The sequence below is a fragment of the Geitlerinema calcuttense NRMC-F 0142 genome (assembly GCF_030285425.1).
Genome location: NZ_JASVEJ010000004.1, coordinates 1 through 57,142, shown reverse-complemented (window position 1 = coordinate 57,142; position 57,142 = coordinate 1). Strand labels below are relative to the sequence as shown.

Annotated in this window: 54 protein-coding genes and 4 pseudogenes (1 of these 58 cut by a window edge); 30 read left to right on the top strand and 28 right to left on the bottom strand. The window is 47.6% G+C overall.

The genetic code is table 11. The features are described from left to right. The 11 genes from QQ055_RS01420 to QQ055_RS01370 all read left to right on the top strand — a co-directional run. Positions 1-353, top strand: partial view of an HNH endonuclease gene (locus tag QQ055_RS01420; RefSeq protein ID WP_283360172.1) — the 3' portion only. It extends 145 nt beyond the left edge of the window; 353 of the gene's 498 nt are visible here — the last part of the coding sequence; the start codon falls outside the window, past its left edge; the stop codon is at positions 351-353. A 294-nt stretch (positions 354-647) separates the two neighbouring features. Continuing rightward, positions 648-1,886 (top strand): DHH family phosphoesterase, encoded by a 1,239-nt coding sequence (locus QQ055_RS01415; protein WP_071958167.1) that lies wholly within the window; start codon positions 648-650, stop codon positions 1,884-1,886. Positions 1,887-1,913: 27 nt separating this feature from the next. Continuing rightward, the gene (gene sixA, locus QQ055_RS01410) at positions 1,914-2,408 is read left to right on the top strand and encodes a phosphohistidine phosphatase SixA (protein ID WP_283360175.1); all 495 of its coding nucleotides are present in this window, start codon (positions 1,914-1,916) and stop codon (positions 2,406-2,408) included. Between the two features lie 133 nt (positions 2,409-2,541). Beyond that, a complete protein-coding gene (locus tag QQ055_RS01405; protein ID WP_283360176.1) occupies positions 2,542-3,681 on the top strand; it encodes a citrate synthase in 1,140 nt (379 codons plus the stop codon). A 250-nt stretch (positions 3,682-3,931) separates the two neighbouring features. Further along, entirely contained in the window at positions 3,932-5,050 is a 1,119-nt protein-coding gene (gene nuoH / locus QQ055_RS01400; protein WP_069967907.1) for an NADH-quinone oxidoreductase subunit NuoH, read from the top strand. Between the two features lie 42 nt (positions 5,051-5,092). Next, positions 5,093-5,683, top strand: a complete 591-nt coding sequence (gene ndhI / locus QQ055_RS01395) for an NAD(P)H-quinone oxidoreductase subunit I (protein ID WP_190567074.1) — start codon at positions 5,093-5,095, stop codon at positions 5,681-5,683. 55 nt (positions 5,684-5,738) lie between these two features. Continuing rightward, a complete protein-coding gene (locus QQ055_RS01390; RefSeq protein WP_284474564.1) occupies positions 5,739-6,356 on the top strand; it encodes an NADH-quinone oxidoreductase subunit J in 618 nt (205 codons plus the stop codon). A 116-nt stretch (positions 6,357-6,472) separates the two neighbouring features. Then, on the top strand, positions 6,473-6,784 hold the full coding sequence (gene nuoK / locus QQ055_RS01385) for an NADH-quinone oxidoreductase subunit NuoK (RefSeq protein WP_069967904.1): 312 nt from the start codon (positions 6,473-6,475) through the stop codon (positions 6,782-6,784). A gap of 137 nt (positions 6,785-6,921) precedes the next feature. Continuing rightward, a complete protein-coding gene (locus tag QQ055_RS01380) occupies positions 6,922-7,842 on the top strand; it encodes an NAD(+) kinase (protein ID WP_069967903.1) in 921 nt (306 codons plus the stop codon). Positions 7,843-7,972: 130 nt separating this feature from the next. Then, the gene (locus QQ055_RS01375) at positions 7,973-8,455 is read left to right on the top strand and encodes a DUF7980 family protein (RefSeq protein ID WP_284474563.1); all 483 of its coding nucleotides are present in this window, start codon (positions 7,973-7,975) and stop codon (positions 8,453-8,455) included. A gap of 44 nt (positions 8,456-8,499) precedes the next feature. After that, positions 8,500-9,297 carry a sulfite exporter TauE/SafE family protein gene (locus tag QQ055_RS01370; RefSeq protein WP_283360179.1) on the top strand — a complete coding sequence of 266 codons (798 nt, stop codon included), beginning with the start codon at positions 8,500-8,502 and terminating at the stop codon, positions 9,295-9,297. Between the two features lie 11 nt (positions 9,298-9,308). Here the strand turns inward: QQ055_RS01370 and QQ055_RS01365 are convergent, their stop codons facing one another. The 6 genes and pseudogenes from QQ055_RS01365 to QQ055_RS01340 all read right to left on the bottom strand — a co-directional run bounded on the left by QQ055_RS01365 (position 9,309) and on the right by QQ055_RS01340 (position 14,309). Further along, positions 9,309-9,788, bottom strand: a complete 480-nt coding sequence (locus tag QQ055_RS01365; protein WP_283360180.1) for a DUF1634 domain-containing protein — start codon at positions 9,786-9,788, stop codon at positions 9,309-9,311. Position 9,789: 1 nt separating this feature from the next. Then, the gene (locus QQ055_RS01360) at positions 9,790-10,623 is read right to left on the bottom strand and encodes a sulfite exporter TauE/SafE family protein (RefSeq protein WP_349775303.1); all 834 of its coding nucleotides are present in this window, start codon (positions 10,621-10,623) and stop codon (positions 9,790-9,792) included. A 109-nt stretch (positions 10,624-10,732) separates the two neighbouring features. Then, positions 10,733-11,350, bottom strand: a complete 618-nt coding sequence (locus QQ055_RS01355) for a hypothetical protein (RefSeq protein WP_284474562.1) — start codon at positions 11,348-11,350, stop codon at positions 10,733-10,735. Between the two features lie 25 nt (positions 11,351-11,375). Continuing rightward, the gene (locus QQ055_RS01350) at positions 11,376-12,041 is read right to left on the bottom strand and encodes a cadmium resistance transporter (protein WP_284474561.1); all 666 of its coding nucleotides are present in this window, start codon (positions 12,039-12,041) and stop codon (positions 11,376-11,378) included. A gap of 27 nt (positions 12,042-12,068) precedes the next feature. Further along, positions 12,069-12,796, bottom strand: a pseudogene (locus QQ055_RS01345) (cadmium resistance transporter). A gap of 10 nt (positions 12,797-12,806) precedes the next feature. Next, positions 12,807-14,309, bottom strand: a complete 1,503-nt coding sequence (locus QQ055_RS01340) for an APC family permease (protein ID WP_349775302.1) — start codon at positions 14,307-14,309, stop codon at positions 12,807-12,809. A gap of 329 nt (positions 14,310-14,638) precedes the next feature. On the opposite strand from QQ055_RS01340, the gene QQ055_RS01335 reads away from it, so the two are divergent. Continuing rightward, positions 14,639-14,812, top strand: a complete 174-nt coding sequence (locus QQ055_RS01335) for a hypothetical protein (RefSeq protein ID WP_286004109.1) — start codon at positions 14,639-14,641, stop codon at positions 14,810-14,812. Positions 14,813-14,861: 49 nt separating this feature from the next. Next, entirely contained in the window at positions 14,862-15,821 is a 960-nt protein-coding gene (locus QQ055_RS01330; RefSeq protein WP_284474559.1) for a LysR family transcriptional regulator, read from the top strand. Here the strand turns inward: QQ055_RS01330 and QQ055_RS01325 are convergent. Further along, positions 15,788-16,633 carry a prohibitin family protein gene (locus tag QQ055_RS01325; RefSeq protein ID WP_284474558.1) on the bottom strand — a complete coding sequence of 282 codons (846 nt, stop codon included), beginning with the start codon at positions 16,631-16,633 and terminating at the stop codon, positions 15,788-15,790. The genes QQ055_RS01330 and QQ055_RS01325 overlap by 34 nt on opposite strands. Positions 16,634-17,044: 411 nt before the next feature. Here QQ055_RS01325 and QQ055_RS01320 point away from each other — a divergent pair, with 411 nt between their 5' ends. Both QQ055_RS01320 and QQ055_RS01315 read left to right on the top strand, forming a co-directional pair. Further along, positions 17,045-18,379 (top strand): PhnD/SsuA/transferrin family substrate-binding protein, encoded by a 1,335-nt coding sequence (locus QQ055_RS01320; protein WP_286004108.1) that lies wholly within the window; start codon positions 17,045-17,047, stop codon positions 18,377-18,379. Further along, on the top strand, positions 18,367-19,194 hold the full coding sequence (locus QQ055_RS01315) for a sensor histidine kinase (protein ID WP_286004107.1): 828 nt from the start codon (positions 18,367-18,369) through the stop codon (positions 19,192-19,194). Before QQ055_RS01320 ends, QQ055_RS01315 begins: the two co-directional genes overlap by 13 nt. A 33-nt stretch (positions 19,195-19,227) precedes the next feature. On the opposite strand, the gene QQ055_RS01310 is transcribed toward QQ055_RS01315, so the two are convergent. Continuing rightward, positions 19,228-20,028, bottom strand: a complete 801-nt coding sequence (locus tag QQ055_RS01310) for a radical SAM protein (RefSeq protein ID WP_284474556.1) — start codon at positions 20,026-20,028, stop codon at positions 19,228-19,230. Positions 20,029-20,128: 100 nt separating this feature from the next. Continuing rightward, entirely contained in the window at positions 20,129-21,256 is a 1,128-nt protein-coding gene (locus QQ055_RS01305) for an AI-2E family transporter (protein WP_284474555.1), read from the bottom strand. Between the two features lie 239 nt (positions 21,257-21,495). On the opposite strand from QQ055_RS01305, the gene QQ055_RS01300 reads away from it, so the two are divergent. Further along, positions 21,496-22,245, top strand: a complete 750-nt coding sequence (locus tag QQ055_RS01300; RefSeq protein ID WP_284474554.1) for a cation diffusion facilitator family transporter — start codon at positions 21,496-21,498, stop codon at positions 22,243-22,245. Between the two features lie 13 nt (positions 22,246-22,258). On the opposite strand, the gene QQ055_RS01295 is transcribed toward QQ055_RS01300, so the two are convergent. The 4 genes from QQ055_RS01295 to QQ055_RS01280 form a co-directional block, all read right to left on the bottom strand. Then, positions 22,259-22,735 (bottom strand): DUF29 domain-containing protein, encoded by a 477-nt coding sequence (locus QQ055_RS01295; RefSeq protein ID WP_284474553.1) that lies wholly within the window; start codon positions 22,733-22,735, stop codon positions 22,259-22,261. A 31-nt stretch (positions 22,736-22,766) separates the two neighbouring features. Beyond that, positions 22,767-23,066: a DUF7734 family protein gene (locus QQ055_RS01290; protein WP_284474552.1), complete on the bottom strand. Its 300-nt coding sequence runs from the start codon at positions 23,064-23,066 to the stop codon at positions 22,767-22,769. Continuing rightward, positions 23,063-23,659, bottom strand: a complete 597-nt coding sequence (locus QQ055_RS01285; protein ID WP_284474551.1) for a DUF3177 family protein — start codon at positions 23,657-23,659, stop codon at positions 23,063-23,065. Before QQ055_RS01285 ends, QQ055_RS01290 begins: the two co-directional genes overlap by 4 nt. Before the next feature lie 115 nt (positions 23,660-23,774). Next, positions 23,775-23,999, bottom strand: a complete 225-nt coding sequence (locus tag QQ055_RS01280; protein WP_069967896.1) for a Calvin cycle protein CP12 — start codon at positions 23,997-23,999, stop codon at positions 23,775-23,777. A gap of 347 nt (positions 24,000-24,346) precedes the next feature. On the opposite strand from QQ055_RS01280, the gene QQ055_RS01275 reads away from it, so the two are divergent. Continuing rightward, a complete protein-coding gene (locus tag QQ055_RS01275) occupies positions 24,347-25,600 on the top strand; it encodes an FIST signal transduction protein (protein WP_283359518.1) in 1,254 nt (417 codons plus the stop codon). Here QQ055_RS01275 and QQ055_RS01270 read toward each other — a convergent pair. The 3 genes from QQ055_RS01270 to QQ055_RS01260 all read right to left on the bottom strand — a co-directional run bounded on the left by QQ055_RS01270 (position 25,597) and on the right by QQ055_RS01260 (position 32,715). Next, on the bottom strand, positions 25,597-27,435 hold the full coding sequence (locus QQ055_RS01270) for a GAF domain-containing sensor histidine kinase (RefSeq protein ID WP_286004106.1): 1,839 nt from the start codon (positions 27,433-27,435) through the stop codon (positions 25,597-25,599). The genes QQ055_RS01275 and QQ055_RS01270 overlap by 4 nt on opposite strands. Further along, complete coding sequence (locus QQ055_RS01265; RefSeq protein ID WP_286004105.1) at positions 27,432-31,430, bottom strand: ATP-binding protein; 3,999 nt, start codon at positions 31,428-31,430, stop codon at positions 27,432-27,434. Before QQ055_RS01265 ends, QQ055_RS01270 begins: the two co-directional genes overlap by 4 nt. Before the next feature lie 184 nt (positions 31,431-31,614). Beyond that, entirely contained in the window at positions 31,615-32,715 is a 1,101-nt protein-coding gene (locus QQ055_RS01260) for a metallophosphoesterase family protein (RefSeq protein WP_286004104.1), read from the bottom strand. Positions 32,716-32,770: 55 nt separating this feature from the next. Here QQ055_RS01260 and trmB point away from each other — a divergent pair, with 55 nt between their 5' ends. Further along, on the top strand, positions 32,771-33,472 hold the full coding sequence (trmB, locus tag QQ055_RS01255) for a tRNA (guanosine(46)-N7)-methyltransferase TrmB (protein ID WP_283359515.1): 702 nt from the start codon (positions 32,771-32,773) through the stop codon (positions 33,470-33,472). Here trmB and QQ055_RS01250 read toward each other — a convergent pair. Continuing rightward, positions 33,398-34,810: a dolichyl-phosphate-mannose--protein mannosyltransferase gene (locus tag QQ055_RS01250; RefSeq protein WP_286004103.1), complete on the bottom strand. Its 1,413-nt coding sequence runs from the start codon at positions 34,808-34,810 to the stop codon at positions 33,398-33,400. The two genes, trmB and QQ055_RS01250, sit on opposite strands and share 75 nt — an antisense overlap. Before the next feature lie 304 nt (positions 34,811-35,114). Here QQ055_RS01250 and QQ055_RS01245 point away from each other — a divergent pair, with 304 nt between their 5' ends. The 4 genes from QQ055_RS01245 (at position 35,115) to QQ055_RS01230 (ending at position 37,997) form a co-directional block, all read left to right on the top strand. Continuing rightward, a complete protein-coding gene (locus QQ055_RS01245; RefSeq protein ID WP_286004102.1) occupies positions 35,115-36,161 on the top strand; it encodes a sodium:calcium antiporter in 1,047 nt (348 codons plus the stop codon). 125 nt (positions 36,162-36,286) lie between these two features. After that, entirely contained in the window at positions 36,287-36,667 is a 381-nt protein-coding gene (locus QQ055_RS01240) for a hypothetical protein (RefSeq protein ID WP_283359512.1), read from the top strand. Positions 36,668-36,893: 226 nt separating this feature from the next. Next, a complete protein-coding gene (locus QQ055_RS01235; protein ID WP_283359511.1) occupies positions 36,894-37,667 on the top strand; it encodes an ion transporter in 774 nt (257 codons plus the stop codon). Positions 37,668-37,838: 171 nt separating this feature from the next. Next, positions 37,839-37,997, top strand: a complete 159-nt coding sequence (locus tag QQ055_RS01230; RefSeq protein WP_286004101.1) for a hypothetical protein — start codon at positions 37,839-37,841, stop codon at positions 37,995-37,997. 69 nt (positions 37,998-38,066) lie between these two features. On the opposite strand, the gene QQ055_RS01225 is transcribed toward QQ055_RS01230, so the two are convergent. Further along, complete coding sequence (locus QQ055_RS01225) at positions 38,067-38,528, bottom strand: hypothetical protein (protein ID WP_069968027.1); 462 nt, start codon at positions 38,526-38,528, stop codon at positions 38,067-38,069. Between the two features lie 174 nt (positions 38,529-38,702). On the opposite strand from QQ055_RS01225, the gene ffh reads away from it, so the two are divergent. The 7 genes from ffh (at position 38,703) to QQ055_RS01190 (ending at position 43,995) form a co-directional block, all read left to right on the top strand. Next, positions 38,703-40,145, top strand: a complete 1,443-nt coding sequence (gene ffh, locus QQ055_RS01220; protein ID WP_069967888.1) for a signal recognition particle protein — start codon at positions 38,703-38,705, stop codon at positions 40,143-40,145. A gap of 319 nt (positions 40,146-40,464) precedes the next feature. Beyond that, positions 40,465-40,725: a 30S ribosomal protein S16 gene (gene rpsP, locus QQ055_RS01215; protein ID WP_069967887.1), complete on the top strand. Its 261-nt coding sequence runs from the start codon at positions 40,465-40,467 to the stop codon at positions 40,723-40,725. Beyond that, positions 40,688-41,119, top strand: a complete 432-nt coding sequence (locus tag QQ055_RS01210) for a KH domain-containing protein (protein WP_069967886.1) — start codon at positions 40,688-40,690, stop codon at positions 41,117-41,119. Before rpsP ends, QQ055_RS01210 begins: the two co-directional genes overlap by 38 nt. A gap of 35 nt (positions 41,120-41,154) precedes the next feature. Further along, positions 41,155-42,114: a PhoH family protein gene (locus tag QQ055_RS01205; RefSeq protein ID WP_283359506.1), complete on the top strand. Its 960-nt coding sequence runs from the start codon at positions 41,155-41,157 to the stop codon at positions 42,112-42,114. 3 nt (positions 42,115-42,117) lie between these two features. After that, positions 42,118-42,513: a ChuX/HutX family heme-like substrate-binding protein gene (locus QQ055_RS01200; RefSeq protein WP_286004100.1), complete on the top strand. Its 396-nt coding sequence runs from the start codon at positions 42,118-42,120 to the stop codon at positions 42,511-42,513. Further along, positions 42,485-43,234: a DUF6816 family protein gene (locus QQ055_RS01195; protein WP_286004099.1), complete on the top strand. Its 750-nt coding sequence runs from the start codon at positions 42,485-42,487 to the stop codon at positions 43,232-43,234. Before QQ055_RS01200 ends, QQ055_RS01195 begins: the two co-directional genes overlap by 29 nt. A gap of 245 nt (positions 43,235-43,479) precedes the next feature. After that, a complete protein-coding gene (locus tag QQ055_RS01190; protein WP_286004098.1) occupies positions 43,480-43,995 on the top strand; it encodes a hypothetical protein in 516 nt (171 codons plus the stop codon). Between the two features lie 396 nt (positions 43,996-44,391). Here the strand turns inward: QQ055_RS01190 and QQ055_RS01185 are convergent. Both QQ055_RS01185 and QQ055_RS01180 read right to left on the bottom strand, forming a co-directional pair. After that, positions 44,392-44,922 (bottom strand): annotated as a pseudogene (locus QQ055_RS01185) (AAA family ATPase); the annotation flags it as partial. Positions 44,923-44,980: 58 nt separating this feature from the next. After that, complete coding sequence (locus QQ055_RS01180; RefSeq protein WP_286004096.1) at positions 44,981-45,565, bottom strand: Uma2 family endonuclease; 585 nt, start codon at positions 45,563-45,565, stop codon at positions 44,981-44,983. A gap of 245 nt (positions 45,566-45,810) precedes the next feature. On the opposite strand from QQ055_RS01180, the gene QQ055_RS01175 reads away from it, so the two are divergent. Next, a complete protein-coding gene (locus QQ055_RS01175) occupies positions 45,811-48,198 on the top strand; it encodes a glycoside hydrolase family 31 protein (protein WP_286004095.1) in 2,388 nt (795 codons plus the stop codon). 79 nt (positions 48,199-48,277) lie between these two features. Here the strand turns inward: QQ055_RS01175 and QQ055_RS10750 are convergent. From QQ055_RS10750 to QQ055_RS01140, 8 genes and pseudogenes are all read right to left on the bottom strand, one after another. Then, positions 48,278-48,619 (bottom strand): annotated as a pseudogene (locus QQ055_RS10750) (type II toxin-antitoxin system RelE/ParE family toxin). 11 nt (positions 48,620-48,630) lie between these two features. Then, positions 48,631-48,864 (bottom strand): hypothetical protein, encoded by a 234-nt coding sequence (locus QQ055_RS01170; protein ID WP_286004094.1) that lies wholly within the window; start codon positions 48,862-48,864, stop codon positions 48,631-48,633. Positions 48,865-48,891: 27 nt separating this feature from the next. After that, on the bottom strand, positions 48,892-49,149 hold the full coding sequence (locus QQ055_RS01165) for a ParE family toxin-like protein (RefSeq protein WP_069967873.1): 258 nt from the start codon (positions 49,147-49,149) through the stop codon (positions 48,892-48,894). Beyond that, positions 49,127-49,348 carry a hypothetical protein gene (locus QQ055_RS01160; RefSeq protein ID WP_283359498.1) on the bottom strand — a complete coding sequence of 74 codons (222 nt, stop codon included), beginning with the start codon at positions 49,346-49,348 and terminating at the stop codon, positions 49,127-49,129. The genes QQ055_RS01165 and QQ055_RS01160 overlap by 23 nt, the downstream gene beginning before the upstream one ends. Before the next feature lie 797 nt (positions 49,349-50,145). Further along, entirely contained in the window at positions 50,146-50,805 is a 660-nt protein-coding gene (gene msrA, locus QQ055_RS01155; protein ID WP_286004093.1) for a peptide-methionine (S)-S-oxide reductase MsrA, read from the bottom strand. A gap of 345 nt (positions 50,806-51,150) precedes the next feature. Next, positions 51,151-52,797, bottom strand: coding sequence for an SWIM zinc finger family protein (locus QQ055_RS01150; RefSeq protein ID WP_286004092.1), 1,647 nt, complete (start codon positions 52,795-52,797; stop codon positions 51,151-51,153). A gap of 14 nt (positions 52,798-52,811) precedes the next feature. After that, positions 52,812-55,958 (bottom strand): WGR domain-containing protein, encoded by a 3,147-nt coding sequence (locus tag QQ055_RS01145; protein ID WP_286004091.1) that lies wholly within the window; start codon positions 55,956-55,958, stop codon positions 52,812-52,814. Positions 55,959-56,037: 79 nt separating this feature from the next. Next, positions 56,038-57,013 (bottom strand): annotated as a pseudogene (locus QQ055_RS01140) (cysteine synthase A). Between the last annotated feature and the right edge of the window lie 129 nt (positions 57,014-57,142).

The window sequence follows — 57,142 nt, the reverse complement described above, 5'->3', positions numbered from 1 at the left end:
CTGTGATTCGGCTGAGGCAATATATCCGGGTTCCCTATAAGGACATTCCCTTAACCCGACGAAATATCCTCCACCGAGATGGGCACTCTTGTCAATACTGCGGCTATACCGGAGACGAGTTAACCCTCGATCACGTCATGCCGCGATCGCGTCGAGGCGGCGATAGCTGGGAAAATATCGTCACGGCTTGCGTGCGCTGCAATATCAAAAAGGGCAACCGAACGCCAGAGGAAGCCAATATGAGGTTGCGTCACGCCCCTCGCAAACCCTACAGCAGTCTTTACTTTGAAGTGACCCGACACTTAAAAAGTGGGACGCACCAAGAGTGGAAAAAGTACGTTATTGGGATTTAGCCCCCTGTCGTTGAGAGCGTCAGGGGGTTTTTACATAGGTTTAGGCGATCTCCTCACCGGGTTTACTGGGTTAAGGGCTTGTGCAGTCAAGGTTACAGGCCATCAATGGGGCGATCGCTACCTCACTTGCCGATCGGAATCAACCCGAAGACGGTGCAACTTTGCCTTTTTTTTGTCAAGATCGATAAAGAAGGGTAAAGACTAACACCGCCTTTGTGCTGAGGTCAGCAACCTGCCACCTTTGGACGGTGCCAAGTTTTTGAACTGCAATTTCTTCACCAAACGCCCAATCCAATGCAATCTCGACCGAGTTATGAATCCCCTGATGGTGCGAACGAGAGGACAAAGCCAACCTCAGTTATCGAGCATCCCGCGAAACCGTCGCTAGTGGGACATACCACAAACTTTATTCACCGATCGGTTACGCAAAAAGTGGAAAGCCTGCGGCAAACCTTAGAGCGTCATCGGGGAAATCGCCATTTGGCGATTATTCAAGACTGTCCCGACCCCGATGCTTTATCCTCAGCTTGGGCTTATAAACTGATTGCCCAAGAGTATGATATTCAGTGCGATATCGTCTATGCCGGAACCCTCAGCCACCAAGAAAATATTGCCTTGGTGAAGTTGACAAGCTTGCCCGTACAGCGTTGGACGCCTCAAGTCGCAAAAACAAAGGACTTATCCGTCTATCAGGGCTGTGTTTTTCTCGATAACCAAGGGACAACCAGCCAACTGACCGAACTGGTGCAAAAAATGGGCTTGCCCGTCGTTGTGGTGATTGACCATCACTCGCCGCAAACCGACTTAAAGCCAGAGTTTAGCGATATTCGTCCGGATATTCGGGCAACAGCGACCATTTTAACCCAATACTTGCAAGCCGGGTTGCTGGCACTCGATAGTGCCAATAGCCAGCATGTTAAATGCGCCACCGCCCTGATACATGGGATTCGTTCCGATACCAATAGTTTGCGCCAAGCCCTAGAAGAAGACTTCCTCGCCGCCGCCTTTTTATCGCGATTTTACGACCCGCAGATGTTAGAGACGGTGCTGCAAGCCTCGCGTTCCAAGCGCGTCATGGAAGTGATCGAGCGATCGCTCAGAAACCGCCTCGTCCAGAATAACTTCTCCATCGCTGGCGTCGGCTATCTGCGCTACGACGATCGCGACGCCATTCCCCAAGCGGCCGACTTCCTCGTCACCGAAGAAAACGTGCATACCGCCGTCGTCTACGGTCTGGTTCACGACGAAGACGAAGACCTCGAAGTCGTCATTGGTTCCCTACGGACTAGCAAGCTGACCCTCGATCCCGACGAATTTATTAAGGAAGCCTTCGGCCAAGATGCTCAAGGGCGGTTCTTTGGCGGCGGGCGATCGCAAGCAGGCGGCTTTGAGATTCCCCTCGGCTTCCTATCGGGTTCCAACGATAACCCCGAATACGCCAAACTCAAGTGGAACGTCTACGACACCCAAGTCAAACAAAAGCTCCTGCACTTGGTCAACCCCGATCAAAACTATCCCGACAGTGTAGACTAATCACGAGCGTTCAGTCGGGTCACTAACATGGAGCTTTATCTAATTCGTCATGGGATAGCCGCCGATCGCGAAGCCTACGAACGCGATCGCGACCGTCCCTTAACCGAAGAGGGGCGTAAAAAAACCCAAAAAGTTGCCAAACGCCTGCGATCGTTAGACCTAAACTTCGATCTAATCCTCACTAGCCCCCTGATCCGCGCCCGCCAAACCGCCGAAATCCTCCTCAGCCAGCACCTAGCCCCCCTGCTGCAAGAGTCCGAACACCTAGCCCCAGAAGGCGAACTCCAAGCCTGGTTAGCTTGGCTCAATTCCAAGACCGCCCCCCAAGGCCAGCGCCTCGCCCTCGTCGGCCACCAGCCCAACCTCGGAGACTGGACAGAAACCCTGGTGTGGGGAACCCCCAAAGGCGCGATCGCCGTAAAAAAAGCCGGAGTCATTGGTCTTGAACTCCCCAACCCCGACGCCCCCATCGGTCGCAGCACCCTATTTTGGCTATCGCCACCGCGTATGCTGCTGTCTTGAGTTCTTGACAGCCCCGTTTGAATTTTGAAGCATTCCAGCCCCTTCCCCAGCAGCATTCATTTGCTTGAGGAAAGTGTTTTTGATACCCTGATAACCAGTTCATTTCACCTCATCACAGGCAAACCACACAGCCATGTCCATCGTCTGCGAATTTAAGCCCGGACTCGAAGGAATACCCGCCAGCCAATCCAGCATCAGTTACGTCGATGGACAACAGGGTGTGCTGGAATATCGGGGAATTCCGATTGAGAAACTTGCGACCCATAGCACTTTTCTGGAAACCACCTACCTGCTGATTTGGGGTCAACTCCCCACAACCGCAGAACTTGCCGCCTTTGAACAAGAAATTCGGTATCATCGACGCATCAAATACCGCATTCGGGACATGATGAAATGCTTCCCCGAAAGCGGTCATCCGATGGACGCCCTGCAAGCTTCAGCCGCCGCTTTGGGACTCTTTTATTCGCGGCGGGCCTTAGATAACCCTGAATACATTCGGGCCGCTGTCGTCCGTCTGGTGGCAAAAATTCCGACAATGGTCGCCGCTTTCCAAATGATTCGCAAGGGGAACGACCCCATCCAACCCCGCGACGATCTCGACTATGCGGCCAACTTCTTGTACATGCTCAACGAACGCGAACCCGATCCCCTCGCGGCCAAAGCATTTGATGTTAGCTTAACCCTCCATGCCGAACATACCATGAACGCTTCGACGTTCTCGGCGCGAGTCACCGCTTCTACCCTCACCGACCCTTACGCCGTCATTGCGTCAGCGGTGGGAACCTTGGGCGGGCCGTTGCATGGTGGGGCGAATGAAGAAGTGATCTCCATGCTTGAAGAGATTGGTTCGGTAGGCAACGTGCGAGCGTATGTAGAGCGCTGCATTCAAGAAAAATCGAAGATCATGGGATTTGGGCATCGCGTCTATAAGGTGAAAGACCCCCGCGCGATTATTTTGCAAGACCTCGCCGAACAACTGTTTGCAAAGTTCGGCTCCGACAAATACTATGACATTGCCCTAGAACTAGAGCGCGTCGTCGAAGAGAAATTCGCCCACAAAGGGATTTATCCCAACGTTGATTTCTACTCCGGTCTGGTGTATCGCAAGATTGGGATTCCCACCGACTTGTACACGCCCGTATTTGCGATCGCGCGCGTCGCGGGCTGGCTCGCCCACTGGAAAGAACAACTCGCCGAAAACCGGATCTTCCGACCCACCCAAGTCTACATGGGCAACCACGATATGCCCTACATCCCCATCGAAGAACGCTAAAACCCTACACAACTCTAACGATTGGATGCGCTGCGCGATCGCGCGATCGCATCCGATTTTTTGCGACCCATTGAGCAGACTCAATCCTACCCTGCACATTTACTGATTGACAAATCTCAGATTTGTCTCAAAACACAGTAAAAAAACTTTAAAATTTACAACAGAGCCGCGAACTATTGCTTGTCAGTAGAATCGGCACTGCTGAGAGCTTGGCATCTAGCCCAAGTGTGACCTTTCATATCATTCAAGTATGAATTCAGGAATTGACTTACAAGGAAGCTTTATCGATCTCCTCATGGGATTCGGTCTTCCCGCTAGCTTGGCAAAACTCCTTTGGATACCCCTGCCAATGGTGCTAATGCTGCTGGGAGCGACCGTTGGAGTCCTAGTGAGCGTATGGTTAGAACGGAAAATTTCTGCGGCCGCCCAACAGCGCATTGGCCCAGAATACATGGGCCCCTTTGGGTTTTTGGCCCCAGCAGCCGATGGCTTAAAGCTGGTATTTAAAGAAGACATTATCCCCGCTAAGTCAGATCCACTTCTCTTCACCTTGGGCCCGGCTCTAGTGGTTATCCCGGTCTTTTTGTCTTACTTAATTGTTCCCTTCGGGCAAAACTTGGTGATTACCGACTTGGGAATTGGCGTATTTTTGTGGATCGCCCTTTCCAGTATTGCCCCCATTGGCTTGCTGATGGCGGGTTACTCCTCCAATAACAAATACTCCCTACTAGGAGGTCTCAGAGCCGCAGCCCAATCAATTAGCTATGAAATTCCTCTGGCGCTATCGGTTTTAGCCGTCGTCATGATGTCGAATTCCCTTAGCACCATTGATATTGTTAACCAGCAATCGGGCTATGGGATTTTAGGCTGGAATATTTGGCGTCAACCCGTCGGTTTTATCATCTTTTGGATTGCAGCCTTAGCCGAATGCGAGCGCTTACCCTTTGACTTACCCGAAGCCGAAGAAGAACTCGTCGCCGGATATCAAACCGAGTATTCCGGGATGAAATTTGGCTTATTCTATGTCGGTTCCTACGTCAACTTAATCCTGTCGGCTCTATTATTTGCCGTGATTTACCTGGGTGGGTGGGAATCTCCCATTCCAGTCGGCTTTTTGACCAACCTGATTGGAGTTAGCGAAACCACCCCTTGGTTGCAGGTCATTACCGCCAGCCTGGGGATCGTGATGGTGCTGTTCAAAGCTTACCTGCTGGTTTTCCTCGCCGTACTGCTGCGGTGGACAGTTCCCCGCGTTCGGATTGACCAACTTTTAGATTTGGGATGGAAATTCTTACTTCCCGTCTCGCTGGTTAACCTCTTGCTAACAGCCGGGTTAAAACTGGCCTTCCCGTTTGCTTTTGGCGGTTAATTAGCGAATCCTCTATTTTGTTCTCGCCAGGGAGACACCATGCTGAAATTCTTAAAACAAGTTACGGACTACACCAAAGGTGCGGTACAAGCCGCTCAATATATTGGACAAGGTTTAGCCGTTACCTTCGATCACATGCAACGGCGACCCGTTACGGTGCAATATCCCTACGAAAAGCTGATTCCCTCCGAACGCTATCGGGGACGAATTCACTTTGAATTTGACAAATGTATTGCTTGTGAAGTTTGCGTTCGCGTTTGTCCCATTAACTTACCCGTCGTGGATTGGGAATTTAACAAAGAAACCAAAAAGAAACAACTCAAGCATTACAGCATCGACTTTGGGGTTTGTATCTTCTGTGCTAACTGCATTGAGTATTGTCCGACCAACTGCTTATCGGCAACAGAAGAATACGAGCTATCGGCCTACGATCGCCATGAGTTGAATTACGACAACGTGGCAATGGGTCGCATTCCGTATAAAGTCACCAACGACCCAATGGTGCAGCCGCTGCGCGAATTTGCTTACCTACCCAAAGGCGTTGATAACCCGCATGAGGTGCCTCATACAGCTCCGCGTGCTGGGAAGCGGCCGGAAGAGATTTTAGAAGAAATGGAGAAAGCTAAGGGGTAATCGGGCCTGAATTCAGGTGCGAATCGCTCGTTAGCTGTTAGCAAAGGAAAAAGTTGTGAACTTAGCAGAAGGCGTTCAACTCGTTTCATTTGGCGTTCTGGCACTGATGATGATTAGTGCCGCGCTAGGCGTGGTGCTGTTGAGTAATATTGTTTACTCAGCCTTTTTACTGGGGGCCGTGTTTATTAGCATTGCTGGCATGTATATTTTGCTGAATGCTGGCTTTGTGGCGGCGGCTCAAGTGGTGATTTACGTCGGTGCTGTCAACGTCTTAATCTTGTTCGCGATTATGTTGGTGAACAAGCGCGAAGACTTTAAGGTGATACCAAGAGCTTGGATTCGGCAAGTGTCTACGGCGGTGGTCTGTGCGGGCTTATTTGCCCTGTTGAGCGTTATGGTATTATCGACGCCGTGGAGCTATGCAACAGAGGCGATCGCCGGAGATGCAGCTACCGTTATTATCGGTCAGCATTTCTTTAGCGATTTTCTCTTGCCCTTTGAATTAGCCTCCGTCCTATTATTAATGGCGCTTGTGGGCGCGATTATTCTGGCGCGTCGCGAATTCCTACCGGACGATGTGCCAGCCGATGCCACCCAATCCCCGATTCTGACGTTACCTGAGCGTCCGCGCGATTTAATCGGAGCCAATACGGAGGGTTTAGATCGAAGCTAGCGCTTTCAGCAGTAGGCGTTGGGAAAACCCAAATCGGGAGTTTTCAATCTGGGACATTGCTCTGCTGCCAATGTCCCTCTTGCTAAACAGAATGTCCGTTAAGCCTTAGAGGAATCATGGTTTTACAACTGCAATATTTTTTACTGTTGGCTGCGGCGCTGTTCTGTATTGGGATCTATGGTTTGATTACCAGTCGCAATGCGGTGCGCGTCTTGATGTCGATTGAGCTATTGTTGAATGCGGTCAATATCAATTTGATGGCATTTTCTAACTTTTTAGACTCCCTGGCGATTAAGGGTCAAGTGTTTGCCGTTTTTGTAATTACAATTGCGGCGGCTGAAGCGGCGGTGGGTTTGGCGATCGTGCTAGCCATTTACCGCAACCGCGATACGGTGGATATGGAGCAGTTTAACCTGCTGAAGTGGTGAACGATAAGCTTAAGTAGGGTAAGAGCTTACCCTACTTGCTGGTTTTTGTCTTTTGAACTGTGGCTAGAAACGTTAGGACACAGTACACTATCCAAATACTCGCCTAAAGTGAGTTTTAACTCAGCACGCTTTTTGCTGTGGATCTCAAACAAGTTATTATTGCTCATAAAGCAGGTGACAGTGATAGTCGGCGCTGGGCTGAAAAATGTGCCAGACAGCTTGAAAGCCGCAATTGTCGCGTGTTGCTCGGTCCTAGCGGCCCCAAGGATAATCCTTATCCGGTCTTTTTATCTTCTGTCACCGAAAGGATCGATTTAGCCTTGGTTTTGGGGGGAGATGGGACAGCATTAGCGGCGGCGAGACATTTAGCCGCCGATGGTATCCCCATTTTGGCAGTGAATATTGGCGGAACGTTGGGCTTTTTAACCGAGTCCATTGAGATGTTTAGCGACACCGAACGGGTTTGGGATCGGCTGTCGGAAGACCGTTATGCGGTGCAACGGCGGATGATGCTGAGTGCGACGGTGTTTGATGGCGATCGCCGCGACGCTGAACCCCAGAGCGATCGCTTCCTCGCTTTAAATGATATGTGCGTTAAACCCGCCTCTGCCGATCGGATGATTACCTCTATTTTGGAAATGGAAATTGATGGGGAAGTCGTCGATCAATATCAAGGCGATGGCTTAATTGTTTCGACGCCAACGGGTTCGACTTGTTACAACGTTTCCGCCAACGGGCCGATCGTGCATTCTGGGATGGAGGCGATCGCAGTTACGCCTATTTGTCCTTTAAGTTTAGCCAGCCGTCCGATTATTCTCCCTTCCGGTTGCGTGGTGAGTATTTGGCCGTTGGGAGATTACGAACTCAATACTAAATTGTGGACGGATGGAGTGATGGCGACTTCCATTTGGCCCGGACAGCGCGTTGATGTGAGAATGGCAGACTGTCAGGCCAAATTTATTATCTTGCGGGAAAACTATTCCTACTACCACACCCTCCGAGAAAAGCTGCAATGGGCGGGGGCAAGAATTCAGTATAGTAACAATCACCGCAATTGACATTTATTTTTCTCCCTCAATGCGCGGAGACTTGGCATTTAGCCTATCTGTGAGATTCCCATTTCTCTATGGCTAATGCTCAGTCTTTTTAATGATAAAATACGGTAACTACATCAAGATACTGTACTTTATGAAAGACTCGCTTACATCTCCTCAACCCCATACTGTAGAGGAATCCAAGGAGCCTAACTCCTCACGACGGTTTTGGCTTAAACGACTGTGGGGGGGAGGTTTGGTGGTACTGGGTTATCTGCTCTCCCCGTTATCGTGGTGGAACGATCTATTTTTCAATCTGCCGTTCGCCTATGGATTAGGTTATGTTGCCAGCTATATTTCCCCTAAAATCTTTTTGCCTGCTGCGATCGCGGGATACTGGCTCTCGAACATTGCGGGAATCCTGCTAATGCAACTGGGGATTGGAGAAGTTCTTCAGAACAAAACCCAAGAGCGAAATTTAAAAAAAGAACTACTCGCAGGTGTCGCTTCCTCAACACTCTACAGCCTAGCGATCTTGGGGCTAATTTACTTTCATATTTTGGAAACGCCCAATTTAGGGCTAGAAAACCCTGCATTCAGCTTAAACGCGCTGTTGTCTTTTGGTAGCGATCGCTAATTGTTCTGGTTACAGCATTCACCCAAAGAGCCTTTCTAAACTGTATGCATTACTTATCGCTTTCTGCCTTGAGTTTCCTAGTGGGTATCGTAGTTGGTTTAACCGGAATTGGAGGAGCTTCTCTAATTACCCCCATGCTCATTTTTGGATTTCAAGTCCCAGTTTCGGTTGCGGTGAGTTCTGATGTCGTCGCCGCCACCTTAATGAAAATTGTAGGCAGTGCCAAACACTGGCGGCAACAAACCATCGATCTTCAAGCCGTGACGTGGTTGGTGTCAGGAAGCGTACCCGGATCGCTCTTAGGGGTGAGCCTGTTGCACTGGATACAGCAAATTGAAACCCTCAACTTAGATCGGATTTTACTGCGGCTGCTAGGAGTTGCGATTTTAGCGATCGCCAGCATCGCCTTAGTACAACTGTTAGTGATGAGCGCAACTCCCTCATTTCAATTTCCTCTCCCCCCAAAACTGAACCTTAAAACCCTGACTGGACGAATTATTGCAGTCTGCATTGGTGCAATTTTAGGATGCATTGTCGGCATGACTAGCGTTTCATCGGGATCGATGTTTGCGATCGTTCTGGTGACGCTTTTTCAATTAGACGCTCAAAAACTGGTTGGCACCGACTTAACCCAAGCCGCCATCCTCCTCAGCGTTACCTCTCTCGGTCACTTCACCCTAGGTACAGTAGACTGGAATTTAGTGATTCCTATTTGGATCGGTTCCGTTCCAGGAGTCTTATTAGGGGCCAAACTCTGCCAGATTGCTCCTCAGAAAATCTTACGCTTTGCCGTATACCTGATGTTAGTTATGGTGAGCTGGAGATTAGCCCACTTTACTTGAGTCAGTCCACCTCAAAAATAGGCACCCAATAAGCTGTACAGCAAACCGCAGATTACAAAACCTGTAAGCAAGCTGTAAATGAGGTCTTGTTGCTTGATAAAAAAGATAAAAGCAACTAGAACGCGTAATACAGGCGTTGCCATTAAAAATAATAAACCTAACTGAATAATACCCAATCGATTGCCCGAAAGAACTCCACGCACTATCCCCACCGGGGAGCAAAACATCACAGGCTCCCCACGAAAAATGTGGTAGTTAACAGGTTCTGCTCCATAGTGCATTAAATATAAACCTCCCCCCAAAAGCACAGTAATTGTCGCCATCCAAACACCACCTCTAAGTAACTCACTGAGTAACCGTCCCAGGCGATCATCTGGTGTTTGTTCATTGTGGAGCGCATTAGCACAATGTTCCGATAAATCAACAGCCTCACCGGAGATATGCTCAATTGCGATCGAGAGGCTTTGAACTTCGGGTTCCAATTGCGGCATTCTATATTCCTCCCAATGTGTTGTAAACCATTTTGAATGACATTACGACCAGCACTAGACTAAATACTACGCGCAAAACACTCACGTTTGTCCCGGCTAGCGCTTTAGCCCCAAGCAAAGCTCCAGGAAATACCCCCAACATCACGGGCATAGATAAACCCGGATCGATATAACCTCTAGCTAAATAAACTCCCGCAGACACAGCAGCCGTAACGCCAATCGTAAAACTACTGGTTGTTGTTGAAACTTTAAACGGCAAGCGCATGACTTGATCCATTGCCAAAACTTTCAATGCCCCAGAACCAATACCTAGCAGTCCTGATAACACGCCAGCCAAAGACATTAATCCAAACCCAAAAGGCACTGAATAGGGTTGATAGGCTCTCATCCCGTCAGGTGTCGGATAAGTTCCATTAAGCTTCAAGTGATGGGCAATGGAGTTATCTGAAGCTATAGAATATTCTTCGGATCGAGGTTGTTGAGCCAGGTAAGCAGAATACAGTAAAACAATAGCTAGAACAAGGGTGAGTAATTTGAGAGGAATGACTGTAGCTAGCAATGCCCCAATTATGGCACCGAGGGTTGTAGCTACCTCCAAAAACATCCCTAATCTTAAATGAGTATAGCCCTGTCGAATATAGGAGGAGGCCGCAGCACAAGAGGTGGCAATAACAGAAACGAGAGACGCACCGATCGCGTAGCGAATATCTACGCCAAAGACTGAGGTTAACAACGGTACGATCACGACACCGCCACCCAGGCCGGTTAAAGCTCCCAAGAAACCCGCCATAAATGAACCGATCCATACTAATAAAGAAAATTCTAGAACGTTCAGATGCTTACTCCTAAGTTGAAATCAGGTGAGTTACTAAAAGCGTTAGTGGAGGGAAAGAGAAAATGTGATGTATTCTCTTTTCCCTTTTCGTTCTAATCTGCAAGGATGACTAATCTACGGGGGCGTTCGGAAATTGGGAATTTAGATCGGCTTGGGTAAGATCGGGAATTTCCCAATTAATTTCTCCTGCTTTGACGACATTGGCTGGAGGTAAGTTAAATTCAATTTCTCCTGTTTCAGCATTTTCAGTCAATACAATCTGGGTGCCTGGTAAAATTTTAAAAGCGCTTGCGCTGTCTATAGTGAGTCCAGCAACTTTGGCATCATTGGGCAAATAAACACCTTGACACGCCCAATCATCATCTGTTTCTTCACCGGGAGAGAGGAGGTAAATAATACTATCAAAGGTTGAAGCTGATTTCTTGGGTTTTTCTCCATAAATGGCGACTGTTTGAGTGGTTTCGTTGCGACAAGTTGTATCTTCTCCAGTTTCGATGATGTATTTTTGGTACTTTAATTGGTTGATTTGTTGACTGACCTCTGCTGGAGTCATGCCTTCAGGTAGCGTATTATCTTGTTGAGCTTTTGTTAGTTCGGTTAGGGATTGGGTAATGGTTAGATAGTCAGGGTTTTTGTCAATGGGAGGGCTGTCGGCTAAAGCGGGTTGAACGGAGCAAACATTGAGGATTAATACGATAGCAAGAGCCAAGGCTTTGAGGATTTTCATTGAGTTCTCCTGAGAAATCAAAGAGTTACGAGAAGGGAAGAAGGCGAAGGAGTTGATAGCTTTTACTTTCTATCAAGATAAATAGTCCTAAGCCAATTAAAAAAACTGGGACAAGGGTTTGACCGTAGCGGCTTAAAATATGGGCGATCGCTGGAAATTGCACAAGTCGATAAGCTACAATGCACCAAATTGCAACAAACACCATAAAGACCAGGAGAATGATACTTAAGGTTGCCCAATTAGAGCTTGCAAATAAGGGGACATAAATTCCAATGTTGTCTCCTCCATTGGCAATGGTAATTGCTGCGATGCTGTAAGTTTGCGGAGCCAGAAAAACAATCGATCTGGAAGCTCTTGAAGGCTTTTGAGTGGAATTTACAATCTTGTCTGAAACAGCTTGTACTTCATTCGCTTCTCGGTCTGGACTTAACCCTTGTTTGAATCCAATGGCAATGGGCAAAATCCCCAGCAAGCCAATCCATTCTCTAGCAATGAACAAGCCACCGAAGAAGCCAGGAAGACTGAGCAAAACTAGAACTGCAAATCCTAGATATTTACCGAGGACAATCTGTTGAGGACGAAATGTAGAATTCACTTGACCAAAGAATATCATCGAGATGACTAAATCATCGATATTGGTGGCAATAAAAGCACTCATTCCAGCTATTGTTGCTTGTACAATTGAACCCATGATCGTGGTGTAATCGGAACAGCTTTCTCAATTTTCCTCGATATCTGGGAGCGCAACTTCAGGAGATTGCCCAATGTTGCGAAACAGATGCAAGCTGCATAAGCCGACAATGGTTAATGCCAACACGGCTAACCCTCGATTTTCTAAGGTGTGGCTGTCGAGCAAAATTAACAGACCTAAGCCAATCAAGACAAAGGGAACAAGTTGGTTCCCGTAACGAGTCAGGATTTGAGCGATCGCTGGCAGTTGTACTAAGCGATGGGCGATATAACACCAAACCCCTACTAGAGCAAAGAACACGAGTAGGATAATACTCAAGCTTTGTGCGGTACTGCTGGCAAAGATAGGAACATAAATCCCGATATTGTCTCCCCCATTGGCAAAGGTGACGGCTGCGACACTGAAGGACTGAGGAGAAAGAAAATCACTGCACCAGAACGAAGATACTGATGGCAAATCTTGGCAGTTGTCACTTTCATCGGTATGAGGATCGAGCAGGCGATTGAGGGCGATCGCGATCGGCACAATACCTAATAGTCCAATCCAAGGACGCGGTAAAAATAGACTGCCAAAAAACCGGGTAGACTGACGGCGACTAAGGCTGCAAAGCCCAAATACTGTCCTGCAACAATATGCCGGTGTCGGAGGGCTGAATTCGCTTGCGAAAAGAAGAGTAACAAAATGAGAATGTCATCTAGATTCGTTGCGGTAAAAGCTGCAAATCCTGTGGAAATAGCACTCAAAAACTCGCTCATACAAGGTGTCTCAGTCTTCGTAAGAGTTGATAGGTTGAGCCGTGGGTACCGTTATGGGTTCAAGGGTAGAAAAGCGTTCGTGGACTTCTTCGATACTTTGTTGCATGGCATGAATTAACCGAGGAGAGCGAATGCGTTGAATAAAAAACCATCCGCAAGTTACGCTCAGGTAAACCACAAATAGGTAAGGAAACCAACAATAGGGGGCTTCCGGTACGGGGAACAGGTCACTGCCAGGAATACCGATGCTTCCCAGTACGGGCAAACTCATGAAAGCAACACCTAATGCTGAAAATACAAGATCTCGCGATCGCAACTTGTTGAGTTTCAGCAGGTACACAGGGGCAGCAATAGAGATCAGCACATAAACGGTCAAAAAGCCGTAGCTGGCAATTGCCCCCAAATATCCCATGCTCTCAAACAGGGGAACGCCAAGCATAGAGAGCAGTCCCGGAATGAAGAACATGAGGAGCGAACACAACGTCACTGCAATATGAGGGGTGCGATTAAAGCTATGAGCTTTTCCTAATAAGGAAGGAAACAATCCGTGACGCGCCATCGTAAAACAGATTCGCGCTGCTGGTGTAATACTCCCTAAAACGCAGGAAAAGAAGCTGAATAAGGCGCTGAAAGCAACTAAATCCCCTAGAATCCCGACGCCAGCGCGATCTGCGAGAAACCCTAGGGGTTCTTCAGTTGTTGTAATTGAAACGCCAGTACCGCTAAATCCGAGAATTTCGATATAGGCAGTCAGGGTAAAAAACAGTCCTGCCACAATCGCGCTTCCCATGACAGCTCTAGGAATGGAGCGTAAGGGATCTTTTGCCTCATCTCCTAGAGAAGTTGCACTTTCAAAGCCAGAGAAGGCAAACAACACTAAGACAAGTCCCATTGCAATCCCCCCTGGCGTTGTGTCGCGTAGGGTAAGTTGCGACCCATCAATTGCAAAGCCTGCGTTCATCCAAATGATTGCTGCTAATACAACAATCAGGACAATTGAAGTTCCCTCCAAGCACAGCATTGCCATTGCTGAAAGCTGAATATCTTTATAGCTGGCATACCAGGCGATCGCAGCTCCAATAGCGAGCAAGGTAATGGTGGAAAAATGGATTCCGACATGTCCCAGTAATAAACCGCTAAAGTTAGCCAATCCACATAAAACGGACATGCCAGTAAATAAGTAAGCTAGAACTAAACTCCAGCCACAAATTACTCCAGCAGTCGGATTTAAACCTTTGACAATATAGGAATAGAGAGAACCTGGTGAGGCGGAACGACTGGCGAACTGATTAATGTTAATTCCAACAAACATGAGTCCTACCATTCCGATTAAAAAACTCAGCCAAGTTCCATTTCCGGCTAAAGCCACAATCAGTCCCAGATTAGATGCGGGAATGGTTGTGGGGGCAATCACTGCAAAGGATTGAGCGAGGACTTCTCCAAAGGGAAGGCATTCAGGCTTTAATCCATGAAAGCTACGAGTCGCTTTTGACTGTGACCGATCGGCGACCATGAGGCAAAATCTCACAAATGTATAAGGTAGAGACGAGCGATCGCTTTTAAATCACCCGCTTGAGGTCTAACAAGTTTGCTGGCTTGAGACTTATTGACTAATTTATGGGGAGGGATTGATACAATCAAATACTCTTTTTTTCAAAACGATAACTTGAGTTTATTGATGACTTGAATTTAAGGGCTTACTAATACAATCAATAGAGTCAAATCCTTGTCACTGCTAGGCTTTGCAATCTACGGTTTTTTGGTAGGATTGTCGTTGATTCGCATGAATTTTTGGCTCAAGTCGCTAATTTTTAGCCTTAGATTCTCTTAAGTCATTAAACAATGAAAAATTCAGGATTTCTTTATCATTGGTTGTTTTTTGTCATTTTAAAGACAGACAAGAGCAATAACCCTTACTCTTTTCACCTGCTGATTGCCCTCCTTAAACCTTGTCTGGCAGGGATTGTGAGGATTGCGTTGTTGAAAAAACTGTGGCATAATCAGCAAATCTACTAAAACTTGATCAAGTTACCGGATTAAATTGAGGTTCAGCAATGGTACAGTAATGACGCTTGAGCAATTGCGAATTTTTATAGCAGTCGCTAAACATCTTCATTTCACTCGTGCTGCCGAAGAGCTTTACATCACTCAGCCTGCGGTAAGCGCAGCAGTAAATAGCTTGGAAAAGGAGTATGAAGTCAAACTCTTTCATCGTGTTGGGCGACATATTGAAATTACAGAAGCAGGAAAATTCTTGGAGATTGAAGCCCAAAAAATTATCGCTCAAGTCATCTCGATGGAGCGTGGGCTACAAGAATTAAACAGCTTTCAGAGGGGAGAATTGCGACTAGGATCGAGTCTCACCATCGGTAACTACTGGCTTCCGGATCGCATTAATCGATTCAAACAACACTATCCACGAATCACTATTCATTGCAGCTTGGGAAATGCTGAAGAAATTTGCGATAAAACAGCATCAGGAATAGTTGACATTGGCTTAATTACCGGCAGTATAAAAAATTCGCTTAGAAGCGTTTTGATGCAACAAGTTGTAGGGAGCGATCGTTGGCAAATTGTAGTAGGCAAAAACCATCCTTGGTACAACCGCAAAACGATTTCAGCCGATGAGATTATGACTTCCTCTTGGATTATTCAAGAACCTGGATCTGGAATTAGAGAAGTCTTTGAGACAACTCTAGAACAGTTAGGAGTCGATCCGCTAAACCTTAAAATAGAATTGGTTTTAACAAGTAGTGAAATGGTCAAACGAATTGTAGAAAAAAGCAACAGTGCGGCTGCTATTTCAGAGTTGATGTTAACCAATGAGTTACAATTGGGCAGCTTGCATACCGTTAAGATAATTGCTCCTAAAAAAAATGGACATCTAGGAACCTTAGACTTGGTTAGACCCATTTTAATGTTAATTCATAAAGAACGCTTTCAAGGTCGAATTTCTCTCGCTTTTTCTCAACTCTTAGTTAACTCTATTTATCAGCGACAAGTGGGAGAAGAGCAATCCGTATGACGTTCAAACAACTGATTTAAATCAACCACTCTAGTTGTCTCATTGCCGATGATTAAAGGTAGAATTCCATTCCATTTATCAATCGTGAGCTTTTCTAAAACTTCTGGCGTTAAATTTTCCTTGATTAAGCGCTGTGCTTCTGCTTCTCCCTTTGCTAAATTGACTCTTGCTTCTGCTTCTTTGATAGCTTTTATTGCTACAAATTCTGCACGTTTTGCTTCCTGTTCAGCAATCTGTTTGGCTTCTACAGCTTCACTAAATCGTGTAGAGAAATGAATATGAACTAAAGAAATATCATCAACTTCAAGATAATAAGGATTTAAGCGAATGGTTAGTAATTCATCAACTCCAGATTTAACTTCTTCTCGCCTAGTGATAATTTCTTCGGCTGTATATTTAGCCATAACAGCCTTTAAAACCTCTTCTATCGCTGGATTAATAATTCGAGAGATGATGGCTTGTTTATTACCGATTTGTTGGAAACATAAATTAACCTTATCTGGTGCAATGTGCCAATTAAGGGCAACATCAGTATAAACTTCTTGTAAGTCCTTAGAAGAAGACTCTGCGGAAAGTTCTTGATTTTGAACGCGAACGCTCATTTTTTGAATAGTATGCATTCCTGGGATAATAAAATGCAACCCTTCATCTAATATTTGTTCTTGAACTTTTCCAAACTGCATCAATACTCCTCGTTCTCCAGCATTAACGATCGCACAAAATTGAATTGCCAAAAAAATCAAAATAAAAATTAATAGGATATTTCTAGCAATAACTGAGTCATTTAATGTTTTTGTTTGTTTTGTGGGCATAAGACGTTCTGAAAAATTTCAAAATAAAGGACAAAAACCATTCTATCTAATTCAATATTTTTTCAATCGCGTGCATTCATTTACTAGATTTAACGTGATTGACAGTTGGGCTATCTTTATCATGTCTTTGTGACTTTGTACTGCTTTTTTTTAAATTATATATGATAAAATACTAAAATACAGTCAACTTACTGTACTTTCCAAAAGACATACTTAGCTTGCTATCATGTTTTGGCGATCGTCACCAGTTTTTAACAGTATTGAAGCGGTCGAGCTTGTTATGCTGGGTTTCAGCATAAAACTTAAATCTATACTTCAATATTTCTAAATTAGCAATCAACGAGTCATATCTTAAAAACCTTTTATATCAAAAACTCTTTTTTCAAAAGCCAATTGGCACATTCTTCAACCATGAAAACGGCACTTCAAATTGGTGTATTGGCTCATCGCGATTCTCAGCATACCTTTAACACTTGGCAAGCTACAGCGAACTATCTTTCATCTGAATTAAATGAATATGATTTTAGAATTATTCCTTTAAACTTTACTGAAATTGGCGTAGCTGTCGAGCAAAATTTACTCGAATTTATCATTACCAGTCCTGGACTTTATGTAGAATTTGAAGCTCTTTATGGCATTAATCGACTAGCGACGTTAAAGCACCTTCACATGGGTAAATCTTATACCCTATTTGGTGGAGTTATTTTTTGCAGTAGTCAGCGTAAAGATATTCATACTCTTGCTGATTTGCGAGGAAAAAAATTTATTGCAGTTGCAGAACATTCTTTTGGAGGATGGCGAGCAGCATGGCGGGAATTTGTTAATATTGGAATCGATCCGTATCGAGACTTTCAATGTTTACAGTTTGGGAATACTCATGATGCAGTTGTTTATGCTGTTTTGCATGGACATGCAGATGCAGGGACTATTTCAACTAAAGTTTTAGAACAAATGGCCTTAGAAGAAAAAATAGACCTGAATCATTTTCAAGTTATTAATCAACAAACAAATGAGTGCGATCGATTTCCTTTTGCTTTGAGTACCCAACTCTATCCTGAATGGCCTTTTGCTGTCACCCAGAAGACAGACTCAGAACTTGCTGAGAAGGTTGCTATTGCTTTACTCAAACTCCCTAAAAATCATCTAGCCGCAATTGCAGCTCAGTCTGAAGGCTGGACAATCCCTCTTAGTTATCAATCCGTTCATGAATGTTTTCAAACTTTAAGGGTTCATCCTTATAAGGACTTTGGCAAGCTAAGTTCTAGCTTTTCATTAGCGGTGAAAGGTTCTAATGATGGATTATGGGATTGGAATTTAGAAACTCACGAAATCTTTTTTTCATCTCGCTGGACAGAAATGTTAGGCTATGAATCTTGGGAAATCAATAATCAATTTCAAGAATGGGAAAAACGATTACATCCTGGCGATCGCGATCGCGTTTTGAAAACGTTTCAGCAGTGCTTTGAGGGTCACTATCAAAGCTGTGAATTGGAGTATAGATTACAACATCGAAATGGAACGTTTATTTGGATTCTTTGTCGCGCTATTGTGTTGCATGATGTTTGGAATAAACCTTATCGTATGGCAGGATCGCACAGCGACATTACTAAGCGCAAGCAAGCAGAAGAAGAACTTAGACTATCTGAAAATCAACTTAGAGATCAAACCCAATACTTACAAAAAACCTTGCAGGAGTTGCAACAAACTCAAGTGCAGTTGATTCATAGTGAAAAATGTCTAGCTTAGGTCAATTAGTTGCTGGCATTGCTCACGAAATCAATAATCCAGTTAACTTTATTTATGGAAATTTAAATTATCTTGACGAATATTTTCAAGAATTGATGCATTTATTGCAAGCTTTTCAAAAATATTATCCTCAACCTGTTAGTCCAGTCCAAGAAAAAATTGAAGAAATTGAACTTGATTTTATTCGTTCTGATTTAACGAAACTTCTTAAGTCGATTCGCGTCGGTACTGAACGCATTCGAGAAATTGTCCAATCGCTTAAAAACTTTTCGCGTCTTGACGAAGCCGCAATTAAAGATGTTGATATTCACGAAGGAATTGAGAATACTTTACTGATTTTACAGCACCGCTTAAAATCCCGATCGTCAAAGTCAGGAATTACAATTCAAAGAAAATATGGAAAGCTCCCTTTAGTTGCTTGTTACCCAGGTCAATTAAATCAAGTTTTTATGAACATTCTCAGTAATGCAATAGATGCATTGGAAGACTGCGATCGCGATCTGAAATTTTCAGATAACTTAACGACCCACGAACCTAGATTATTTACTCCTACGATTCAAATTCAAACAGAAATTATAGCCAATCATTGGGTTAGAATTCAAATTTCAGATAATGGTTCTGGCATGACAGAAAAAACAAAAAAGAGAATATTCGATCCCTTTTTTACGACCAAATCAGTAGGTCAGGGTACAGGGCTAGGACTATCAATTAGTTATCAAATTGTGGTTCAACAACATCGAGGAAAATTAGAGTGTAAGTCTCAACTTGGGGAGGGTACAGAATTTATTATTCAAATTCCCCTACACCCAGGCTGAATTGTTCTGGCGATTTGATTGAGAGTTGCTGTACTAGGTTACGGGATAGCGAACCAGCAGTTTTGTCTCTTGGTGAATGCGATCGCCAAACGCCTTTAGGGTTTCCAAACTGACGGGTTTGAGCGATCGCGTGGGATATTCTCGATCGTCAAGCGTATGATTTCCCCGCGCGTCGAGTTGATGGGTTAGCGGTTTAGGACGAGTGGGGGTATTCAGTTGAATCTCATCCGGCTGGATCTGTTGCATCAGGCGAATATACTCGGCTTGTTCGCGATCGCTCCAAGGCGATAGGATCATGGTTTGGATACCCAATCGGCCGGTATAAATTTGCCGAAAAGAAGCCAGCGCCGCCCACAACGCCTCTAAATTCAAAGACTCCACAGGACGATTGATCCGGCGATAGCGATCGCCATCCACCGCATCCACTTTAACAGCGATTAAGTCAGCCAAGGCGAGTTCTGCTTTCACCTGCGGATCGGCAAGTAACGTCCCATTGGTGAGAACGCCCACGGGTTTATGCGTCATTTGCTTCACCATCACAATAATTTCACCCAAATTGCGGGCTAGGGTGGGTTCTCCGCTACCACTGAGCGTAATGATATCCACATCCCAGGGCGAAAAGACCGCGAGTTCCTGTTGAATTTGGGAGGTTGGCACAAAGAGATCGCGATCGCCCCTCATCTGTTCAATGTCGCCTAACTGACAATAGACGCAGTTAAACGAACAAGTAGACGTAGCGCCAATAGGATCGATACCCAGCGATCGCCCATAGCGCCAGGAAGTGACCGGACCGTAGACTGAGGTAAATGTGGAAGACACTGTTGTTTTGCACATTCCGTGCAGTAGAAGAGACTATCGAGAGCGTTCAGATGGATTGCAGTGTTATCCAACAGGCGTCTCTAGCTTGATTATAGGCAATTGTACCCCTGCTGGATTATCCCACCTTAGACTCGGCACTCTTGGCAGGGTGGGGAATTTCGGTATTTAAGGGATTGTGGAAAAACGAGCCAGTTTGCGGAGGTAAGGTAGGATCGAGGATAATTTCTACCAAACTTTTGACGACCCCGGCGATCGGAATTGCTAAAATCACGCCCAGCAGTCCTCCTAACTTAGCACCCAACAACAGCGTCGCAAAAATAATCACCGGGGATAACCCCGTGAGATTCCCCATAATCCGAGGCGCGATCGCATTATCCTTGACTTGCTGAATGGCAACCGAAACAATCAAAACCTTGAGTGCTAGCCACCAATTAATAAACGAGACTAACACCACAACCGTCCCAATTCCTAGGGTTGCGCCAATAAAGGGGATAATCTCCATCGCCCCAATAAACACCGCAAATAGCAGAAAAAATGGCACCCGCAACGCCAAAAACGCCAGCGTCAGCGTCACCGCCATAAACAAACCCAGAAAGAATTGTCCAGAAATGAAGCGCTGCAAGTTCCGCTGAAGCGACTCGGTTAACCCGGAACGAATTTTAGGCGAGAAAAACCCCGTAATCCCCTGCCACAAGCGCTTGCCATCGAGCAGCATATAAAAAGAGATCACCAAAATCAGGATGAAGTCTAAAAACCAGTTAAAGGTTCCCACCACTAAACTTACCCCTTTACTGACTCCCCGCGTGGCAATGACTTCGACCTGAGCCTGAATTTTTGCCAGAATTTGCTGGGCGATGACGCGCACGTCAAAGGGTAAGTTATGCTCGACACTCCAGAGTTGAAATGATTCTAACTGTTGTTGAGCAGAATCGAGAAAGTTGGGCAGATTGGCGATAAACTGTCTGCCTTGGTTAAACACTGGAGGAACTACCGTTAAGCCAAATAACAGCAAACCAATGCCCGCCATTAAGTAAACAATCGTCGCCGCTAGCGATCGCGGTAAGAAGGTTTTCTCTAATGCCGAAACCGGATAATTCAGCAAAAACGCAATCAAAGCAGCACTCAGGAGAATACTCACCAATTCTCCAACATAGCTTAAAGCTTTGAGCGTGACAGAAGCCGTAATGAGCAGTAATAACCAGGTAATCAGAAGTTGCTGAACGGGAGAAAACACTCGATTCATCAGTTGCTTGACAAGGCGGTTCTGCCCAGTAGTTTAACCTGAGTTGGAACTGAAAACGAGATTTTCCTAAGCTTTCATCGCTTCATTGCCCCATTCCCTAGGGCTTCTGGCGGCAAGCCGTGCCGAAAGAACCCGCAGTGGGAGATAATAGATCGCCCAAGCGCAACGAATTTTGGCAGCCAGGAAACGAATTCACCGCGAACAACGACAAAGAAGGATGACTGATATTGTTGAACACCATGCTTAAGCCTTTGCCCCCAGATCGTTCGCATTCTTTGAAGGTACAGCGTTTAAAGCTGGCATTAGCTCTGTTAAGCAGCTTTTTTGTCTTAGAAATGACTGCGGCTTTGGGAACGGGTAGTTTATCCTTACTTGCAGATGCCGGTCATGTCTTATCGGATGTTACCGCGTTGGGGATTACCTTTGCTGCCCTGTGGTGGACGCAAAAACACGCCGCCGCTGCCCCAAAATGTCCGATTCCGTCTGCGCGTTCCTTTTCTGTCGAAGCGATCGCCGCGTTCATCAATGGCTTGAGTTTAATGGCGATCGCGTTTTGGATCGGCACCGAAGCGATCGCCCGTTTAAGCGCCCCCGCCCCGGAAATTCCCGGAATTCCCATGTTACTGACTGCCTTAGTCGGCTTATTGGTGAATAGTTGCAATATCTTTTGGCTGGGGGGTTGCGGCTGCCACGATCTCAACCTCAGAGGGGCGGTTTTGCATATCTTCGCCGATATTTGTGCCTCTTTGGGCGTGATTATAGCAGCGATCGCCGTGGTGTTGCTGCACTGGACTTGGGCAGATGGTGCAATTAGTCTCATCGTTTCCGGCTCGATCGTTCTGATTGCTCTACCCTTTTTGTTTGAAAGTCTGCGTCAGCTATTATTCGGTATTCCTGCCAAAACCGAAAATTGCGATTGTGACAGCAGCACCCCAGAAAAGCTCTTGTTCCCAACGCTTGAGGATCTGGTAAAGCAAAAATCCATCTGAATAGGGAAAGCTTTTACTCAATATCCATTACGAGTTGACTGGGTTCGCCGGGATAGAAATCCGGGTTTAAAATTTCCGCTAAAGAATAAGGACACTCATCCGGGAAAGTGCGTTGAGGAAGTTCAGTTTCTCCTACTGCTAATAAGAGCGCTTTAGTATAAGCTTTGAGGAGCGATTCTTCGAGATCGGGTCTTAAACTGGGATTTTCTTCTAAGAGTTCAGATATCTCTAGACGCTGAATTCGCAGGGTAGTTAACCAACTTCGGCTGCGTTTTTGGGGCTGATATTCCCACTTGAGTAAATGTCCAATGAGTACGCTAAGACGATTTCGGAGTTCTCGGCGTTGCTGCTTCCCCAACGATTCAATCTCCTCGATTAAATGGTCTAAATCGAGCTGACTCCATTGCTGTTTGCGGAGTAAAATCGCTTGATGTTGCGTCCAAGCGTAGAAATCCGTTTCGTAGAGGTTGGCTGGAGAATGCAGGTTCATGAGAGGGATACCGAGTGGTGACGTACAATCTTTAAACCCCAACCTCCTCTAATAACGGTTGCATGGCTTCCCAGGTGAGTCCTTGTTGAATGTATTGAGGATTGTCGGGGATGTAGGGACTTTTTAGGCGGTCGATCGCGATAATTGTAGCGTTTTCGGGTAAAACGGGGACATCCGGATCGAAGGCGGTTGACTGCATCAACGAACTAGAAAAGCCTTTGAAGATGGCAATTCGATCGGCTTGGGCCTCAATTTCAACGCTGACGAGTAGCACCTCTTGGGGGCGTTTAACCGTATATTGCTCTAAGCGCTGTCCGATGGAACGACTCATGAACTAATGGCGGAACGACCTTGTTTACCTAAACGAATTAACACGAAATACAGGAAATAGGTCACGTAAATAATTAAGCCTGCAATCCCAATAAAGGCCATAAAGCCTTCTGTGAAGCCACCGTGCAGGATTTCTTTATACCGCCAAGGGGCTTCTAGCCACAGGCGACAGAAGGCGTTTGTAATAATTTGGGCTTTCGGCTGGGCGGCGCATTGTAGGGAGGGAATTTGCGCGATCGCACCCGCTACCATATAAATACTGACTGCCCATCGCCAAGCGCTGAAACAGAGTTTTAAGGGGCGTTTGGGGGGAATGTCCTCAATTTCTTCGTTCAGATCGACCCAAAACCACAGAGAAATCGGAATTAAAATCCGCGCCGCTAGGGAAGTCACATAGCCAACGGGAACCGCTGCTATCAATAAATACACAGTAATGGCTAGCAGACTTGCGACGCGCCAATAGATAATGAGTAGCCGAATGATGGCTTCCGATTGTTTCACCGTTGCCCAAATCAGCAAGCCCAGGGGGAATACCACTGCAAAGAGTACGGCGAGCTTATAATCCATCCAAACGAGCGATCGCAATAATTCCATGATTTGTGTGTTTCGGCAATCTCAACCCCAAGCGTAGCAAAAACAGCGCTCTGTTGGGGACAAAAAAGCCGCCAGGAGCAACTGGCGGAAGAAAGTCTAACCCATAGCCCAACGCTTACTCGTCGTAAACGCGGCATTCAATCGCGTCGGGGTTATCGTCGCAGTAGCGTTCTAAAGAGTTCTTGGGTTTGGTTTGCTTTTGGTGAGACGCTTCGGCTTGGAGTTCTTCAACAGCATCCCAAGCGGCTGCACACTCTCCGGATTCTGCGCCTTTGGTGTCGCAGACTGAACGGGCTTGTTCGCGTTCTTGTTCAATTTGGTCTTGAATGTTATTGGTCATAAACTTCGTACTATCGATGAATACTCTTGGGTCAGTATAGGGAAATTTTCCCTCAATGGGTACCGCTTGCGGATCTGGCTAGGGTGGGGATTGCTCCTCTAACGTTAGTCTGACTTAACTCAGAGCGCCCTAGAGCGGATCTCTCGTGATTTCTTAAGATTTGGCGATCGCCTCGTCGTTTATCTATATAAATATTAACACGGCTTGCGCTATTCGGGATAGTGTGATAGGCAACGAAGAATTATCCGCGCCTTGCCACGGGTCAAATATTTCTGCTGAGGAACCGGGCGCAGCATCCTAAAATGGAAAAGATAGGCGGATCGCACGAGGCTCAAGAGATCGCAATAATGAGCAATCCAATGAAATGGGCAAACGCCCTCTCAACTCGCCCCTCTCTAGAAGCGGCAGTGAAAGAAGTCATCGCCAGCGTTAAGCAGCAGTTAGACGGCGATGCAGATTTAGCCATTATTTTTATCTCTTCTGCCTTTACCAGCGAATATTCGCGCCTGATGCCGCTATTAGAAGAACAACTCTCCGTTCCCGTACTGATCGGCTGTGGGGGTGGGGGCGTGGTTGGGATGAATGCCGATCGAGAAGCCCAAGAAATTGAAAACGTCCCCGCCTTAAGTTTAACCCTAGCCCAGTTACCGGATGTCAAAGTCACCGCCTTTCACATTCCCTTAGAAAACCTCCCCGACCTCGATAGCCCGCCCGATGCGTGGGTAGACTTAATTGGGATTGCCCCTAGCGAACAGCCTCATTTTATTTTGCTGTGCGATCCCTTTTCCGCCAGCACCAACGACCTCTTGCAGGGGTTAGACTTTGCCTATCCCGGATCGGTCAAAATTGGCGGGTTGGCTAGCGGCGGGCGCATGAGTCGGGGTAGCGGTCTATTTTGCAACTATCGGCTGTATGGGGAAGGGACCGTTGGCGTCGCCCTGAGTGGCAATATCGTCTTAGAAACCATTGTCGCCCAAGGATGCCGTCCCATTGGGCAAACCTATCGCGTTGCTGAAGGCGATCGCAATATCCTTCTGAGTTTAGAAGAATCTGACGATCCTGACTTTAGCGCCAGCACCAAGTCTCGTCCGCCCTTAGCGATCCTGCGCGATTTGCTAGAAACCCTCAGCGAAGAAGACCGCCAACTGGCGCAACATTCCCTGTTTATTGGCGTGGCCCGCAACGAATTTAAAACGCAACTTGAACACGGCGACTTTCTGATTCGCAACCTCCTCGGCGTCGATCCGAGGGCCGGGGCGATCGCCATTGGCGATCGCGTGCGTCCGGGTCAGCGCATCCAGTTCCACCTGCGCGACTCCCAAGCCTCCGCCGAAGACCTCGACACCCTATTGCGCCGCTATCACCAAACCACCGACCAACCCACCGCCGCCGGGGCCTTAATATTTGCCTGTTTGGGACGCGGTGAAGGGCTTTATGGCTGTCCCAACTTCGATTCCCACCTCTTCCAGCAATATTTTCACAATACCCCGATTAGCGGCTTCTTTTGCAACGGGGAAATTGGGCCAGTTGGGGGAAACACCTTTTTACACGGCTATACCTCAGTCTTTGGGATTTGTCGCCCCCGCAACGAACTCGATTAATCGGCCGCAAGGGGTAACGTAATAGTAAAGGCAGTCCCTTCACCCCGGATCGATTCTAGCTGAATTGTCCCCCCGTGAACTTCTACCACAATTTGCCGCGCGATCGCCAAACCTAACCCCGTTCCTTGACCGACAGGCTTCGTCGTGAACAAATGGTCAAACGCCCGTTGCTTCACCGCCTCCGCCATGCCAATACCCCGATCGGCAATCCGAATTGCGATCGCCCGATCTTCTATCATTTGAGTGTCCACCTCAATTTGATAGCGATCCGCCTGGTGTCGGCTGGGTAAGTCGCTGTTATACAACTCCTCTAAGGCATCAACCGCATTTGCCAGCAAATTCATAAACACCTGGTTGAGTTGTCCGGGGAAACAGTTGACCGTCGGCAAACTACCATATTTTTTGATAATCTCAATCGCGGGACGCTCATCATGGGCCTTCAGGCGATGCTTCAGAATCAGTAAGGTACTATCTAGCCCCTCATGGATATTAAACGGCACCTTATAATCCTTATCGGCACGGGAGAACGTCCGCAAGCTATTGCTGATATTGCAAATCCGTTCTACCCCCAGTTCCATCGAGTTGAGTAACTCCGGAAAATCAGCCTTTAGATACCCTAGATCGATGTTGTCAATCTCCTCTTGAATTACCGAGACGGGGTTCGGGTAATATTTCTGATACAGATCGACCAAGCCGAATAAATCCCGCATATACTCGTTGGCTGGCTTTAAATTTCCCGCAATAAAGCCCACCGGATTATTAATTTCGTGGGCAACACCCGCCACCAGGTTGCCCAAAGCGGACATTTTATCGCTTTGAATCAGTTTAAATTGCGTCTGCTGTAACTCCTGCAAGGCGGCGGCGAGATCGTCCTTTTGCTGTTTGAGTAACTGTTCGGCTTGGATGCGTTTGGTAATATTTTCAATCGTCCCCAACACCCCAATAATCTCGCCTTGCGGATCGCGCAAGGGTAGTTTGTGGGTTTGCAACCAGATAGGCTGACCATCGGCTGGGGATTTGGTCTCTACTAAGTCTAGGATAGGTTGACCCGTGGCAATCACAGAAGCATCGCATTGACGGTACAAACTCTTTTCAATGGCTAACCCCTTTAAGTCATCATCCGTTTTACCCAGGATTTGCACTGGCGAACCCGCGCCGGAAATCTCTGCAAAACTTTGATTGCAACCGAGATAGACTGAGTTGCGGTCTTTCCAGAAAATCCACTGGGGAATATTATCGATTACTAGACGCAGCAGTTGTTGGGCTTGTTTTAACTCCTCCAAAGTTTGCTGCGATCGCTGATAGAGACGGGCATTTTCTAGCGAAATGGCCGCTTGGGCGCACAGGAGGTTTAAGACTTGAGTGCGATCGCTGGTAAATACCCCGGCGGTTAAACGATTTTCCAAATACAGCATTCCCACCAATTTCCCTTGATGCCAGATGGGATTGCACAACAAACTTTTGGGTTGCGCTTGCTGAATATAAGCATCGCCTAAGAAAAAGGAATGTTCTGTAGCGTTATTAATGGCAATTGGCTGAGGTTGGCGCTTCACCTGGTTGATTAAACTTAGGGGAATTTCCTGACTTTCTTCTAGGGGAACCGATTGTAAAACCTGCGCGGTTTCGCCGATTTGGGCTACCCCTTCCACGCGCCATTGTCCGTCCTCTAACAATAGCAGAACGCCTTTATCCGCCCCGGCATTTTCAATCGTCACCTGCAAGAGGTTGGATAGCAGTTGTTCGAGTTGAATTTCGCTAGAAAGGGCTTGAGAGGCTTTGAGAATCGCTGCAAAATCCAACGCCGCCGACGCGCCACCCGCCGAGGTGGATGTCACCGTTTTATGAGAGACGCTGAGGGTTCCTTGGAGAGGGGGCGGGTGGTTTGTAAGATGGGCGCAAGTAGTTGAGGATAGCGGGCGGCGAGGGCATCCACTTTAGCTTTAGCCCCCCAGCGGGTGTAGCTGTAGTAAGCGTCAATCAGGTAATTTTGTGCCATCCGTTCTTTCCCCCAATTCAGATAAAATTGGGCAGCCAGTTCGTAGGCGAGGGCTTCATCTGGCTGATACTGGTTTTCTTTGGCGTAAGCAATGGCGCGATCGTAGTGTTCTAAGGCATCGCCATGCTCGTCTAAAATCCGTTGGCGTTCGGCTTCAACCAGGTAAAATCGATGCAGAAAGTTGCTAGGAGCTAGGGATGCCCAATGTTCGAGTTTAGCGCTAGCTTGGGCAACCTCAGCCAGCAGTTGAGATCGTTCGGGTTCGGGGGAGGTATCGGCGATCGCCAAACGTGCCAGCGCCCCGTAGAAGTAGAGGAGGGGAACCACGGGTTGGGCGGTTGCACCACTCAAACAGCGTTCGGCTTGGCGGGCGTGGTGGAGGGCTTGGGTATTGTCGCCAAACAGATAGTTTAAGGTGAGTTTGTGCAGGTGCAAGCAATAGAGCGCATAGAGGTTATTTTGGCGTTGATAGTGGGAGAGCGATCGCTCTTCGTCATAGTCAGCGCCGATCAATTTCACAGGATTTTCGCTTTTCCCCATCAGGTTTAAGACGACTTGGCGCAATTGCTGGCACAAGTTGAAATAGACTTCCTGTTTAATTTGCCCAATGCGATCGCGATGCGCCACAATCCGGGCATCGAGTTCGGCGAGTTCTTCGCCCAAAACATAGCGCGATTGAATTTCATAGTAATGGCTCAAGGCCGCCGCTTCCGCATTCCCCGACTCTAAGCCCGTTTGATAGCCTGCTTCCAACAGGGGCAAACCCAAGCGCAAAGGGTCTTTCCAAGGCAGCGTCAGCGCCCCCACAATTAAGGAAACCCGCGTATGGGTGGTGGGATCGCCAAATTGTTCGGAAACGCTGAGGGCTAATTGACCAAACTCGTAACCTGCTTCAATATTATTCAGCGCCCCACATAAGCCAATACCCGCGCGGGCATAGGCAACCGCAGAAATGGCTGTATTCCCGTAGCGGATAGAAAGTTGCACCTGTTTGAGGACAATTAGGAGAAACAGGTTGGGAACCGCTAAATAACAGGAAGTCGAAATATTATTGGCGATCCGCAAAGCCGCGAGAGCATTGGCATCCGTCATTACAGGCAAATCGGCAAATTGGGCAATGCGGTATTGGGTGGGGATGGCTTTGAGTTGAGCGATCGCTGTGGCGCTATCTTCGGGAGTGGGAGACAGGGGCAGGGGACAATCTAATTGAGCTAAGACTTCTAAACCTAGCGCGATCGCCTCTAATAATTGTCTCTGGGCGACATGGCTCAGGATGGCAATTTCATACACTTTAATCCGGTCTAACAGGGTTTGAGCATTCTCCTGAACGGCTTGTATCCACCCCTGCATCCGTTCAAAGTCGCCCTGGAGATAAGCCACCTCCGCCGCTACTTCATGCAAGCGCCGCGTCAGTTTGTAATCGGTTGTCCAACTTGAGGCGGGTAATAATTGTAACCCTTGGCAGGCGTAATCGATTGCCACGCTGTAGGCTGTCGCCCTTTTCGCTTTGCGGGCTGCCCGTTCGTTGAGTTGAGCCAGTTCGACGCGATCGCACTGCGCCTGCAACAGGGATGAACCGATATTGAGTTGATTGACGATGGCAAATAACTGATTTTCGCGCTCTTCTTCTGAGCTTTGCTGCCACAACAGTTGTCCAATTTGGAGATGCACGCCTAACTTATCGGCTTCCGGAATCAGCGTGTAGGCCGCTTGCTGAATGCGATCGTGCATGAATTTATACGTGCATTGCCGAATTAAGGCGCGATCTTGGCAATTTTCTAGATCCGAGGCTTGATAAAAGAACTTATACAGGTCGTTTTGCGGCTGTATCCACCCCTCTTGCAAAGCCGGCCACAAATCGCGGGCGATCGCGCCGGGAGAGGTTTGACAAACGAGGCTTAGGGTTCTTAAGTCAAAAAGATTACCGATACAAGCGGCTTTTTGCAACACCTGTTGAGCGATATCGGGTAACTTCTGCAACTGTTTGGCGGTGAACTCCACCACATCATCAGCTTGGGCGAACAGTTGAATTTGCTCTAAGTCAAATTCCCATAAACCCGTTTTGAGATTAAAGGCGATCGCCCCCTCTTCATGTAAAGCCTTGAGAAACTGAGTGGCGAAAAAGGGGTTCCCTTGCGTCTTTTGATACACCCATTCGGTTAAGGGCTTGGTTTTGGGCGGCGATTGACACAGGGTATCGGCGATTAGATAATTCAGTTCGGTAGCTTTTAACGCAGATAGGGCAATTTGATGCACCAAGGGATTGTTCTGAGCATCGCCGATCAATTGCTCGATCGTGACAGCTAGCGGATGGGTAGGTTCAACCTCATTATCGCGATAGGCCCCAATTACTAAAAGATTGCCCGACTGCATTTCACCAACCAGCAGGCGGATCAGTGACAAAGAGGCAGAGTCCGCCCATTGCAGATCGTCGAGGAAAATGACTAAGGGATGCTGCGGCGTAGTAAAGACTTGAATAAACTTTTGGAAAAGCAGCCGAAACCGATTTTGGGCTTCAGTTCCGCTTAAGGGGGGAACCGCAGGCTGTTCGCCAATAATGCCCTCAAGTTCGGGAATGACTTCTATAATGACTTGGGCGCTAGGGGCGAGGGCGTCGCGGATGCGTTCGGCAAAGTAGGTAAGTTGCGCGTCCGTTTCGCACAGCAATTGCTGCATCAAGTCGCGCACAGCCTGGATAAAGGCTGATAGGGGAATATTGCGTTGAAATTGGTCAAATTTGCCTTGGATAAAATAGCCGCGCTGTCGGACAATGGGTTTGTGGACTTCGCTCACCACAGCAGTTTTGCCAACCCCCGATGCACCCGATACTAAGATCAGTTCGGCTTGGCTATTGGTTTCGGCGGCGATCCGTTCAAAGGCATTCAGCAGGGTTTGGACTTCGGTTTGGCGTCCGTAGAGTTTTTCGGGAATGCTAAAGCGATCGCACGCATCCCATTGTCCGAGGGGAAAGGCGGCGATTTTTCCGGTGGTTTCCAGTCGATCCAGGCATTCTTCGAGGTCGTGTTTTAAGCCTAAAGCACTTTGGTAGCGGTCTTCGGCATTCTTTGCCATCAACTTGCTGACCAGGTTGGATAAAATGGGCGGAATGCGCGAATTGAGATCGCGAACCGATGGGGGCCGTTTGGCGATGTGACAGTGGACGAGTTCTACCGGATCGAGGGTGGGAAAGGGGAGTTGTTGGGTGAGGAGTTCAAAGAAGGTGACGCCTAGGGCGTAGAAATCGCTTTTGTAGTCGATTCCGCGATTCATCCGTCCGGTTTGTTCGGGGGAAAGGTAGGCGAGGGTTCCTTCTAGGATATTCGGGTTTTGGATTTCTTGGACTTCTTTGGGCAACAGCGAGGCGATGCTGAAGTCTGTGAGTTTGACTTGTTGGGTTTGGGGATGAATCAGGATATTGGCGGGTTTGATGTCTTTGTGGACGATCCGCTGGTGGTAGAGGATATTGAGAATATCGGCAAGTTGAATGGCGATCGCTAAAAATTCCTTTAAAGGCAGAGGAGAGTTAGCAACATATTGACTCAGCGCCATTCCCCCAAAGTCTTCGAGGACTAAAAAGCGACTGTTGCCATAGGATTCGAGGCTGTAGGCTTGGATAATGTTGGGGGCGTTGAGGCTTTGGGCGATCGCCAATTGGTTGCGAAATTGCAGCAGTTCTTGAAAGGTCGGATACTCAGCTTTCAATAATTTTAAGATAACTGGCAATCCATCGGCTTCGCGAATGCCTCGATAGACGAGGGTACTGGAACTGGCATACACTTCTTCAAGAGTGCGATAACCCGGAAGATCGATTGACACTTCTACTTCTGCATTCATATAGCTGTAGCCATAACGGTTAGGACAAGCTGAACTGCGATTTCTACAGGAATCGCGATCTGCGAATCAAACATTCATCTGAGTATTTTTTGACTCAGCACTTTGCTGCAAATTCTGCCCTGATGGAAACGTATCAAGCTTGCGCTATCAATACCAAAACTAAGGAAGTCCGAATGGGAGCGTGCTATAGGATCAGTGTGGCATGATTATCAATGAACCGGGGCTTCCCCCGATCGTCAACTGCCCCAAAGCGCCGAAAGTAAGCTTGCAAACTGGGGGGAAAGTGGGGAAACTCAAATAAACTATCCCCTTGGGCAATATCAGCCCAAAAATACCGCAAACTCTCGACATACTCTTCGGCTGCTTCCGGGGTGAGTTGGGCGGGAGAATGAGTCAGCAATCTTAACATAAAGGGCTTAGAGCGATCGCCCATCCACTCTCTGGAAGTTTGCCCTAATTGCGGCCAATGGGGAACCCCTTCGATCCGATGCGATTCGATGTGCAACTCCTGATGTCCGCGATCGTCTTGGTGAAATTGTAAAATCCGATAGGGATGGGGATAGCTAACTAAGGAACCTGTGGTAATTTCATAAAGATTTTGGCTTGTGGCGATATCTTGAACGTGCAAGTGGCCGGTAAAAATCAGCTTCACTCCGGCTTGGTGCAACAGGTCTAATAATACAGGCGCATTCGCCAGCATATACCGCTGTCCGAGGGGATGCTTGGCTTGATCGGGTAGATGTTCGATAACGTTATGATGCACCATCACCAATACGATCTCATCTTTGATTTGGGCTAAGACCGTTTCTAACCAAGCCAGTTGGGGGCGATCTAAATATCCCAGTTGCTTGCCGCGATCGTCAAATTGATTGGAATTTAAGCCAATCAGCCGCACGCCCGGTAAAACTTCGCAGCTATAGTACAGTTGGCTGGGATTGCGATAGCCGTATTTGCGATAGTAGTGGGGAAACTCGGCGAACCCAATAGCGCGATCGCACGCTTCGAGAACGGGAACGTCATGATTGCCAGGAACAACGTAGACTGGATAAGGCAGTTTTGCCAGTCGTTGTTGCAACCAAGCATGATTCTCAGGTTCGCCGTGCTGAGTTAAATCTCCCGGTAATAAGAGAAAATCAAGATCCAATTCGCCTAAGTGCGTTAAAGCCTGTTCTAAGGCAGGAATGCTAACTTCTACCAGGTGAAAGCGACTCGGATGATCCCAAATGGTTTGGGGGAGTGCAATATGCAAGTCGCTAATAATCGCAAAGCGGAAACTGAGACTCATGATTTTAAAAAACGACTCGATCCTAAATTTAATGTAAACCCTCTGACCCCTAGATATGGCACGAGTGCGCGTTCGCGAACACGTTAACCCCCTCGCGGAAAAATACCAAACTTCCATTGCGCCGCCCCAATGGGACAATCTGTATGGCAAGGTGCAGCAACCGTTACACCTCGATATTGGTTGCGCGCGGGGCAGGTTTGTCTTGAAGATGGCACAAGCACTGCCCCAATGGAATTTTTTAGGCTTAGAAATTCGCGAACCCTTGGTAGAAGAAGCCAACCAAATTCGCGATCAATTGGGCTTAACCAATTTGCACTATCTATTCTGTAATGCCAATAACTCCCTCCAGCCGTTGCTAGCCTCTCTCCCGACTGGGGTGTTGCAACGGGTAACGATCCAATTTCCCGATCCGTGGTTCAAAAAGCGCCATCAAAAGCGGCGAGTTGTGCAACCGGAGTTAGTCGAACAGCTAGCCCTTGCTTTACCGGAGGGGGCTGAGGTGTTTCTCCAGTCGGATGTGGAAGAGGTGGCGTTGCAGATGCGATCGCTGTTTGATGAGTCTCCCGTTTTTCAACCCACCACCGCCGGTTGGCTAGAAACCAATCCCTTACCCATTCCCACCGAACGCGAAATTGCAACCCTGGCTCGCAATTTCCCAGTCTATCGCGCCTTGTTCCACAAGCTAAACCCAACTGGGCAGAAAGATCCGCATTCGGAAGCCCAAGGGGGAGAGGGGCAAACCCAAATAAACGGGTAGCCAAAAGAGGAAGGCGAGGGCAACGATCCCAACGGTTGCGAGGGCGATCCAGCGAGACTCCCGTTGAGGGCTGCGGAACCAACGATCGACGAGTAAAGCCAGCCCCATAAACGCGAAGACGGAGGCCCCCATGTAATGATAAATAAAGGCACAGCGCGTCACCATTGCCCACGGCAGCCAGTTGGCAGTGTAGTTGATGACTAAAAATAAGGCAGTCCAACGGATGGTTGTGGGCTTAAAGCGCTTGATAATTAGGGTGAGGGCAAGCAGGGCGATCGCGGCGGCAGATAACCACCATAAAACCGGGTTGCCCATTGCGTGTACGTCATACACCACAACGTTGCCACCCGGCGTTTGTGCCTGTTCGTAATAGTAGGCAACCGGACGCCACATTAACGGCCAACTATACCAGGAAGAACAATAGGGGTGAACCTCTGGCGTGTTGCCAATGCCTCGGTGATAGGACAGAATTTGCCGTTGCAGTTCCCAAAAGCCAAATTCAGGGTTCTGTTGGATGTGGGGGATAAATGATAAGCCATAGGTAACGAGGGGGACAACGCCCAAATAGCCCAGCAGGTGCCAGAGGGGGATTTGTGCTAGGTTGTCTAGGGGAGATTGCCAGCCCTCAATGCGCTCTTCGGAGGCGGTGGGCTTAAGTTGGGGAAGTTTGAGCAAAACCCAGGCGATCGCCCACAGCAAATAAGCGCCCAACAAAAAGCCTAAACCATTCCACTTCACGGCAGCCGATGCCCCAAAGTTAATTCCGGCCAAGATTAAAAAGCCAACTCGCCACCGTCCAATTCTCGATAGGCCCAGGAGGAGAAACCAGCTTCCGAATAAGCCAAAAATGACGAGATAAACATTAACTAAAGCATAACGAGATTCAACTAAAAATAGCCCATCTAGAGCGATAAATAAGGCGGCAAAAAACGCATAAGTGTAGCGTCTTGTCAACTGGTAAGCAATCCCAGAAACGACTAAAGGAATCAACGCCCCCGTTAAAGCATTTAACCAGCGATAGCTAAAGGTAGAACGCACAGAACCCGTTAGCTCATTGGTAACAGATTGGTCGCCAAAGGGAAACATGGAATTGATTCCCATCCCGATTGCAATTAAATACTTGGCAAGCGGCGGATGGGCGTCAAAGAAAGGGGTGCGAGTCAGATAATTATTGGCGAATTTGGCGAAGTAAACCTCATCAAAAACTAACTGATTAAATCGGGATAAACCCCAAAAGCGTAAAATGAGGCTCAAGACTAAAATAGCGCCCATTCCCCACCAAAACCAATGGCGTTTTTGCTTAGGCGAGTCGCGAAACATTTGTTCCTGGGAAGTCATAAAACTGCGTCCTAGCACTGACAAGCTTGCTGTGATTATGCCAGATTTTGTGAAGGTCTGGAGCGATCCCCAGTTGCCGCGTTAATTTTAGTGTCTATTTGGGGGAGAACGGCCCGGAGAAAATGCCACAATTAAAGGGTGGGGGGTGAATCGAGGGAGCCAATCTCTATCTGTTGATAGACCTCGAACGTTAGGCAAGCTCAACCCCCAAGAGTGATGTCGATTTTCTCAAAAAGTTTCAGAGTAGAAAAGAAAAGCTCCATTGGGTTGTTCTTAACATTAAATCTAGAATTTGGGAGGACTTGTGAGTGAACCTTTATTGATAAATTTAGGAATTTTTGTGTTATCTGCGATCGCGATCGCCTTAGCCGGATCTCGTCTAGCCGGGGTTGCCGATCGCCTGGCCGAAGTCACGGGTTTAGGACAAGCTTTAGTGGGCGCGATCTTTTTAGGCGGTTGCACGTCTCTACCCGGCATTGTCACCTCCGTCACCGCCGCCGCTGGAGGTCATGCAGAATTGGCCACGAGTAATGCCTTGGGTGCGATCGCAGCCCAAACGGTTTATTTAGCCGTTGCCGATATTGCCTACAGTAAAGCCAACCTCGAACACGCTGCCGCCTCTGTCACCAACTTAATCCAAGCCACCCTCCTGGTAGCACTGCTGGCGATTCCGCTGGTGGCCATGTCAGGCCCCGATATTAGCGTGTTTGGCATCCATCCGGCGACGCTGTTGATTCCCATTACCTATATTTTTGGGCTGTACCTGATCTCCGAATCGCAAAGCTTGCCCATGTGGCGACCGTTGCAAACCTCCAATACGATGCAAGAAACCGTTCCCCATGCGGAACTCGAAATGACCGGCGAGGAGAGTGGGTTGCGTTCTTTAGCGGCCCAGTTTGTCGCTTTAGCCGCAGTGGTGACGGTGGCGGGTTACGGGGTGGCCCACTCTGCTTTAGGACTTTCCCAAGTGGCGCATCTCTCGGAGGGTTTAGTCGGGAGTTTATTTACCGCCATCTCTAATTCTTTACCGGAATTGGTGACAACAGTTGCCGCCGTCCGTCGAGGGGCGCTAACGCTAGCGGTAGGCGGCGTCATTGGGGGGAATAGCTTTGATGTGCTGTTACTCGCCCTATCGGATATTGCCTATCGGGAAGGGTCTATTTATAAGGTTTTGGCAGGACAACAGATTTTTGCGATCGGTCTGACGATCCTGATGACAGGGATTCTGATCTTGGGAATGCTGCGCCGAGAACGGCATGGGATCGGCAATATCGGCTTGGAAAGCGTTTTGCTGATTCTGCTGTATGTCGGAGGCTTTATCGCGCTGTTTTTCCAGGGCTGGCAGGGGTGATCGCACGGTCTTCTCTCGCCGGGGACTTGAAATTTTGTGAAGAATCTGCTTTAGTGCTGTTAACGATCGATCCTCTATGATATAGGGAAACGATTTGTGGTTCATTGCTCTTCATACATTGCGTGATGAAACAATCTTCTTGTTTAACCCTGGTTGCCCTAACGGCTGCGATCGCGCTATCAACCGCTAGTTCTGCTTCTGCCCAGGTCGCAAGCTGCCGCTTTAGACAGTCCTTGAATACCAATGGCATTGAATCGCCTCAATCTCCCACCCTGGGTTGGTGGAATGGTGATTTCGGCTTCAAACCCCTCGCCGCTGCTGGTGTGGGAATTGCTGCGATTTCCGGTTTGTTTGCCACTCGCACCCTCGCGAGTCACAAGGCAAAAATGGCTGCGAACTTAGCACAAGAGACTCCTATCGTTCATCCCGAATTGAATTTAGAAACCTCCCTTTATTCCGATTTGCCTGCAACTGCTTCTGAAAAAGAAGTCGTTCTCACCAAATAATCCTGTCTTCATAATTTGATAAGTTTCTATCCGGGTATGTACCTCTAGCAGAGTAATGCTGGAGGTATTTTTTTGCTCTAGTCTACGCTTTAAAATAGAGATATGCAACTTTTTTCATATTCGTGAAGTCCACCTTAGTAAGGGAGATCGCGCTGTATTTCGTCCCATCAAAAAATGCTGTAGCACGCTTCAATTAAACCTGAAAGTCCTCTGATTAGAGAAGATCATGCGAGAAAAACTGGCGTTTTACTTACAAGATATCGAAACACCAGTCGGTCGAACGATTACCTTAGCCATTACGGGGTTAGTTCTTTTATCTTCAGCCATCTTTGTTGCGGAGACTTACCCCATACCCTCCCAAACCAAACTCATCCTAGAAGAGATTAACGCGGTTATTCTAGTTTGCTTTTCGGTAGAATATATCCTCCGTTTTTGGTGTGCGGAAAACAAAATCAAATTTCTTTTTAGTCTTTATTCTATTATTGACTTAATTGTGATTTTGCCCTTCTTTTTACGAGAAATCGATGTTAGCTTTATTTTTGTCTTTCGCTGGTTTCGGATTTTAAGACTCATTCGATTTTTGGATGCTAAGACCCTCTTTGGTAAAATCAACACCGAAGATGGGGTAATTATTGCTCGAATTTTGTTTACGCTGTTTTCAATTATTTTTGTGTATTCGGGTTTGATTTATCAAGTCGAGCATCGAGCCAATCCCCAAGATTTTGCCACCTTTTTGGATGCGGTTTATTTTTCGGTAGTGACTATGACAACCGTGGGATTTGGGGATGTCACGCCCATCTCAGAAACGGGTAAGTTAATGACGGTTTTGATGATTATCACTGGAATTGCGTTGATTCCTTGGCAGTTAGGCGACTTGGTTAAGCAACTGGTGAATACGGCAAATAATAAACAATCTCTATGTTCCGGATGTGGCTTAATGTTTCACGATGCCGATGCCCAGTTTTGCAAGCGCTGTGGAACGCCTCTGGAACGTCATTAAACTTTAATAAAGTTTTTCGCTCGCCAGAGACATTGTTTGGAAAATGGCTTAAAATGCGGCAAGGGATTTCTGGTAGAAAAGGAGTCAGACGCGATCGCGCATTTTAGGATCGGCGTGCAGCTACTAAATCTTGACGACAATTCAGTAATCTTTCAGGAGTAGCACGCCACTATGCTTTTCCCGCTCATTGCTTTTTCAACGATCTTTATTCTGTTTACCTTAGAAGTTTTATTTCCCCCAAAGCCGCGCCCGAAAAATCCCGAACAAGAACTGGGGGAAGCCGTAGAAAAGTATTTAAATAAAAAGTTGAAAAAGGATGCTTTTAAATAAGCGCTTTTGAGACTAGACCTGGAATTGGAAGCCCCTCGCCCGTTCTGGGAGAGGGGTGAAATCACCCGGTTATCTTCTGGCTCGTTCTTGTTCGTAGAACGATAAGACCCTTTGGGTATAAGGCGCGATCGCGCTATTGTTGTACTGAGTCGAATCGCCCGTCATCCACCAAGCTGCCGAACGCAACACCGCCGTCCGTTCGTTATTGCGACTCGCCGCGTATTCCTCTTTAAGCAAATCTTCCACGATGCAATTCATAATCGCCCGTGCTTGTTGCGGGTTCGCCTGGAACTGTGCAGGCGTCATTTCCCGCCCCGTACAAAATCTCGACCAGCGGGGAATATTTTCGCCCTTCACCTTCCAATCGCTATAGAGTCCATCATTCGCTTGACCAGTTTGGGGGGCAGCCCGTCGCAGCGCTTCTACTAATGCCCCAACTTGTGCCTGAGTGACTGATTGAGCATTGGCAGGCAAAACCCAAAGACCCAAAGTTGCAAAACTCGCAACTAAAACACCCTTTAATAAACGCATGGGTTCTACTCCTGATTTGAAACATTGAGCGAATAGGCGCATTGTAAGCGAGCTTGAGAGCGCGATCGCTCTAACTTTCGATTGAGATTGAACCCAGGTCAGAAAACCTGTTAGGGATGGGCAGAGAGTACGTCAGAATAAAAAAGAGAAAAAATAGTTAAATACACCCCTTCTATGTTTGACGCCCTTGCTGACCGCCTTGAATCAGCCTGGAAGAAACTTCGAGGTCAAGACAAAATCTCAGAAGCCAACATCAAAGAAGCCCTGCGAGAAGTCCGCCGCGCTTTACTCGAAGCCGACGCCAACTTGCAAGTCGTCAAAGAGTTTGTCAGCGAAGTTGAGAAAAAAGCCCTCGGAGCCGAAGTCATTGCTGGAGTTAGACCCGACCAGCAATTCATCAAAATTGTCCATGACGAACTTGTAGAAGTCATGGGAGAAGCCAACGTTCCCCTCGCCCACGCCGATACAGCACCTACCATCGTCTTAATGGCGGGTTTGCAAGGAACGGGGAAAACCACCGCTTCGGCTAAATTAGCCCTCCACCTCCGCAAATTAGAACGCAGTTGCATGTTAGTCGCCACAGACGTATATCGTCCGGCGGCGATTGACCAATTGCTGGCCCTCGGTCAACAAATCAACATCCCCGTCTTTGAAATGGGCAGCGATGCAGACCCGGTGGAAATTGCCCGCCAGGGGGTAGAACGCGCCAGAGCCGAAGGCGTCGATACCGTCATTATCGACACCGCCGGACGCCTGCAAATTGACCAGGACATGATGGCGGAGTTGGCCCGAATTAAAGAAACGGTGCAACCCAACGAAACGCTACTGGTTGTCGATGCGATGACGGGTCAAGAAGCCGCAACCCTGACGCGCACCTTCCACGACCAAATTGGCATTACCGGAGCCATTCTCACCAAGATGGATGGCGATAGTCGCGGGGGGGCCGCCTTGTCGGTGCGGCAAATTTCCGGTCAGCCGATTAAGTTTATTGGGGTGGGGGAAAAGGTGGAAGCCCTGCAACCGTTCTACCCCGACCGGATGGCGTCGCGCATTCTGGGGATGGGCGATGTTCTCACCTTGGTGGAGAAAGCCCAAGAGGAGGTAGATTTAGCCGATGCGGAGAAGATGCAGGAGAAAATCCTGACGGCGAAGTTTGACTTTACCGACTTCTTGAAGCAGATGCGCCTGCTGAAAAATATGGGTTCTCTGGGCGGCCTGTTGAAGATGATTCCGGGAATGGGGAAAATCTCTGGCGAGCAACTCGAACAGGGTGAAGCCCAACTCAAGCGGGCGGAGTCGATGATTAATTCGATGACGATGGAGGAACGCCGCGACCCTGATTTGCTATCGGGTTCTCCGAGTCGGCGGCGGCGGGTGGCTCGCGGTTCGGGTTATACAGAATCGGATGTGGGCAAGTTGGTGAGCGATTTCCAACGGATGCGCTCGATGATGCAACAAATGGGTCAGGGGAATTTCCCTGGAATGCCTGGAATGGGTATGCCTGGGATGGGCGGCGGCGGACGCTCTCCGCAACCGGGATGGCGCGGTTATCCGGGGGCGGCTCCAGCCAAGAAGAAGAAAAAGGAGAAGAAAAGAAAGGGGTTTGGAACGCTCTAAATTGCCAGGTTTGTCCTAGAAAAATTAGGGTTAACCTTTCAGGTGGCTTGAGCAAGTGGTAAGATCAATAATTCAGTGCCTACAAAACCTCTCAGTAGCACCGAATTCAGATCGAGCGTACAATCGTAGCGGTCTGTTCGCTAACTGCGAGGCGTTCGGAAACTGCGGCTAGGAACGAGATCGATGGAGTCCAGGAAACTGCCTCAAAATTGCGATCGCGCCCTTAGCCCAATCGTATCCGAATCTGGGGTTGCTCAAGATAGACCAAGACTCACCCTGAGTGCGTAGATAATTCAACGACAGCATCCGTGATATCAACATGATCAAGCTGAGATTAAAGCGATTTGGCAAGAAGCGGGAAGTTAGTTACCGCATCGTAGCGATGGAAAGCAGCGCCCGCCGAGATGGCCGCCCCATCGAAGAACTCGGTTTTTACAATCCGAGAACTGATGAAGTTAAGCTAGATGTCCCCGGAATTGTGAAACGCCTGCAACAAGGCGCTCAACCTTCTGAGACAGTGCGTAGCATCCTCAACAAAGCTAATGTTTTTGAACAAGCCCGTGGCGGAGTCTCTCAATAATTCATCTTCTAAGGGTCTCGACTATGATGGCTTGATCCGATTTCTAGTCGAGCCTTTTCTAGACTCTCCTGACGAACTCAAGCTGGATTTCGAGATTTCGGCTAGCAAGCCGCGCATTTGGGTGAGGCTGGCTATCGATACGGCGGATAAAGGACGAGTCTACGGTCGAGGCGGTCGTAACATTCAAGCGATTAAGACGGTTGTAGCCGCAGCAGGGCAGGCCGTCGGTCAATCGGTATACTTGGATGTGTATGGCGGGTATACGCCACCATCCGAACGCTATGATGAACCGAGTCGCGGGGGTTCCGGTGGCAGAAGTTCGCCCTCTCGTCCTCCGGCGCGGCGTCCGCCTCGCTCTCGGTCTTCCGATGATTCTCGCTCTCGGTCGCGCTAATTCTAAACTTTTTCGGGGGGAAAGCCACTTCACAGATGTCAGAAGGCACAATAATTGAGTTGCCAAACCGCGACAGTGCGATCGCGCTAGCCGGGTATCAGGGAGAAAATCTCAAAACACTGATGCAGCAAACAGGCGCTCAGTTAGTCCTGCGCGGTCAGGATTTACTGATTTCCGGAACGCCCAAACAAGTGGAAATCTGCGCGGCGTTAGTGCGATCGCTCAAAGACATCTGGAGTCAAGGTAAACCGATTACTGGCCCTGACATCCTCACCGCTCGTCATGCGCTCGATACGGGCCGTCAAGACGAACTGCAAGACCTCCAAAAAGATGTGCTTGCCCGGACGCGACGCGGTGAAGAAGTGCGGGCGAAAACCTTTGCCCAAAAGCGCTATATCCAAGCCGTCAAAACCCACGATCTAATTTTCTGTACCGGCCCTGCGGGAACGGGTAAAACTTACCTAGCCGCCGTTCTCGCCGTTCAAGCCTTGCTCGATAACCAATACGAACGCCTAATCCTCACCCGTCCGGCGGTGGAAGCAGGCGAAAAATTGGGGTTTTTACCCGGAGACTTACAGCAAAAGGTGAACCCCTTCCTGCGTCCGCTCTACGATGCTTTATACGAATTTATTGACCCGGAAAAAATTGCCGGGTTAATGGAACGCGGCGTCATTGAAGTGGCACCGCTCGCTTATATGCGGGGTCGTACCCTCAATAACTCGTTTGTGATTGTGGACGAAGCCCAAAACACCACGCCCGCTCAGATTAAAATGGTGTTGACCCGTTTGGGGTTTCGCTCTCGCATGGTGGTGACAGGCGACTTAACCCAAACTGACTTGGCGACAAACCAGGCTTCCGGACTGTCCGTCGCCCATAAGATATTACACCACGTTGAAGGGATTGCTTTTTGCAAGCTCACTCAAGCGGATGTGGTTCGCCATCCCTTGGTACAACGCATTGTCAGCGCTTACGAACAACACGAAAAGACCCATTAAATCATGAGCGATACCCTAAAAGCCTTTCTAGAAGAATGCGAAACTCTAGGTTTGCTGCGCTTAATTGTCACTAGCAGCGCCGCCGTTCTAGAAACCAAGGGAACGATTGAAAAAATCTTTTATGCAGAACTCCCCAAAGGCGAATACGCCAATATGCATAAGGATAATTTTGAGTTTCACTTGAATATGAGTTTAATTCAGCGGGTGAAGTTTGAAACCGGAGAAGCCAAACGGGGGAACTTTACCACCTACGCCATCCGCTTTTTAGATGAAAAGGACGAACCCGCCTTAAGCGCTTTCCTGCAATGGGGAAAACCGGGAGAATATGCAGAGGGACAAGTGGAAGCTTGGACGGCGATGCGCGATAAGTATGGCGAAGTTTGGGATGTGGTTCGCTAGACGCGTAATACTTCTGCTGGCGGTTAGCTTGGTGCTATTTTGCGGGGTGAAGGAGGCGAATGCAACCCCCTTAGCCGAACGGTTAGCCGATTTTCCCCAATGGCAGAACAAGCCACCTGTAGAAGCCGTACAGGGGGATTTAATCTATCCAGAGTGGATGGCGGGAACCTGGGAAGTGACGAGTACCTTAGTAGATTTAGCAGCCCCTTTAGCCCCTGATGTTACCACTCCCGGCTTTGAAAATAACCGCCAATTCCTTCACCAGCCTGTCCGGTTTCAAGTCAGGTTTGCACCAAATCAGGGGAATGCAGTGGTGAGCGATCGCGCTTTTAATGGTTTAAGTATCGCTAAAGCCTATTTAGAGGATATCGTCCAAGCGGTCAAGGTCGATCCGCACAATCCCAATCGTCAGATTACCTTACTTAAGGGCGATCGCCAACTCATTTCTACTGTAACTGGACGCGCTACCGAAACGCCAGCCCCCGATCGCTTTATCGCCACAGAAGTCACTCAGCAGTTTTTCCGGGGAACTTCGCAAGTCTACCTCAACGAGGTAGAAACCACCACTGCCTATCAATATCTTCACTCAGGCATCCAAGCCGATCAAGTCACCGCGATCTACCTTTCTCCCCAAGATCCCAATTACTTTAAATCTCTAAATCGCCCCGTCGCCCTCTATCGCTATACGCTAGAACTGACCCCCGTCGCCTCACAAAGGTAATGAATTGCCATTAAGCGATCGCAATCTTCTGAAACCTGGGAGCATGTAGGATCGAGTTCAATAAAGCGCGATCGCACTTTTCAGGGGTTGAGTATTCCCAAAGCTTATTGAGGATAATAAGGGTCATGGGGTTCCGGTGGTGAAGGTCGATAAGATTGTGTTAATGCTACCGAGAAATACTTGAAAACTGTGGGATTTATTTTCAGTCAGTGACAAATAGGGAGCGATCTTCTTAGAGTGAGTGCTTGGATAATATTCCGAAACTATATATGAGTGAAGCAAGTTGCGTTATAATGGCTAGACAAGAGTTCTTTAAAAAGCTTGATGTGCTACTGGCAGACAACAAAAATGCCCTTATGATTATGGTGTTTCTTCCTCATGAATTACTGATGAAGCAACAGCTATCAAAAGATGATGAAGAAAAGCTAATTTTAGATGGCTGGAGCCTTTTTTCTCAAAACTTTCCATTCTCTTGCTATTGTATGCGTTTGGGGTGGCGTTCATATTTAATCCTGTTGGAAGAGGAAAGGAACGCAATAATTACATCATTAAAAAAAGTATTTAATGTTTGGAGAAGATGTATTTCTTCAACTCTTTGGCGAATCGCCTTTACCGAGATTAAAAAGAGTAAAGATCGAACCCGAAACCTAACAGGATGTTTTGAAAGCCTTGCTGTGAAGGCTGCTCACTATAATCCTTCTGAAAAGCTATTTGATATCCACATTGATGAAAAGTCACAAACACCAATTTCCTTAAGCTAACGTGAGTTCTGGATAAGAAAAGGGGAGGAGAGCGATTTTTTTCGGGGGAGATGGGCAGAACGCGAACCTAACAGCGCCAATAAATATACTCGTACCTTTCTTATCGAAACATTGCTGAGTTAGACCCTTTTCGGCAAACTCTCGTCAGCATAGGTTCCCCAATATCTATCGTTGAGATACACCTTGGGCTTTGGCACAATAGCCATTTTCTGCAATGCTGCTTCCTAGTAAACACCCACCTCCTCACAAACCGAAGATAGATGACGGGGAAAGAGGAATCAGACATCTTCGCCATCTTACCGTGTCGTCGGCTCCATCTCCCCCGAAAAAAATCGCTCTCGTCTTGATCGTGAATGATTACAAATTTGGTGTCAGGTTTAAAACATTGAAAAGCTTTGCTTTAAACCGTTGAAATTGTCCTAATCCTTTAATTGCTAAAATATCTTGAGATTCAAGTTGTTGTTCTTCGCGCTCTAGTTCTTCATCAGTTTGTTCAAAGTTTTCTTCGTTAGTGATAACGTAAACTTGACCTTTGCGGAAGTCTAAAAAGTGATAAGGTGAACCATATTCACCGCGCTTGTAACGCAAAATTTCTCTTTTTATTACAGGTCGTTTTTGCTCTTTGCCAATTATTAATTGGTAAGTAACAAGGCGTTCTGTATCCACAATTTTCATGCGAAACTTTAGTTCTATTTCAATATCCTCTTCTTTCTTGCCTCTGGTAACAACTTCATCAAATCCGCCTCGAACCTGAAGGGCTTGGCGAATGTTATTCTTGAGGGCATCGCGCAGAAAGCCAAAAATATCAAATAGGGTAGATTTACCTGTTCCGTTAGCGCCAATGATGACACAAAATGCTGGAATATTTTTGATTTCTAAGGATTCAAATACGCGGTAATTTTTGATTTTTATAGAAACAATTTGCATAATACAATCTTTATCCTGATTTCATCTTCTATAAACAAAGCTCTAATAGAGCTGAGTCTCAAGGGGTAGCTTCTGGGGTGAGCGTGAGGCCGCGATAGACTTGTTCAATGGGGAAAGTGAAGTTAATGCTTTTGAGTTCTATAATATCTCCTTGTTTGTAGTTCAGAATGAGCCAGTCACCCGCATCATTGTTATGATATAAGTCCATTTCAATGCTCGTATAATTAACTAATAAGTAATCTTTGAGAATTGGGTTTTTGCGATACATTCTAAATTTACTGCCTCTGTCGTAGGCTTCTGTTCTGGGTGATAAAACTTCCACAATTAAGCAGGGATAGGTAATGTATTGGTTTGTGGTTTTGTCCCGTTCGTCACAGGTTACACTCGCATCAGGGTAGGTGTAGTTGTTGGTTTCAAGGATATTAATTCTGATATCAGAGTTGCCTGTGATGCAGTTGCTACCGTCTAAATGTGTATCAAACAGAGTTGTAAAACGGATAGCAATACGACCGTGATTGACGCTGCCACCACTCATGGCGTAAACTTGACCGTCGATGAGTTCATGTTTTTCGAGTTGTTTTTCTTCCCATTCAAAATATTCTTCGGGGGTTAAAGCTGTGGGAGGGTCTTTAGCTAGGCTCATGATAGGGTGAGTTCCTAGTTAGCGAAGTGGATGAGATTACCCGATTTGTGAGTAACGATACAGTGATTTTAGCCTGATTCAGGTTGCTGGCTCAGAGCGTGCGCGATTCGACCAGAGCGATCTTCGCAGCTTTCTGAAGGAATCGCTCCCCTTATAATTCTTAACTCCAAAACCTTTCTTTTGCTAGGCCTGCATCGAGACTAAACGCAGTACAAGGGAAGAGATCTATCTGCGGGTAAGCGCTTATGCCACAATACTTTGGTCAACTCCAAACCCTCGAACAGCTTTGGTCAACCCTAGGGGATGTACAATCGGTTCATCAAGACTCGCGACACATTCGTTTTGAGTGTAACGGCCCAATTCTAGTTTTAAGTATTCTTGCAGATAATCTGATTCGCGTTCGCGTCTCGCCCACGGAAACTCTAAAACCCCGCAAATCTTACGCCGTTACCCAACCTGATGAAGAATGGTCTGCGGTGGACTATCAGTTGAACGAAACCGAAGAGGCAGTAGAAATTACTACCTCTAGAATGCGCGTGCGAGTTCAGCGCCATCCTTGTCAGGTGCAGTGTTTTACTCCAGAGGGTCAACCCTTTGCTCAAGATACCCCAATCGCACCCAATCCGCATGAAGAATTTCCCTCGCCTAACCATAACCCGCAAGCCTCCGTGGGTTGGCGCTTGAACTCCATTGCGACATGGAAGCATATTGAAGCAGACGAGCATTTTTATGGGTTTGGCGAACGTACGGGACTTTTAGATAAACGCAGCGAAATTAAAACCAACTGGACGGTAGATTGCTTAGATTACGGCAATCTCACCGATAATATGTATCAAGCCATTCCCTTCTTTATGGCATTGCGGCCCCAGGTGGGATATGGGTTATTCTTTAATACCTCGTTTTGGAGTCAGTTCGATATTGGGGTATCGCAACCGGGCGTTCTGCGTTTAGAAGCCCAGACGAACGAGTTAGATTATTACCTAATTTACGGCCCGGAACCCGCGCAAATTCTCCAAACCTATACGCAACTAACCGGACGAATGCCCTTACCGCCAAAATGGGCTTTGGGCTATCATCAATGTCGCTGGAGTTATGAGTCTGAGGATATTGTACGCAAGTTAGCCCAGGAGTTTCGCGATCGCCAAATTCCCTGCGATGTGATTCATCTCGATATCGACTATATGCGCGGTTATCGCGTGTTTACCTGGAGTCCCAAGCGGTTCCCCAACCCCAAACAACTCTTAGGCGACTTAGCCGAAGATGGGTTTAAGGTTGTCACCATTATCGATCCGGGGGTGAAGTACGAACCAGAGGGGGACTACTCGGTATTTGATGAAGGGGTACAAAGAGATTATTTTGTTCGCAAAGCCGACGGACAGTTATTTCACGGTTATGTGTGGCCCGATAAGGCGGTATTTCCCGACTTTCTGCGGGGAGAGGTGCGCGACTGGTGGGCGCAGCAGCACAAAGATTTAACTGAGATTGGGGTGGCCGGAATCTGGAATGATATGAATGAACCTGCGATCGCGCTTCGTCCCTTTGGAGATAGTCATGAGAAAATAGACTTCCCTCTAGATTCTCCCGTAGGCGAACCGGACGAGGGCATCACCCATGCAGAAGGGCATAATTTGTATGGGTTAATGATGGCGAAAACGGCTTTACAAGGATTGAAACAGGGACGTTCCCAGGAGCGATCGTTCGTTCTCACGCGGTCTGGCTTCGCTGGAATCCAACGTTACTCAGCCGTATGGACGGGGGATAATCAGTCTCTTTGGGATCATTTAGAGATGTCTATGCCCATGCTCTGCAACTTGGGCTTATCAGGTGTAGCCTTTGTCGGTGCAGATATTGGCGGGTTTGCGGGGAATGCGACGGCGGAAATGTTTGCCCGGTGGATGCAGTTGGGAATGCTGTATCCCATGATGCGCGCTCACTCTGCGCTTTCAACCGCTCAACATGAACCGTGGGTGTTCGGTGAAGAGGTTGAACAGATTTGCCGCGAGTATCTAAATCTACGCTATCAACTCTTGCCTTATATTTATACCCTCTGTTGGGAAGCTTCCACCACAGGCGCGCCGATTCTGCGACCTCTGCTGTATCATTTCCCCAACGATACCCATACTTATACATTGCACGACCAGGTGATGTTAGGCCCCTGGTTAATGGCCGCTCCGGTGTATCATCCTGGGGTAGAGTATCGGGCAGTTTATCTACCTGCTGGCGAGTGGTACGACTGGCACAGTGGCGAGTCCTATCAAGGCCCAACGCATATCCTCGCCCATGCCCCCATAGAACGGATGCCCCTGTATGTGCGGGCGGGTGCTATTATCCCAATGGCTCCCGTGAAGCAATATGTGGATAAGCAACCGTTAGAAAGCCTAACGCTACGGGTTTGGCCCGGCGAGGGAGAATGGACGATGTATGAGGATGACGGACACAGTTTTGAGTATCAGCAGGGGGCTTTCTCAACCACAACCTACCGCGTCAGTCGCGAGGGCGAAAAAGTCCGGTTTGAAGTCTCGGCGCGTCAAGGAGAATGGAAACCCCCGCAGCGAGAAGTGGTTGTAGAGGTGGTAGGTGTTGGCGAACAGCGCTTTAGTGATGATGGGAGCGATCGCACTATAGTCTCATAAGACCCAGAAACCCAGTTTTTAGTGCGAGTCGTTATCAGAACTGGGTTTCTCGTTTCTTCTTGTAACCCAATTGAGGTAGTTAGCTTGCATCTGGATCGTCTGGCGTTTCACCAATCGCGAGTTGCGAGGAATGCCGAATGTGAAGAATACGAACCGTAGACACTTCTTCTAAAACAGTAAACAGGATGCGATACAAATTACGCTTTTGACCGTAGAGAAGTTGCCGAATCTCCTGGCTAAAATACTCATTTTATTTCGCAAGCGGACATCGTTTCGGCATAGTCGATAAAGACTCAATTGCCTTAAGCAGCCCACTATACCATTGACTTGCCTGAGAGGGAGAAGTAACCTGCGATAGTCGCAGAAAGGCGCTATCTGCTTCCGCTGCCGCTATGCTTGAAATTTCAATACGATAGGTCATTCTGGCAGGTTTTACTTACGACGCTGTTCCTCGGCAAATTCATTGAGAGAGCGGAAATTTCCTGCATCAAAATCCTCTAATCCCTGCTGAATGCCTTTTATAGCCTCTTCCGAATCTTGTGTTTCCCACTCAAGAACGCTTGCCAAAAGCTCGCTAGCAACAACACTAATATCTTGCCCTCGGTGGATAGCTTTCTTGCGTAGCTGTTCTTCTAACTCTGGGGTCAGATGGATCGCGATCTCCATCAGTCGTTCTCCTACAATAGTAACCAATTATTTTAACAAGTTCTCGTATTGGTCATGTTCGCCAATCCAGAACCAATAATAATCATCCCCTTTTTTCAGACCCAAGGCGCGATATCCACCACTAATGCGAACAGACCAAAGATTCTTACCAACTTTTTTAAAATGCAGCGAGGGATGAAGTGAATTTTCTTTCCAAAGCTTGTAAGCCTTCCGCGCTTGTTCCTTCAAATCGGGTGACAATTCTGCATAGGCTTTCCAAAACTCAGCCGTTGCGAAGGACTTCATCTAAATTCCTCACCTTATCATCGGCTATATCTGCTTCAGCTTGAGCAATTAAGCGATCTAACTTACCGGATGCCATATCCGCTTCGATTTGCCGATCCCACATTTCATCAAGATAGTCCTGAAGCCATTTTGCCAAGTCACGGACTTCACCTTCGGATAACTGTCTAATTGCTGATTCAATCTCTAATCGAGTAACCATAGTCTATATTTTGTTTTTCAATAATGCAGCTGAATTATAGCTCATTGAAACTGGGGCGCAGTCACAGTTTAGACATAGTGCGATTCCCGCAGGGATCGCTATAGCCTGCGGCATGGCTTCGCTAATGCGAATCGCACTAACACAAAGAAACCGGGTTTCTAGCTACAACCCGGTTTCTTTAGGTCAGAACTTTGATTTTATGCCCCAGTGGGTTCGGAATAGCCTTGCAGATTTTCCGGTTCAAATTTGCTAAAACTTTTTCTAAGACTCAAACTTAATGCACGTCAATAATCGGTTGCAGCAGCAGGGAAACTGCGCCAACGACAACAAACGATAGACTTACCCAAAAGAAGATTCTCATTTACTTTTTCCTAAATATTAAGCTTTTCTGGCATTGTAGTGAGTAAAGATTGGGGGCATACTCCCTCTAGGGACAGAATCAATATCAGTACAAGCAATTCATTCAATAATGCTATAGGATTAAGCTCTACAGGTTTCCTCTATTTAGCTAACCTCTGATGGTTTTTAACTGAATTGGGTGTTGGGTTTCCTCCATTTAGCTAACCTCCGATGCTTTTAAATTGAATTGGGTGTTGGGTTTCCTCCATTCAGCTAGCCTCCGATGTTTTTAATTGAATTGGGTGTTGGGTTTCCTCCGTCAACCCAACCTACTAGCACGTCTAAAAAAAGATGGCGAATTGGAAGAGACGCCATCTGTAGGGTTTACTATTTCTAATTAGGATTGAAATCCCTAAAAGAGATTTTTCAATTCTTTAAAGGGGCGCTATTCCATCTCTCTATAGCGTGACATTGGTTGGCATAGGACAAGAAACATTAGTTCCACCTAAACCGCAATATCCGCCGGGATTTTTGGCGAGGTATTGTTGATGGTACCCTTCAGCGTAGTAGAATTCAGGGGCATCAATGATTTCTGTGGTAATCTGACCGTAACCTTCTTGATTCAAGGCTTGCTGGTAGGTGTTGCGAGAGGCTTCAGCCAGTTGTTTTTGGGCTTCTGAGTAGGTGTAGATACCGGAACGATATTGCGTTCCTACGTCGTTGCCTTGGCGCATTCCTTCGGTGGGGTTGTGGCTTTCCCAGAAGACTTTGAGTAAGTCGCCGTAGCTGATAACTTTGGGGTCAAAAACGACGAGAACGACTTCATTATGTCCTGTCATGCCACTACAAACTTCTTGGTAAGTTGGGTTTGGGGTATAACCTGCTGCGTAACCCACGGCGGTGGTAAAGACGCCTTCTTGCTGCCAAAAACGGCGTTCTGCACCCCAGAAGCAACCTAGACCAAACATGGCGAGTTCTAAGCCTTCGGGAAACGGGGGTTTGATGGGATTACCATTAACGTAGTGGCTGTTGGGGACAGGGATGGCTTCAGACCGTCCGGGTAATGCCTCGGAGGGGGAAGGCATGGAAGCTTTTTTACCAAATCCAAAGATTGCCATGTGTTTTAGAATGAATGCGATCGTGATAGTTCGATCTTAAACAATCTTTACCTCTGGGGAAATAGCAAATCGGATCGGTAATCTGGGGTGAGGAAAAAGAAAAAATCGCGCCCCATCGTCCTCGGTTCCTTCGTAAACTCCCTAGGACTAGACTCCTCAACTCAAGCGGTGTCGGGTACTATCGGTCATTCACTTCAAGGAAGTCAAACCGGAATACCGATAGTACCCGTAACACCGCACAGTCAAGAGGAGGCTAGTGATGCGTGTGTGAACTCAGCGCAAGGGCGGCGATACACCGTCCAAATTGCAAGGATTGTTGACCGAGGTACGATGGGATGCGATCGCTTAACGACACTGGCGAGCGTGTTGCATTCTCAGTGCCAGAATATGCTCGCATGGCCCTTTGTACAGCTTATTTTGCTGATGCCAGTTGCAAGTACATTCTGCTTGAATCATACGCTCATCGCGATCGCACGTCAATGCCGGGTTATACTCGCGACTGTTTTCCCTCACCATCCCCTGAAGGGCGATATTTCCGGCCGTATCGCTGGTTGCGGAAGTTACGGTTACAGCATTTTGGCTTAGGAAGCGGGTGGCTTTCTCCTCGCGTTCGTTCGCAAAGCGCAACCGTTCCATCGGTAAGGGTTCGCGGCTAAGTTCTCGCAGGCGATAGACTTGTTTATTCAGGTCGTAGATGGCGCGTCCGGCTTGAGTATAGGCCCCTAACGCCCCTAAAACGGCTGTTCGGCTTAAATTTAGGCGGTCGGCGAGGGAGTCGGCGGTTTCTCGCCAAGTTTCCCACAAGGCTTCAAAGACGCGCTGCTGTGTATAGGAGTCTACATCGGCGCGGGGGGCCATGAGGTCGAAGTTTCCAGCTTGGGCCCAGTCGTTGGCCGTCCAGCCAGAAAGGCCTAAAGTAAAGGACATATCGCCTAAGTCTGCAACGTAAAATGAAGGCATTCCCGTGCCTAACAGATGAACGGTGAATTTTTGGGTAATGGGAATCAGACGTTCTAAAATATGCAAGCGCCTGCGTCCCCAAACGCGAATCATTTGTTCCTCAGAACCGAGGTAGGGGGAACGGGGACAGGTTAGTTCAATATCCCACGGTTCAAAGACGATTTTAATCGGTTGTCCGGGGGTGAGGTGGTAGCGGAGGCTGCGAGGCCCTTTCTTTTCTTTGTGGCGGCGCAGAATTAGGCATAAATTATAAATATCCATTGGATGCAAGTCGAAGCGGATGGCGGGAAGGGACATCGCCGAACTGACTTGCAAAAAGCCTCTGACCCAACTTTCGGGTAAGTCGATTTTAACTTCTTTGAAGGTTTCTTCGTGGGTGGTTTGGACTTCAAAGCCGGAAGGGTCAACTTGAAATTGGGTGGTTTTGTAGCTGCGAATTTTCTGGAATTCGTCGTATAAGGCGGCGGAGTAATCAATATTGGTGGTACCGCAGGCAAATTCGTTGATATTTTTAAAAACTTCGTAGCTTGCGCCTAGGCGTCCATAGGTGGATTCATCCTGGCTGAAACATTCAAAGAAGATTTCATCGGGATGGACGGTAATAACTGGATCGAAAACGAAGTAAAAGTCAAGTTGTTGTTGAAAAACGTAATTTTGAAAGCGGCTTCTAGCGTCCCAATAGGGTTTGCGGCGTTCCCAACTATTTTGATAGAGTTGGCTGAGTTCGGCTTGGACTTCTTTAATTTTCTGCTTGACTTCCTGGCGTTGATTGGTAATCTCTACCCAATCTAAGTTTTCCTCTTGTTTTGCCCGCCATTCTTTATACTGGGTTTTATCTTTGGGCTTAAAGCGCATATCGGAAACGACGACATCGTGTAGGGCGCTGATGGCTTCCCGGAAGGCGACATTTTTATTTAATTCGCCGATAAAATAGGTAGGCGGGCGTTTGGTATCGGGGGAAAAGGAAAGTTGAGTCTCAGAAGCGCGATCGCGCACGCTTGTACTACCCTTATAAGCATAACTAAATTCCATACCTTGACCTCATCTTAAACTTGAGTGGGAACGGGCTGAACTTGCAGAGGGACAGGAATCTGTGGATATTGTTGATGAATTTTGAGTAAGATTTGAATAGCGGTGGATTTATCGCCGATAGCCATTGTTAGAGATTGGCGAGTGAGGATTTCAGCGACAATTTGGGCGGCGGCTTCAGTTTTTTGGGCTTCTTTTTCTAAGAATTTCAAGATGCGGTCTTTGGCAACTCTTCCCCGATTGACTTGACAAAGAACGGTGATAAAATAGGGCATTAACTGGCGCAATCGTTCTAGGTTATTTGCGGCGTAATTTTCGAGATAATTACTCGCGAAGAGTTGCATATCCGCTGAAGGATGTTCGCTGAATTTGAGTAAGTATTCCGTGCCATAGTCTTGTTCAAAGTAGCGCGTTACTAAGTCTCGTCCAAACTGGCGCACCTCATCGCGGATGCTATCGCAAACTAGAATCATGACATCCGGCGTCCAATCTTCAGGGATGAATTGGGTATTGAAAAATTGATGGGCAAATTCGCGACTATCTTGCCATTTTGACTCTAGGATACGAACGGCGGCAAGTTTAGCTTCAGTGGAGTTGCGAATCTTATCCCGATTGCTGACAAACATCTGTCTAGCCGCTTCTCGAACGGCTAAAATTTGATGGCTAGCCAGTTTGACAAGTTCAGCCACCTCAAACTCTAGCACCCAATCGGAGGCATGACGCAGCAGGACAACTCCCCCTAACTCTTGGGCGGCTGAAGACTTGGCTTGGAGTAATTTTAAGTTAATCTCTCGTTCAATGTTATCTTGCCATTGGGGAAAACTTTTGAGTAATTGCACTACGTCATTGTGAACGCCCTCGTGTTTTTCGGGTGACAGCAGAACTTCGATTAAATCTGTGGCGATTTGCGTACTAAAATCAGGATAGCGATCGCCTAGGCGACGAATGGTTGCTTGAATGCCTGCACGTAGGTCCGGAATGGAACTCACCGCCATTGCAACTAATAAATTGCGATCGCGCATTAGTCTATCATCGGGTAATTGTCCCAAAATCCGTACCCCAATTGTCCGAACCGCTTCATAGGGCGACTCTATCAAAGATTCAATCAAATTCGGCGGTAACTCAACGGCGGGTGTTGCGTGGTTGAGGAGAATTCTCGCCCCCGTTTCTTGCACTTCCGGTAACGGATGGCGCAATAAATCTATGACAACGCCTAACCCAATTTGACGTAACTGCGGCGCAAAGCAAACAACCAGCGTTTCGCCAACCTCTTTCGCCAGTTCCGCTTGGGCAGGAGTCAGCGAGATTAAGCCTGCAATCATTCTACCGATTAAGACTTTTGCCGTTGCATCGCTGATTACAGAACTACTGAGCAAACGGCGAGCAAAGGCGCGAGTGTCTGTATACTCAGAGAGGACTAAATCTGCAATGAACTGGCTGGATTCTAAATAGCGTTCCCGGTTGGCTTCAATCCAACTATAGGCCCCGGCGCGGGCAACGGGTGAAACGCAACGGATAACCGCTAAGATTAACTCAAAATCTGCGTGTTGATGATAGCCATTCTGAACGATTAGATCGTAAGCCAGTTTAGCCGTAACTTCGTAAGGCTTCCCAACCAGTTGCACCAGGGTAGCTAAACTCAACGTCTGGCAAAATTTCCCTTGTTCTCTCAGCGCTTTTGCAGCAAACTGATGAACGGGTAAACATTCGCTGGCTTGCAACAGTTGCAGCAAAGCCTCTGGATGATTGTCCCACAGTTGGGGAAACGCTTCCTCTCGACCTTCAGATATCCTTTCTGAAGCAGACAGGCGAGTACGCCAAGCCGTTGTACCTGGCGCTAAATAGAAATCGGGGCTATTTTCATGCAGAATATGATTGAACGTCAGATATCCAGCAAAAGCCCCCCACTCAATTTTCTGCTGAGTGGCTGCACCTGTTTGATAATTCCAACGATAGAGAACCGTAGACTTGACAGGTTGGGCATCGCGATCGCAGTATTGCAGCAATAGAGATACTGCGATCGCAATATAGTCCGGGTTGTTGGCTTCTCCTAATTGCTTTAGACTGCGCCAAGTTCGCCGCTTGAAATATTCGCAAGTCCGATTGCTGTAAGCTAAATGACTGTTAGGACTGCGAATTTCATTCGTAAGGGCATGGGTGGTAATATATTCGCCGCGTCGGGTTTCTGGATTGTAGCGATATTCTTGATTCGAGAGATAGCCAACGCCCGGTACATTCACTCCCCAGCGATTATTAACATAATAGCGGGGTTCCGATTCAAAGCGACGGACGAGAATCGCAAAAACTTCTGCATCGTGGCGATACTCAGCCATTTTGAAGATATGGCGGATGCGTTGAAAGAAGTTCGGGCGAAAGCTAACGGTTTTTAAGAAGTTGAGTAAAACTGGGCGGGTGTAGGCGTTATCAATTTGGTAGAACCTATCGAGAACCGCAAAATGCTGATAGTCGCCACTTTCAAGATAGCGATTCAGTTCGGCGGTGAGGGCTTCAATACTGCCATTTTGCGCGAGGGAACGCAACTCAGGCGGCAAGAATTCAATCATCTCCGATTGTAAATCCGCTTGGGTCTGCGAATCGGAGAGTTTGAGAATGGCTTCAAAAGCGATACGGGCAACAAATTCAGGCGTTGCCGAATTTTGGTAAAGCTGAATCAGGGCTTCTAGCGCCCCTTCTCCCCCACAGTAACCCAAAGCCCAAGCAATGCAATAATCGGTTAACGCATCGTGCTTGCCTAAAAGTTCCAAGAGTTGGGGCGTTGCTTCACTCATGTGCAACTCTCCCGCCCGCCAAATTGCCCGCGATAAGGGCCATTTGGGATTACCTCGCCCTGCAAGACGTTCTAAGATTGCCTGTTCCCGACTGGTAAAGGTGACTTTTGGGGTAGTTTCCGGGGCTGAGATGGGTTCTGAAACGTCAGAATAGCCTTTTTTGGTCTTTTCACTGACTAGCTTGTCAAAGACCTTCTCAGCTTGCGCTAAAGGGACGGGTTCAGTCGTTTTCACCCCTTCCTTTAAGGTCGTTCCTCGTCGTCCGTAGCGAAAATTGACGAGATAGCCGCCCTCAGTTTGACACAAATCGACTTCGTAGATTTTATCTGAAGACCCTTCCTGACAATGGAGCGTTGTCCGTTTCAGCAGTTGCATTTATCCGCCCTCAGTCGCGCATGAGCCAATCCTAACCCGAACTCAGGATGGGCGCGGCCCACCCTGTTTGCAACCTTAATTAATCGATGGATAAGCCTTTGGAGGCTAACCACTCGCGGTTATACAGCCGAGACTGATAGCGCGAACCCCCATCGCACAATACCGTGACAATAGTATGACCTGGCCCCATTTGTTTAGCAAGGGCAACTGCCGCCCCTACATTAATTCCCACAGAACCACCCATAAATAAGCCATCTTTGCGTAACAGTTGATAAATGACGCGCAGGGCTTCTGGATCGTCTACTTGGATGGCATCATCAGTAGGGACCCCTTCCATGTTAGCGGTGACGCGACTGTTGCCAATCCCTTCGGTGACGGAGTTGCCTTGGGTCGTAATTTCTCCGGTTTTAACGTAACTGTACAACCCGCTACCCATTGGGTCAGCAACAACGCATTTAATGTTCGGGTTCTTTTCTTTGAGGAACATCGCCACGCCTGCATAGGTTCCTCCAGTTCCAGTCGCCGCTACCCACGCATCCACTTTTCCGTCCGTTTGCTGCCAAATTTCCGGGCCGGTGGTTTCATAATGAGATTGGCGGTTGGCGAGGTTGTCAAACTGATTCGCCCAAATGGCGTTTTCCATTTCGGCGGCGACTCTGCCGGACAGTTTAACGTAGTTATTGGGGTCTTTATAGGGAACGGCGGGAACGGTGCGAACTTCTGCGCCGAGGGTTCTCAAGGTGTCGATTTTTTCTTGAGATTGAGTATCGGGGATGATGATTAGGCATTTATAGCCTTTGGCGTTGCAAATATGTGCTAAACCAATCCCTGTGTTACCTGCGGTTCCTTCAACAACGGTTCCACCCGGTTTGAGCAAGCCTTTTTGTTCTGCATCTTGGATAATATAGAGGGCTGCCCGGTCTTTAACGGAACCGCCAGGGTTGAGAAATTCAGCTTTCCCCAGGATTTCGCATCCGGTTTCCTCGCTAAAGCTGTTGAGGCGGATTAGGGGGGTGTTACCCCACGGTTGCAATAAATCCGTCTTTAATATCCATTCTGAATTGTCACCTTAGTTTTCGCCTATCAAGATTTTTGACTTATATTGAGTGCTTCTCTGAGTGCTTCTCTGAGTGCTGAGTGTAAAGTGCTGAGTGCTGAGTGGGGAGGTGAGTGCTGAGTGTAAA

Bases quoted from the DNA above. Each gene is read 5' to 3' on its own strand.
- QQ055_RS01415 (WP_071958167.1), top strand. From the start codon at position 648: ATGCAATCTCGACCGAGTTATGAATCCCCTGATGGTGCGAACGAGAGG.
- sixA (WP_283360175.1), top strand. From the start codon at position 1,914: ATGGAGCTTTATCTAATTCGTCATGGGATAGCCGCCGATCGCGAAGCC.
- QQ055_RS01405 (WP_283360176.1), top strand. From the start codon at position 2,542: ATGTCCATCGTCTGCGAATTTAAGCCCGGACTCGAAGGAATACCCGCC.
- nuoH (WP_069967907.1), top strand. From the start codon at position 3,932: ATGAATTCAGGAATTGACTTACAAGGAAGCTTTATCGATCTCCTCATG.
- nuoK (WP_069967904.1), top strand. From the start codon at position 6,473: ATGGTTTTACAACTGCAATATTTTTTACTGTTGGCTGCGGCGCTGTTC.
- QQ055_RS01375 (WP_284474563.1), top strand. From the start codon at position 7,973: ATGAAAGACTCGCTTACATCTCCTCAACCCCATACTGTAGAGGAATCC.
- QQ055_RS01370 (WP_283360179.1), top strand. From the start codon at position 8,500: ATGCATTACTTATCGCTTTCTGCCTTGAGTTTCCTAGTGGGTATCGTA.
- QQ055_RS01365 (WP_283360180.1), bottom strand. From the start codon at position 9,788: ATGCCGCAATTGGAACCCGAAGTTCAAAGCCTCTCGATCGCAATTGAG.
- QQ055_RS01355 (WP_284474562.1), bottom strand. From the start codon at position 11,350: ATGAAAATCCTCAAAGCCTTGGCTCTTGCTATCGTATTAATCCTCAAT.
- QQ055_RS01350 (WP_284474561.1), bottom strand. From the start codon at position 12,041: ATGGGTTCAATTGTACAAGCAACAATAGCTGGAATGAGTGCTTTTATT.
- QQ055_RS01340 (WP_349775302.1), bottom strand. From the start codon at position 14,309: ATGGTCGCCGATCGGTCACAGTCAAAAGCGACTCGTAGCTTTCATGGA.
- QQ055_RS01335 (WP_286004109.1), top strand. From the start codon at position 14,639: ATGAAAAATTCAGGATTTCTTTATCATTGGTTGTTTTTTGTCATTTTA.
- QQ055_RS01330 (WP_284474559.1), top strand. From the start codon at position 14,862: ATGACGCTTGAGCAATTGCGAATTTTTATAGCAGTCGCTAAACATCTT.
- QQ055_RS01325 (WP_284474558.1), bottom strand. From the start codon at position 16,633: ATGCCCACAAAACAAACAAAAACATTAAATGACTCAGTTATTGCTAGA.
- QQ055_RS01320 (WP_286004108.1), top strand. From the start codon at position 17,045: ATGAAAACGGCACTTCAAATTGGTGTATTGGCTCATCGCGATTCTCAG.
- QQ055_RS01315 (WP_286004107.1), top strand. From the start codon at position 18,367: ATGTCTAGCTTAGGTCAATTAGTTGCTGGCATTGCTCACGAAATCAAT.
- QQ055_RS01310 (WP_284474556.1), bottom strand. From the start codon at position 20,028: ATGTGCAAAACAACAGTGTCTTCCACATTTACCTCAGTCTACGGTCCG.
- QQ055_RS01305 (WP_284474555.1), bottom strand. From the start codon at position 21,256: ATGAATCGAGTGTTTTCTCCCGTTCAGCAACTTCTGATTACCTGGTTA.
- QQ055_RS01300 (WP_284474554.1), top strand. From the start codon at position 21,496: ATGCTTAAGCCTTTGCCCCCAGATCGTTCGCATTCTTTGAAGGTACAG.
- QQ055_RS01295 (WP_284474553.1), bottom strand. From the start codon at position 22,735: ATGAACCTGCATTCTCCAGCCAACCTCTACGAAACGGATTTCTACGCT.
- QQ055_RS01290 (WP_284474552.1), bottom strand. From the start codon at position 23,066: ATGAGTCGTTCCATCGGACAGCGCTTAGAGCAATATACGGTTAAACGC.
- QQ055_RS01285 (WP_284474551.1), bottom strand. From the start codon at position 23,659: ATGGAATTATTGCGATCGCTCGTTTGGATGGATTATAAGCTCGCCGTA.
- QQ055_RS01280 (WP_069967896.1), bottom strand. From the start codon at position 23,999: ATGACCAATAACATTCAAGACCAAATTGAACAAGAACGCGAACAAGCC.
- QQ055_RS01275 (WP_283359518.1), top strand. From the start codon at position 24,347: ATGAGCAATCCAATGAAATGGGCAAACGCCCTCTCAACTCGCCCCTCT.
- QQ055_RS01265 (WP_286004105.1), bottom strand. From the start codon at position 31,430: ATGAATGCAGAAGTAGAAGTGTCAATCGATCTTCCGGGTTATCGCACT.
- QQ055_RS01260 (WP_286004104.1), bottom strand. From the start codon at position 32,715: ATGAGTCTCAGTTTCCGCTTTGCGATTATTAGCGACTTGCATATTGCA.
- trmB (WP_283359515.1), top strand. From the start codon at position 32,771: ATGGCACGAGTGCGCGTTCGCGAACACGTTAACCCCCTCGCGGAAAAA.
- QQ055_RS01250 (WP_286004103.1), bottom strand. From the start codon at position 34,810: ATGACTTCCCAGGAACAAATGTTTCGCGACTCGCCTAAGCAAAAACGC.
- QQ055_RS01240 (WP_283359512.1), top strand. From the start codon at position 36,287: ATGAAACAATCTTCTTGTTTAACCCTGGTTGCCCTAACGGCTGCGATC.
- QQ055_RS01235 (WP_283359511.1), top strand. From the start codon at position 36,894: ATGCGAGAAAAACTGGCGTTTTACTTACAAGATATCGAAACACCAGTC.
- QQ055_RS01230 (WP_286004101.1), top strand. From the start codon at position 37,839: ATGCTTTTCCCGCTCATTGCTTTTTCAACGATCTTTATTCTGTTTACC.
- QQ055_RS01225 (WP_069968027.1), bottom strand. From the start codon at position 38,528: ATGCGTTTATTAAAGGGTGTTTTAGTTGCGAGTTTTGCAACTTTGGGT.
- ffh (WP_069967888.1), top strand. From the start codon at position 38,703: ATGTTTGACGCCCTTGCTGACCGCCTTGAATCAGCCTGGAAGAAACTT.
- rpsP (WP_069967887.1), top strand. From the start codon at position 40,465: ATGATCAAGCTGAGATTAAAGCGATTTGGCAAGAAGCGGGAAGTTAGT.
- QQ055_RS01210 (WP_069967886.1), top strand. From the start codon at position 40,688: ATGTTTTTGAACAAGCCCGTGGCGGAGTCTCTCAATAATTCATCTTCT.
- QQ055_RS01205 (WP_283359506.1), top strand. From the start codon at position 41,155: ATGTCAGAAGGCACAATAATTGAGTTGCCAAACCGCGACAGTGCGATC.
- QQ055_RS01200 (WP_286004100.1), top strand. From the start codon at position 42,118: ATGAGCGATACCCTAAAAGCCTTTCTAGAAGAATGCGAAACTCTAGGT.
- QQ055_RS01195 (WP_286004099.1), top strand. From the start codon at position 42,485: ATGGCGAAGTTTGGGATGTGGTTCGCTAGACGCGTAATACTTCTGCTG.
- QQ055_RS01180 (WP_286004096.1), bottom strand. From the start codon at position 45,565: ATGAGCCTAGCTAAAGACCCTCCCACAGCTTTAACCCCCGAAGAATAT.
- QQ055_RS01175 (WP_286004095.1), top strand. From the start codon at position 45,811: ATGCCACAATACTTTGGTCAACTCCAAACCCTCGAACAGCTTTGGTCA.
- QQ055_RS01170 (WP_286004094.1), bottom strand. From the start codon at position 48,864: ATGGAGATCGCGATCCATCTGACCCCAGAGTTAGAAGAACAGCTACGC.
- QQ055_RS01165 (WP_069967873.1), bottom strand. From the start codon at position 49,149: ATGAAGTCCTTCGCAACGGCTGAGTTTTGGAAAGCCTATGCAGAATTG.
- QQ055_RS01160 (WP_283359498.1), bottom strand. From the start codon at position 49,348: ATGGTTACTCGATTAGAGATTGAATCAGCAATTAGACAGTTATCCGAA.
- msrA (WP_286004093.1), bottom strand. From the start codon at position 50,805: ATGGCAATCTTTGGATTTGGTAAAAAAGCTTCCATGCCTTCCCCCTCC.
- QQ055_RS01150 (WP_286004092.1), bottom strand. From the start codon at position 52,797: ATGGAATTTAGTTATGCTTATAAGGGTAGTACAAGCGTGCGCGATCGC.
- QQ055_RS01145 (WP_286004091.1), bottom strand. From the start codon at position 55,958: ATGCAACTGCTGAAACGGACAACGCTCCATTGTCAGGAAGGGTCTTCA.